Origin of the sequence: Ruegeria sp. HKCCD7251, assembly GCF_013031165.1 — a bacterium.
In the GTDB taxonomy this organism is placed as follows: domain Bacteria; phylum Pseudomonadota; class Alphaproteobacteria; order Rhodobacterales; family Rhodobacteraceae; genus Ruegeria.
The window spans coordinates 566,850-609,658 of record NZ_WPZC01000002.1; the positions used below are offsets into that span (position 1 = coordinate 566,850).

Genomic DNA, 42,809 nt, shown 5'->3' on the forward strand with positions numbered 1-42,809 from the left:
TTTTCGCGGGCGCGTTCGTCCATGAACTGATCGAACTCGGCCTTGTCCTTGGCTTCGCGCAGGCGGCGCAGGAACGCTTCAAAATCCTGTTGTTCGCGCTCCAGACGGGCAAGGGTGTCGGCCTTATATGCATCAAAGGCGCTGTTGCCCGAGGGTTTCATGGCGCTCATGTGGCTGTGCCAGGTTTTGCGGCGGCTGCAGGACTTGCTGAACATGCGTTTGCTCCAGATCATATAGGCCAGAATGGCCAGGCCTACGGGCCAGAAGAAGATGAATCCAAGGACCATTACAGCGATCCAGGCCCCTTTTCCCTTATCATCAAGCCAGGCTTCGGCGCGGTAGAGCCATCCCGGATTTTCAGGGACGGCGTGGTCGGAAAGTGCGGTCATTTGGGGTCTCCGGGTTAATGTAAATTGCGTTTACATCATCTAGATGGGGGGTATGCGGCAGGTTGCAAGGGGTGAATGTGAAAAAGATTTACATCTTGGATGGGCGGTGCATAGCAAAGCGCCGAGAAAAGGTTAGTTTCCGCTTGCGCAAGACATTGAAATTACGCCATCTCCTAATTGGGGCTTGAATCCCTTGTATAGTCTTTCCGCCGGAGGGTTAATGTCAGGACCACTCGCCATCCAACGAATGCCTCGACCTTTCGATCTGTCGTTGGGGGCAGAGGCGCGTGCGCTTGTCACTGATCTCGCACCTGAAGCCGGCGAACTTATCGCTGGGGCCGCCGGATCGAGCCCTTATCTGAATGGGCTTGTCGCGCAAGAAAAGGACTGGCTTGCGCAGGCTTTAACCCAGCCAGATCAGGCACTGGCAGATGTGGTGCAGGGCGTACAAAATCTGCCAGCGGATCAGTTGAAGCCCGGATTACGACAGGCCAAACGGCGGGTTGCGCTTCTGACCGCTCTGGCTGATCTGGCTGGTGCGTGGCCGTTGGAGAAAGTTACGGCGGCCCTTACGGATTTTGGCGCACTAGCGGCCGACGTTGCGGCCAAAGCTGAGATCGCCGCGCTGATCCGGCGGGGCAAACTGCCGGGCATGACCGAGGACGATGTGGAAACTGCTGCCGGGATGATCATTCTGGCCATGGGAAAGATGGGTGCGCACGAGCTGAACTATAGTTCGGATATCGACCTGATCGTTCTGTTTGATGAAACCCGGTTTGATCCGGGCGATTTCTATGATGCGCGACACGGAATGGTCCGGGCCACACGGAATTTCTGCGCGACGCTCAGCGACAAGACGGCAGATGGCTATGTGTTCCGCACCGATCTGCGTCTGCGTCCCGATCCGGGGGTGACGCCTGTGTGCATCGCGGCTGAGGCCGCCGAACGGTATTACGAAAGCCTTGGCCGCACATGGGAGCGCGCAGCCTATATCAAAGCGCGGCCCTGCGCAGGTGATATCGAGGCAGGACAGCGCTTTTTGGACACGCTGCGTCCGTTTGTCTGGCGGCGGCATCTGGATTTTGCCGCCATTCAGGATGCCCATGACATGCGTCTGCGTATCCGCGAGAACAAAGGCACCGGCGGCGCGTTGACCATACCGGGCCATGACATGAAGCTGGGGCAGGGCGGCATCCGTGAGATCGAATTCTTTACACAGACCCGCCAGTTGATCGCCGGAGGGCGCGACCCAGATCTGCGGGTTCGTGGTACGGTGCCCGGGCTGGCAGCCTTGGCTGACAAGGGCTGGGTTCCACGGGATGTCGCGGAAAAGCTGACGGACCATTATCGCGCCCATCGGGATGTCGAACATCGGATTCAGATGATCCACGATGCCCAGACCCACAAGGTGCCTCAGTCGCCTGATGGGATCGAACGTGTCGCCTGCCTCATGGGGACCGACAGCGCCGAACTGACGGCGGACCTGACCCGCCGCCTGACCGAAGTCCACGAGCTGACCGAAGGTTTCTTTGCGCCCGGCTCGTCTACGCTGAAACCTGCCGGAGAGGCCGGGTTTGATCAAAGCATTCTGGCCCGCTGGCCCACCTATCCGGCGTTGCGATCGCAACGGGGCGCGCATATTTTCGAGAGGCTTAAGCCCGAGCTTCTGTCGCGCCTTTCGAAAACTGCGAAACCGGATGAGGCGCTGTTGGCACTGGACGGGTTTCTTTCGGGCTTGCCGGCGGGCGTACAGCTATTTTCGTTGTTCGAAGCCAACCCTCACCTGATTGACCTGCTGATCGACATTGTCGGAACCTCTCATGCGTTGGCGGCGCACCTGTCGCGCAATTCTTCGGTGTTTGATGCGGTGATTGGGGGCAGTTTCTTTGACGACTGGCCGGGGCGATCCGCTCTGCAGGCCGATTTGCAGCAGGCACTGGCGCAGGAAGGGGATTATGAAAGCCAGTTGGACCTCGCGCGGCGTTGGTGCAAAGAGTGGCACTTTCGGGTCGGTGTGCATCACTTGCGTGGATTGATCGACGGGGCGCAGGCCGGACAACAATATGCGGAACTGGCAGGGGCTGTGATCGCCGCGATCCTGCCATGCGTGGAAGAACAATTCGCCCTGAAACACGGCCCCGCGCCGGGACGTGGGGCCGCCGTTCTGGGCATGGGGTCGCTTGGCGCTGGCCGAATAAACTCGCAATCCGATCTGGATATCATCCTGATCTACGATCCGCTGGATCAGGACATGTCTGACGGCCCGCGACCTTTGGCAACCCGGACTTACTATGCCCGGTTCACGCAGGCGCTGATTACGGCGCTGTCTGCCCCTATGTCTCAGGGCAGGTTGTATGAGGTGGACATGCGCCTGCGCCCTTCCGGCAATCAGGGTCCCGTTGCGACGAGTTGGGCGAGTTTCACCAATTATCAACGAAATGAAGCGTGGGTTTGGGAACATCTCGCCCTGACCCGTGCCAGGGTCGTGGCGGGCGATCCGGGACTGGCCGAGGATATTGAGGCGTTTCGCGCAGTACTCCTGTCCCACCCCCGAGACCAAGCGCAGATATTGAACGATGTGGCAGAAATGCGCGCCCGTTTGGCGGCAGCGAAATCCCCGTCTGGTATTTGGGACGCCAAGAACGGCGCAGGGCGCATGATGGATATTGAGTTGATGGCCGAAACCGGAGCCTTGTTGTCGGGTGAGACCAAGCACGATGTTCACGCAGGGTTGGACGGCGCGGTCGCTGCCGGGCTTTTGGACGTCGCGCAGGCGCAAACACTCAAAGAATGCTACGATTTATGCTGGTCAGTACAATGTGCGGCTCGGCTGCTGTCCGGTAAGATGATCGAAGCGGACAAAATAGGCCAGGGCGGGTCAGATTTCCTGTGCCGGGCCACTGGGTTCGAACAGGTTGAACAGCTTCAGGCCGAGCTGCAGCAGAGGTATTCAAGCGCTGCCGAAATTATCGCCAGCGTGATCAAGGAGGACGGCAATGGCGCGCAGTGACGATCCGAACGACCACAAAGGTCTTATCCGCGAAGCCTATCGCATTGATGGCATCACTTTGCCGGAATGCCGCTCTATCTTTCTGGACTGGGCGCTCAGCCTGCCTGCTGAACGGGATCAGGCTCTGGCGTTGGTTGACCTACACGCCGCCTATTCAGCGCAGGCAGCGGATCATCCTATGACAAAGGTGCTGGCCGAAGGTCTGCAAGCCGCCAAAACCCCTAAAAGACGGGGCGGATGGCGTTCGCGTTCGCGCTAGGGCTTTTCCCTGCGGGCAATCGGCACTAAGAGGGCGCCATGACCCAAGCCGCCGATCGCCCCCGTATTCGCCTGAAACCCAAAGCCAACGCACGCGGGCTGCGCCATGGCTTTCCCTGGGTCTATGCAAATGACATCGTGACCGACCGCCGGACGCGTAAGATCGAGGCCGGTGCCCTTGCGGTTCTCGAAGACGAAAAGCACTCGCCCATTGCGCTGGTCGCGGTGAACCCGAACTCCAAGATCATGTGCCGCGTTCTGGACCGCGATCTGGAAGCCACGTTGGATGCCGATTGGTTCGAGACCCGTCTGCGCCGCGCGCTTCAGATGCGTGAACGGCTGTTTGACGCGCCATATTATCGCCTGATCCATGCCGAAGCGGACGGATTTCCCGGCGTGATCATCGACCGTTTCGGTGATGCCTGCGTTATTCAGCCAAATGCGGCTTGGGCTGAAAAACACCTTGAGACTCTGACCGATGCTCTGGTTTCTGTGACGGGCGTTTCGGTCGTGTTGAAAAACGCTTCGGGCCGGACACGCGGCCTTGAGGGGTTGGATGATGCTAACCTCACGTTGCGCGGCAAGACCCCCGATGACCCGCTGCCGGTTCCAATGAATGGCGCGACCTACAAGGCCGATCTGACCGGCGGGCAAAAGACCGGTCTTTTCTACGATCAGCGCCCCAACCACGCGTTTGCCGCGCGTTTGGTGCAACCCGGCGCACAAGTGTTGGATGTTTTTAGCCACGTTGGTGGGTTTGGTCTTGCGATGCTGGCCGGCGGTGCGGCACGCGCGCTTTCCGTCGATGGCTCAGCCGCTGCGCTGGAACTGGCCACCAAGGGTGCGCAAGCCTCGGGGTTTGACGGAAGGTTCGACACCCGGCAAGGCGACGCCTTCGATGTTCTGACACAACTGGGGCAGGAGGGGGCTCAATTCGACGTCGTTATCTGTGATCCGCCGGCCTTTGCCCCGTCGAAACAGGCACTGGACGCGGGGCTGCGCGCGTATGAACGTGTGGCGCGACTGGCCGCACCGCTGGTGAAGGCGGGCGGTTATCTTGGCCTGTGTTCTTGCTCGCACGCGGCTGACCTTGGTCGGTTCCGCGATGCTTCTTCGCGAGGAATTGGTCGGGCAGGGCGGCAGGCGCAGCTTATCCACACCGGGTTTGCCGGACCCGATCACCCGCAATTGCCGCAATTGGCCGAAAGCGGTTACCTCAAAGCTGTGTTTTATCGGCTGTGAAGGCCGTTCTTGATACCTGCGTCATTTACCCGACGGTGATGCGAGAGATGCTGCTGGGGGCGGCCAAACTTGGTCATTTTACACCGGTCTGGTCCGCGCGCATTCTAGAAGAATGGGCGCGCGCGGCCCGTAAACTCGGCCCGGAAGGTGAGGCGCAAGCTCGCGCTGAAATTGCTTTGACACAGGCAAACTGGCCAAAAGCCGAACACGCGGAGAACCCAGGGCTAGCGCAGAGACTTTGGTTGCCCGACCCGGCGGATATTCATGTTCTGGCGACGGCTGTTTCCTCGTCTGCGGATGTCATCGTTACCGTGAACGCAAGGGATTTCCCAAGAAACGTCCTTTCGGAAGAAGGGCTTGAGCGCCGCGATCCCGACGCGCTGCTTCACGGGTTCTGGTCGGAAAATCCGGTCGACATGGCAGAGCTCGCCGACAGGGTTCTGGCCGAAGCCAACCGTCTGTCGGGCGACCAATGGAACCTCCGTGCCCTGATGAAAAAAGCCCGCCTTCCGCGTCTGGGCAAGGCGCTCGCAAACTAGATAAGGATCCAGCCTATCCGCCCGCGCCCCAACGCTGTTCAAGCACTTCAAGCGCCGCAATACGCTCATCGGTTTTGGGATGGCTCATCAGCCAAGCGGGGGTCACACCTGCGCGTTGTTGCGTCAGATCTTCGAGTTTGTGAAACAGGGACTTTTGCGGCTCGATCCCGATTCCGGCCTTGGTCAGCAATGCGGCGGCGTATTCATCGGCCTCATACTCGTCCCCCCGCGACAGTCGTGATGCCAGAAGATGGGTGAGCATGTTTGCGATCCACGCTCCAATGAATGGGATGAAACGGTTCAGCAACATCATCAACGCCGCCCGAAGCGCATTCTGCCCCGAGAAATCAATCATGCGGCGCCGGGCATGGCCTAGCGCAACATGGCCAAGTTCATGCGCAATCACGCTGGCCATTTCTTCGGCCGAAACCTCACCATTGCTGAATTTACGGTAGAATCCGCGTGTTATGAAAATTCGCCCATCCGGTGCGGCAAGCCCGTTCACCGGGTCAATCTCGTAGATATAAACCGGCACGCGGTCGATCCCCAGCGCCGCCGCAAGCCGATCCGTCATGCGTTTGAGAGCGGGGTCGGCCAGTTCTGTTGACTTGGCGTCCAGTTCCCGGTGGGTGCGCCAGACGGAAATTCGATACATGACAACGGCATAGGCGATTGCCAGCAATATTGGGGTTAGGCGAAGCATAATTCAGATATGGGCCGCGTGCGCGAACTAGACAAGCCACAAGTTCCTGCTTTGCCGGTTTGGGACCATAGCTGTGTGTCCGATCACTCGACGGGCGTGGGTAGGTCTAGGTTATCATGCAGGTCGGAAAGAGTGTCTGTGGTCAACACCTCGCCCTTGGACGCCTGAAAGAATGCATACTCGGCCTCTTTCTGGGCGACCAATGTATTGACCCGCAGGTCTTTGAGATCAGCACGCAGATTGTCCCGAATTTCCTCATACGCCTCCGCTTCAAGCAACTCTCGTTCCAGAGTATCCAGCTTGTCGTCATAATTCGGATCACCAAGGTCGAGATCGGCAATGTCGTCTGCAATCTCATCGCTGCTGCGACCGCCGTAGTTTTCGTTCAATGCCCGCAAGTTGCGCCTTGTTTCGTATAGCTCAGCCCGCAGTTCGTAATACTCGGATGCCTCAAACTGGTAGGACGCAATCTTTCCGACGTTACTGTTGGGTGCCGCATTCTGGAACGCAGGAGCCGCCGCGTTTGAGGCGTTCAGGTTCCGCAACTTGTCCGATCCGTAAGGGTCCGTGATCGCGGCGACAAGCGGATCGCGTTTGTAACGGTTCCAGCCCTTTTTGTGCGGGTATTCGACGTCGTCGTAGCGCAGAATATAAGCGGCGTCTTTGGCAAAATACGCATGGTTATCAGAATAGCGGTGATAGTCAGGGTCGTAGGGCACCGGCTGAATCGTCACGTCGTCCTGAAGGCGATCTTTTGGTTGTGGCAGATCAATATTTTCGTGAAACTCACCCAACGCGCTGCGGGTCAGAGTGCGCCCTTTTGATGCTTCGAAAAAGGCGGATTCTGCGTCGGCCAACGCATCCTTGGTCTCGTATGACAAGTCTTTGACATCCTGCCGAAGGTCGTCGCGTGTTTCCTCGTACAATTCAGCTTCGCGCAGTTCAGCCTCCAGCTCATCTAGTTGCTCATCATAGTCCGGGTCACTTGGATCAAGCCCGGCGATGTCATCAGCAATTTCATAGCTCGAACGGCCATCATATCCTTCGTTGAGGTCGCGCAAATCACGGCGCGCCTCGTATAGGTCGGCGCGCAGATCGTAATACTCGGTTGCTTCGGCCTGATAGGTCGCGATCTTTCCGACATTACTGTTCGGTGACGCATTTCGGAAAGCAGGCGCTGCCGCATTTGAAGCGTTCAAGTTGCGCAACTTGTCCGAGCCATATGGATCGGTAATCGACGCAACAAGAGGATCGCGCTTGCGCCGTTTTGGCGGTTTCAGATCCCCGTCATCCTGATGCCATGTATATGCCCCCGTGGACCGTGCCACCGGGCGCGGCGACCGATCTACCGGGTCTATCGAGGCTTGTCGGTATGACTTTTTGACCGGTTTCGAACCGCGATTCGACCGAGAGCTTGAGCGCGTTCCAAACAATTCTTCTACGTCCCGTTTGAACTCGCGTCCGAATTCTGAAAACGAAACCCTTTGCGTGGTTCCGTTTTTAGGCTTGCTTTTGGCTTTATTCGAGCCGTTGTTCTTTTTGAACAAGTTCTGAAAGGAATTGTTCTTTCGGGCTTTATCCCGGCTTTTCCCGTATTCGCTTGTCTTGCTGTTTTTGTTGCCTTTTCCAGCTTTTCCTTTTCCGCTGCCTTTGCCGCGACCTTTCCCTGCGCTTTTTGCCTTGTCGCTTTTGGCAAATGCAGCGTCTGGGGCAAGTGCAAACGTGGCAACGGCCCCAGATGTCAGGATCAAAGAAGCAGATGTAACAATGGTCGTAAGAAATGCGCGGAAACGAAACTTGGTCATTTTAGCCCCCCAGCCTTAACCACTTCGCAATATACTACGGATTTGGGAATCCTGGCCGGACTAAGGGGGATTGTTTCTACAGGGGCTGCGATTTCCGGATTTTTTCCTGAAATTTGCCATATTGTTTCGAGATCGGAAACCGCATCGGCTGGGAACGAAAGTCCAAAAGACCTATCGTGTCAGTTCCTTCATTCCCTGTTCCAGCCCGGCCAATGTCATTGGCACCATGCGGTCTTCGAATATCTCGCGGACCATATTGATCGAGTGGGTGTACTGCCAATACTTCTCGGGCACCGGATTGATCCAAAGATGCGATGCCCACTGCTCGCGGGCCCGTTGCAGCCAGACCTGACCGGGTTCTTGATTCCAGTGCTCGCTCGCGCCGCCAGGATAGGCGATCTCATACGGGCTCATGGATGCATCCCCGACAAAGATGCACTTGTAGTCCGGGCCATAGGTCCGCAGCACCTCGTGGGTCGGGGTTTGTTGGTCCCAACGACGTACATTGTCCCGCCAGACGCCTTCGTACAGGCAATTGTGGAAGTAGTAGTATTCCAGATGTTTGAACTCGGTCCGCGCAGCCGAGAACAGTTCTTCGACCACCTTGATATGCGGGTCCATTGATCCGCCTACGTCCAGAAACAGTAGGACTTTGACTGCATTGTGACGCTCGGGCCGGGTTTTGACGTCCAGATAGCCGTGCTCGGCCGTGGCGCGGATTGTGCCGTCCAAGTCCAGCTCATCCGCCGCACCTTCGCGGACCCAACGGCGCAGGCGCTTCAGGGCCACCTTGATATTACGCGTTCCCAGTTCAACCGTGTCATCCAGGTTCTTGAATTCACGCTTGTCCCAGACCTTGACCGCACGCTGGTGGCGGCTTTCCTTCTGGCCGATACGCACGCCCTCGGGGTTATAGCCATAGGCCCCGAACGGTGATGTTCCTGCGGTGCCGATCCACTTGTTGCCGCCCTGATGGCGGCCTTCCTGATCCTTGAGCCGCTCGCGCAGCTTTTCCATCAGCTTGTCAAACCCGCCAAGCGCCTCGATTTCGGCCTTTTCTTCGTCTGACAGGTGCTTTTCGGCCATCTTCGCCAACCACTCGGCCGGGATGTCGACGGCTTCCAAAACCTGATCAAAACTGATTTCTTCCAGCCCTTTGAAACTTGCGGCAAATGCCTGGTCGAATTTGTCGATGTTGCGTTCGTCTTTCACCATCGACACGCGGGCAAGATAGTAGAACGCCTCGACGTCATAGGTCGCGAGGCCCTTTTTCATACCCTCCAGAAAAGTGAGGTACTCGCGGAGTGAAACGGGAATACCGGCTTTGCGGAGATTTTCGAAGAAGGGCAGGAACATGGCTTAGACCACCAGACGAACAAGGATGAGGGAAAGTACAAGGCCGAGCAAGGCAAAGGCAATGCCGTAACCTGCTGCGTATTGGGCAATATCCGCCGTGCTGCCGTTGCGCTTGCGCGCGGTCAATGCCCCAAGGATAGCCCCAAGGATTGCCATGCCCAGAACCACTACCATGCGTTACCCGCCTTTGTTGTTTGCAGGGGCTTCGGCAACGTCCTGCACCAGCGACCTGACCACTATTTCTGAGCCGAAGCCGTAGCGCGCCCATCCTAGACTGTCCAGCCTGACGGAACGTGCCTGCGTAAGCCGCCCAGTCTGACTGAGCGCTTCTGACTTCAGCAGCAACAAAGTAGCCAGTTGCGAGGCATTCTCAGCGCGTGTCATCACGTCGATGGCCTTGTCCAATTCGGGCAGAACCTCGGAACCCTTCCCCTGGGCCAGCGCGTAAGAGGCGGTTTGGGTCGTGACATAGGCGCGGTGTACCTCGGTGCCCGGGTTGGCGCGGAGAAATTGCAGGGCGACGTCATAGTGCAGCAAAGCCTGCTGCGGATCGTCGAACTGCACCATGCGTCCCATCAGGTAATAGGGAAAGGCGCGGCGGTGGTCCGTCCATCCCTGTTCCTGACCTATCAGGGCAGCTTTTTGCGCGGCGCGAAAGCGTTTGCGCGATCCGGGCCCCGGACCGACGGATTTTTGAATGGCGTTGACCCACTCGCGCGGGGTTTCAGTGATGGGGTGCGGTTGGATCGCGTCCCCGCGCGGGTTCAGCCGCGACAGGATATCGGGGATGGCGGCCTCGACCTGTTCGCGCGTCATGCCGCTTTGCAGTTCGGGGGCATAAGTTGCGCGCAGGATCAACATGTCGAAACCGGTCAGAACGGTGTGGATGTTGTCGTCGTTAAAGACGGAATCTGGCAGGTGATACAGGTCGTTCAGCGGCCCCAGTGCTTGCGCGATCTCTTCATGCAGGCAATCTCGTTTTTCCTGCGGGCTGACGTCGAATGGTATGAAAATTCCTATCCGTTCCCGGTTGCGCAAGGCGGTCCAACTGCTTTTCCGTTTGCGGCGATCGCGGCTGTATTCTTCAAAGCTGGATGAGTTGGGGACAACGAAACAGGCCGCGTTCGGCAGAATATCGTGAATCTGGTCCTGACTTACGGCCTCGACCGTGATGTTGGCCTGACCCTCTGAAATCTGGCGGATGTCAATCCTGGCCTCTCGTTGCAGACGGGTCAGAAGCCGGGTCAGATCACGCTGCATGGACGGGGTCGGTGTGCCCGTCAAACGCAGGGTTACCGGTCCTTCGAACCGCGTCAACACGGGCAGCGGGGTGCCGCTTTCCAACGCGAAATGCAGGTTGACGAAGTCCGACGCGATATTGGTGTTCGACCGCGATGGGGCGGTGGGGTACGACGCCGTGAAGGCCTTGACAGGCGGCAGGATTTCTTCAACCGCGTTCACACGTGTCGGCGGTTGGGGCGGGGGAACCGCAGTACACCCGACCAGGGCAAGCCCAAAAAGGATTACCGCCCATCGCATCATGGGCGTTGATACCGGATAAAGGGCGTTTCCTTGCCGATACGGTCATACAGCTTGCGCGCCGTATGGTTGAATTCCTGTGTCAGCCAGTAAACGGACGGAGCACCCTCTCTGTCGGCCTCGTCATAAACGGCCTGAATCAGGGCCCGTCCCACACCTGTCCCACGCGCCTCTGGTCGGGCAAAGAGGTCTTGCAGATAACATACGCTTTCCACTTTCCATGCATGGCGGTGAAAAAGGTAGTGGGTCAGACCAATCAACTGCCCGTCTTTTTCGGCGACGAAACAGGAAAAATCGTGCGGATCGTCCGCCAGCAGACGTGCAAAGGTGCTGTCGTAAATCTCGGCTGAAACAGTTGTTTCATAGAACGCCAGATAGTCGTGCCACATCTCTTGCCATTCCGGGCGATCTTCGGGCCTCAATGCGCGAATTGTAAGAGTATCAGGCAAGCAACATGTCCCATTCGTAACGTGAGCAAGCGTCCGGACAGACCCGGACGCCTCTGCGCTGATGCTGACACCCGGCCTTCTATAAGGCAAGCGTCGATCAGCGGAACTTCACATCTCTCAGCGTTTGCTGCGGGCCATGAACGCCAGACGTTCGAACAAATACACGTCCTGCTCATTTTTCAGCAGCGCGCCGTGTAGCTTGGGCAGAGCGTTGGCACCGTCACGTTTGAGGTCCTCGGCCGTCAGATCCTCGGCCAGAAGCAGCTTGAGCCAGTCCAGCACCTCGGAGGTCGACGGCTTTTTCTTCAGCCCCTGCGTTTCACGGATTTCGTAGAACTGTGTCAGGGCGGTGGTCAGCAGCCCGTCTTTGATACCGGGATGGTGCACTTCGACGATACGGCGCATCGTGGTTTCGTCGGGGAACCGGATGTAGTGGAAAAAACAGCGGCGTAGGAACGCGTCGGGCAGTTCCTTTTCGTTATTCGAGGTGATGATCACGATGGGGCGGTTCTTGGCCCGGATCGTTTCGCCGGTCTCGTAGACGTGGAACTCCATCTTGTCGAGTTCCTGCAGCAGGTCGTTGGGAAATTCGATATCGGCCTTGTCGATTTCATCAATCAGCAGCACGACCTTTTCGTCGGCTTCAAACGCCTGCCATAGTTTGCCCTTGCGGATATAGTTGGACACGTCCTGAACCCGCTCGTCACCCAACTGGCTGTCGCGCAGACGGCTTACCGCATCGTATTCGTACAGACCCTGCTGCGCGCGCGTGGTCGATTTAACGTTCCACTCGATCATCTTCAGGCCCAACGCCCCGGCGACTTGTTTGGCCAATTCGGTCTTGCCTGTGCCCGGCTCGCCCTTGACCAGCAGCGGACGTTCCAGCGTCACGGCGGCGTTCACCGCTATCGTTAGGTCGTCAGTGGCAACATATTCTGCTGTTCCTTGGAATCGTGCGGTCATCGGCCCCTCATCAAGTGTCGCGCGGTAATTGCAACATGGGGTTATCGCGGCACAGGAATTTTGACAAGGCAGGTCGCAGCGTCGCGTGCCGCCAAATTTCCAAGCAACTTAAATGCTTGGCACGATTCGGTGCCTTTCAGGTCGTGGAAAATTTTTAACTTACGCCACGAAATCGCCCGGTGAGTTTCACAGAAAAACAACGTTTTGTTGTTTTATGTCTCATATTTAGACGACACAGGGTCACATGGTGCCGCCGACACGTTTGCATAGTGACAATCCTCGCGCCGTCAGATAAACGCTCCGCAGAAGGGAATGCCTCATGTCTGGTGAAGAGAGAGCACTCGGCGTTGCAGGCCACACCGAGGGAGCAAAAATGAAGCAGGAAGTATTTCTGCCCGAAGATTATCGTCCAGCCGAAGACGAACCATTTATGAACGACAAGCAACTGGAGTATTTTCGCCGTAAGTTGCTGGACTGGAAAAGCGAACTTTTGGCAGGCAGCCGTGATACCATTGAGGGGCTGCAAGACAACACCCGAAACATCCCTGATGTTGCCGACCGCGCAAGCGAGGAAACCGACCGCGCGCTGGAGCTGCGTACCCGTGACCGCCAGCGCAAGCTGGTTGCCAAGATCGACTCGGCCCTGCGCCGGATTGACGAAGGCGAGTATGGCTATTGTGAGATGACCGGTGATCCGATCTCGTTGAAGCGTCTGGATGCGCGTCCGATTGCAACAATGACGCTGGAAGCACAGGAGCGTCATGAACGCCGCGAGAAAGTCCACCGCGACGATTAATCGCTGAAGAATTCAATAATCTCAGACGCCGGGGCCTGTCGCTCCGGCGTTTTTGCGTTAAGCGTTGAACATGAATATTGACGGTCTCAGTTTTGTTGTGATCGGCGGCGGAATAGGCGGCCTGGCCAGTGCATTGGCGCTGCGGCAGCGCGGGGCAGATGTCACGGTGCTTGAGCAGGCGCCAGCGCTGACAGAGGTCGGCGCGGGGCTTCAGATTAGCGCCAATGGCGTGACCGTTCTGCGTGCACTGGGTATTGCAGGCAAATCGCTGGAGATCGGGCAGTTGTCGCAAGGCACAACCCTTAGGGACTATCGAAACGGCCGCGTGATCAGCCACCTTCCGGGCCCGGCATCCGGTCCAACTTATTATTTTCACCGCGCTGATCTTCTGGACATTCTGCACAGCGAAGCTGTGCGTGCTGGCGTGAGGATAAGATTGGGCGCTCGGGTTTCGAGCGTCACAAAGCACCAGGCCGAGGCCGAGGTCGTACTGAACGACGGCGAGCGCCTGCGATGCGAGTGCGCTATAGCAAGTGATGGAGGGCGCAGTATTCTCCGCTCGATCCTGAACGGGGCCGAAACGCCGCAATTCACCGGTCAGGTCGCTTGGCGCGCAACGATCCCGTGGTCCCCTCAAGGCGACGTTCCGCGCGCGTCTTTGACGATGGGGCCAGGGCGTCACGTGGTGACCTATCCATTGCGGGATCAGTCCCTGATGAACATCGTTGCAGTCGAAGAGCGGTCGGACTGGCAGCAGGAAGGGTGGCGACTGCAAGGCGACCCAGGTGACTTGCGTGCGCGTTTTTCGGATTTCGGAGGCGGCGTGCGCGATAAATTCGAGAAGGTGACAGAAACCTATCTGTGGGCCTTGTTTCTGCGCCCTGTTGCCGAAAATTGGCAAAACGGACATCTGGCTCTTTTGGGCGACGCTGCGCATCCAACGCTGCCTTTCATGGCACAAGGGGCGTGTCTGGCGTTAGAGGATGCCTGGATATTAGTCCGGTCATTCGACGAACAATCCGACGTGTCACAGGCGCTGCAGGCCTATGAGACGCTACGCCGGTCCAGAGCGCGCAAGGTCGTTGCAGCGGCCGGTTCCAACGCTCGAAACTTTCATTTGCGCGGACCAATGCGGTTGGCCGCGCAAATGGCGTTGAAGGTTGCCGGTCCAAAACTGGCCCGCAAATATGAATGGGTTTACAGCTACGACGCGACCAGCTAGCCCTTCAGAGGTCGAGTTCTATCCACACCGGAACGTGGTCAGATGGTTTCTCGTGCCCACGAATTTCGGAGTCGATCCGACAATCCCGCATCAGATCGGCTGCTTGGGGTGTCAGTAGAAAATGGTCGATGCGTATTCCGTCATTCCGGTTCCACGCGCCTGCCTGATAATCCCAAAATGAATAATGTCCTGGGCCTTGAGTTCGCGCACGGAACGCCTCGGTAAATCCAAGGTTCAAGATTTTTCGAAATGCCTCACGGCTTTCGGGTCGAAACAGGGCATCCTCACGCCAGGCATCGGGGCGTGCTGCGTCCTCAGCTTGCGGAATAATATTGTAATCACCTGCCATCAACGCGGGTTCTTCACTGGCAATCAGTTCTTGCGCCCGGTGGTAAAGGCGTTCCATCCAAGCCAGTTTATACTCGTATTTTGGCCCGGGGGCAGGGTTTCCATTCGGCAGGTACAGCCCACAGATGCGTAACGCTTTCTTCCCGACAACCGTGGCCTCTATCCAACGGGCCTGCTCATCAGTTTTATCACCGGGCAATCCGCGGGTCACATCTTCAAGAGGGAATTTGGATAGGATCGCAACGCCATTAAAGCCTTTCTGGCCGTGGGTTTCGACGTTGTAGCCGCGATCCTCGAACATTTCGCGCGGGAAGTTTTCATCAATAGATTTGATCTCTTGCAGCAGCACAACGTCTGGCTGAGCGTCGTCCAACCAGCGTGGAAGAGCTTCGGCCCGCGCCTTTATGCCGTTGATGTTGAACGTGGCGATTTTCATACGCGATCCTCCGAAGCCTTTGGCAACCTATTGCGCAGAATGAACCCATCGGCAAGTCGGAGGGCGAGGGATGCGAGGCTCTGCCTCGCGCTCCAGGATATTTTAAGCCAGATGAAGAAACGGATCGTTAACCAATTTCTGCGATTAGTGCCGTGCGGAACAGGCGGGGACGCCGATGGCCGCGCCAGGTGAAGCTCTCCGGCGGAAGGGTCGGAGAGCGGATCCCTGCTTCATCTGGTTGAAAATATCCTGGGGGTGTGGGGGCAAAGCCCCCACCGGCGACTACATCGAAAAAGACGTACCACAGCCACATGATGAAGTTGCGTTGGGATTGTCGATTACAAACCGCGCGCCGATCAGTTCCTGGGTAAAATCTATGACGGCGTTTTCCAGAAACGGCAGAGAAACAGAATCAACGATGACCTTCTGACCTTTGCCTTCAAGGATGAGGTCGTCATCCTTCGGCTCATCCAGTGCAATTTCGTATTGGAACCCGGAACAGCCGCCGCCTTCCACCGCGACGCGTAAAGCTTGTCCTTGATCGGCGGCGCCGATTTCGGCCAGACGTTCAAAGGCGCGTTCAGTGACTGTTGGGGGCAGATTCATGCCGCACTCCAAAGGTTTATTTCTTTCTCACTCTACCATATAGAAAACGCAATGGCAGGCGACAAGGACAAGACCTTTGGAAAGAGCAGGTTTTGCATCTGACCCAGCGCGCGCACGAGGGCGTCTGGTGCCAGAGGAAGAAAGCAGTTTCCGGTCATGCTTTCAGCGGGATCGGGACAGGATCATTCACGCTAGCGCGTTTCGACGGCTTAAACACAAAACGCAGGTTTTCGTTGAGCATGAAGGGGATAGCTATCGCACGCGATTGACGCATTCCATTGAAGTCGCGCAGGTGGCGCGGACCATTGCCGGGGCTTTGGCGTTGAACCCGGAACTGACCGAAGCAGTGGCTTTGGCCCATGATCTGGGTCACACTCCGTTTGGGCACACGGGTGAGGACGCATTGCACGCGATCATGCAGCCTTATGGCGGGTTTGATCACAACGCGCAGGCCATTCGGATCGTCACCAAATTGGAACGGCACTATGCCGAGTTCGATGGTTGTAACCTGACGTGGGAGACGTTGGAGGGGATCGCAAAGCACAACGGCCCCGTATCGGGCGCGTTGCCCTGGGCGTTGGCTGAATGCACTGAGGCGTTCGATCTGGAATTGCACACCCACGCCAGCGCCGAGGCTCAAGTAGCCGCCCTTTCGGACGATATCGCCTATAACAACCATGACCTGTTGGATGGCCTGCGGGCTGACTTGTTCACCGATGAGGAAATACAATGCCTGCCAATCGTGGGTGAGTGTTATGCCGGGGTCGATCGCAAATACCCAGCGCTTGATCCCTACCGGCGCAGGCATGAGGCTTTGCGGCGTGTGTTTGGCGTGATGGTGTCGGACGTCATCGACACCTCTGCAATGTTGATTGCCGAGTCAGGGGCGCAGTCCGTGGAAGAAATTCGCGATCTGGGCCGCCCAGTTGTCCGGTTCTCGGACGGGCTATGGGCGCAGTTGAAAGAAATCCGGGCGTTTTTGTTCACCCGAATGTATCGAGCGCCTTCGGTGATGGAGGTGCGCACCGAAGTCAGCCGGATTGTAGAAGAACTGTTCCCAATTTACCTGAACGACCCCAAGCAGATGCCCGAACGATGGCATGCAGATATCGAGGCTGCGGCTGATGAGACCTCTCTGGCGCGGATCGTGTCAGATTACATCGCAGGAATGACGGACCGGTTTGCGATTCAGGATCATGCACGGCTGACGGGTAAACCTTTGACTGCGGCTCACTCAACCTCGATGTAAGCCAATGCCCAGACCTGTTGACCGGCTTGCTCGTCGGCGACGTCCTGGTTCTGTGAAGGCGGGAATACGATCATGGTGGGGCCGTATCCGCCAATGCCCATCGGTGCGCCATCGGCGTGGGTGGCCAGTATGGGTTGGTAAGTCGAAATGCTGTCCCACGGGATTTCCGCCTGATACCCGTCCATCGCCATGGGGCGTGCGGTTTTGCCTTCGGCCCCAGCCATTGTCATGACCTCTGACAACAGGGGGCCACTGAAGGTAAAGTCGCGCTGATGTTCGGGCGAGCCGTAGAGGATGGTGATCTTGACCTGAGGCAGGCTGTCCAGCAAGGCGGCATCAAAGCCTGCAGCCCCATCATGGGTCACTTCAAGAAACCCAAGAAGGCCGCCGTCGTTTTCGCCCCGGGCGGGCAGGTTTGTTTCGCTTACTGCGCCGCCCAGTGTCACCAGCACATGACCTTGCGGGGCTGGCATCTCGGCCAAGGCGGACAGAGCTGAGGACAAAAACAGGGTCAGGGGCAATGCAAGGCGCATGAATGGACTCCGATTGGGCGTTTCGGGCCGACTGTAGCGAGGATTGCGTCCAAACCAAGGTCAAACTTTAGGCATCCATTGACCTTGCTGTGTTGCGTGATAAACCGCCGGGCAAGCAAAAGGACATCCGAAATGAACCTGTTTTCCGAGATCCGCGGCCTTGTGTTGGACGCGCTGGCGCAGATGCAGTCCGAAGGTGCTCTGCCCGAGGGGTTGAACTTCGACAACGTGGCGGTTGAACCTCCGCGTGATGCGGCGCATGGCGATATGGCCACGAACGCGGCGATGGTGCTGGCGAAACCGGCCAAGATGAAGCCGCGCGACATTGCCGAGGTGTTGGCCGGGAAACTGGCAGCCGACGATCGGATCACCAGTGCCGAGGTGGCCGGGCCGGGTTTCCTGAACCTGCGGCTTGCATCTTCGGTTTGGCAGGGCGTGCTTGCTGCTGTGCTTGAAAAGGGTGTTGACTATGGCCGCTCGACCATGGGGGCTGGGCAGAAGGTGAACGTGGAATATGTCTCGGCCAACCCGACCGGCCCGCTGCACGTGGGTCATACGCGGGGTGCGGTGTTCGGCGATGCCTTGGCGAGTTTGCTGGCCTATTCGGGTCATGACGTGACGCGCGAATATTACATTAACGACGGTGGCGCGCAGGTGGATGTGCTGGCACGGTCCGCTTATGAGCGGTATCGCGAGGCCAATGGCCTGAGCCCCGAGATCGCCGAGGGGCTATACCCCGGCGACTATCTGATCCCGATCGGTGAAGCGCTGAAAGAGAAATACGGCGACAGCCTGATCGACAAGCCCGAGAGCGAATGGCTGTACGATCTGCGCAATTTTGCCACAGACGCGATGATGGACCTGATCCGCGCAGATCTGAAGGCGCTGGGCGTTGAGATGGACGTGTTCTTCTCGGAAAAGTCGCTCTATGGCACGGGCCGGATTGAATCTGCGCTGCAAGCGCTGACCGACAAGGGCCTGATCTATGAAGGCGTTCTGGAGCCGCCCAAGGGCAAACAGCCCGAGGATTGGGAGCCGCGCGAGCAGACCCTGTTCAAATCGACCGAACATGGCGACGACGTTGACCGCCCGGTCAAGAAATCGGACGGCTCATGGACCTATTTCGCCCCTGATATTGCCTATCACTATGACAAGGTGAGCCGGGGCTTTGACGCGCTGATCGACGTGTTTGGCGCGGATCACGGCGGCTATGTCAAACGTATGAAGGCCGCCGTTTCTGCGCTGTCCGATGGCAAGGTACCGCTGGATATCAAGCTGACGCAGTTGGTGAAGCTGTGGAAGAATGGCGAGCCGTTCAAGATGTCCAAACGGGCAGGGAACTTTGTGACCCTGCGCGACGTGGTCGATCAGGTCGGGCCGGATGTGACCCGCTTTGTCATGCTTACCCGCAAGAACGACGCGCCCCTGGATTTCGATTTCGACAAGGTGCTGGAGCAAAGCCGAGAGAACCCGGTGTTCTACGTGCAATATGCCCATGCCCGCGTAATGAGCGTTCTGCGTCGCGCGGCTGAGGCCGGGATTGACGCCGATGATACCGCCCTTGCAGGCGCGGACCTGAGCAAGATTGATCATGCTTCGGAATTGACTGTTGCCAAGAAGCTGGCCGAATGGCCACGTCTGGTCGAAATTGCCGCGCGAACCAACGAACCGCACCGCATTGCCTTCTATCTGTATGAATTAGCTGGGGATTTTCACGCTTTGTGGAACAAGGGGAACGACGAAACTCAGCTTCGGTTCATTCAGGATGGCGATGTTGACACAAGTCAGTCAAAAATCGCACTCGCCCGTTCCGTTTCTGTTGTGATTTCAGCGGGCTTGGGTATTCTTGGCGTTACTCCGGCGCAGGAGATGCGGTAACAAATATCGCCCGAACCGCCGGTACGAGGTAGGCAAGAAATGACTCGCGCGCCTTATTTTCTGGCGCGAAACGGGCAGTGAGGCGGACATGGCGAATTACGATTACTCGGGGCAAATGCGCCCCGAGCAGATGCATTACACGAATCAACCGCATCCTCAGGATGGGTCCGAATATTCCGATGACATGCTGGAATATGAAGCGGCACCGCAGACAGCGGGGTTGGGGCGTATCGTAAATACGCTGGGCGCAGTCGCGTCGCTGGCTTTGGTCGCTGGTATCGGCATCTGGGGTTACAAGCTTGTGATGAGGGACGTGAGCGGAGTGCCCGTTGTGCGCGCTTTGGAAGGGCCGATGAGGATTCAGCCTGAAAACCCCGGCGGAACTCCGGCGGATCATCAGGGATTGGCCGTCAATGCTGTTGCTGCGGTTGGAACGGCTGCACCGCCTGCGGATCGACTGATCCTTGCACCGCGCCCGGTTTCGCTAGCTGATGAAGACACACCGGTCGAAGCGTTGAAGCCGACCAAAGCCGTGCATCTGGTTGAGGAAGAGATTTCTGATCAGGAAGCTGCCCAAATGCGCCAGAGCGCGGTGGACGCGTTGGTTGCAGAACTTGCAGATGAAAATACTGCAACCGACACCCCGGCAGAGCAGGGCGTGCAACTGGCATCGTTGGTTATCCCGGAAGAAGAGCCTGCGATTGACCCTGCCGATCTGGCGGCTCAGCTACCCGACCCGGAATTGGCGGCCTTGCCCGGCGTCCGGCGTTCGCTGCGCCCGATTACGCGCCCGGCGCGGACGACACCGGCGGCGATTACACCGAACAGTACAACCGAGAACGCAATCAACGCAGCCGTCAAAGCGGCGGTTGGTCTGGATGTGGACCCTGACGCACTGTCAAAGGGAACGCGCCTTGCCCAGCTTGGTGCATATGAAAGTTCTGATGTGGCCCGCACCGAATGGGATCGTCTGAACGGCCGATTTGGCGAATATATGGCAGGAAAACAGCGTGTAATACAGAAAACCTCAAGCGGTGGGCGCACCTTTTACCGGCTTCGTGTATTGGGGTTCGATGACCTGAGCGACTCGCGTCAATTCTGCGCGGCCCTCCAGGCGGAAGGCGCTGACTGCATCCCGGTTGCCGCCCGTTGACGTTTGGCGCTGCAATCACTGACGCAGAAGGCCTGCGCCTGTCGGATGAAGAAAAAAGCCTGTTCCGCGAGATGAACCCGTTTGGGTTCATTTTGTTCGCCCGCAATATCGACACGGCTGATCAGGTACGCGCCCTATGTGACGACTTCCGAGAGGCGGTGGGCCGCAATTGTCCTATTACCATTGATCAGGAAGGTGGCCGCGTGCAGCGCCTGCGGAGCCCAATCGCCCGCGAATGGATGCCGCCACTGGATCAGACCACACGTTCTGGCGAAAAGGCCGAGCGTGCAATGTATCTGCGGTATCGGCTGATCGCGCAGGAATTATTCGAGCTGGGGATCGACAGCAACTGTGCCCCTATGGTCGATCTGGCGCGCGAGGATACTCATCCTTTCCTGCAAAACCGCTGCTATGGTTCCGATCCGGATCAGGTTTCTAGAATTGGGCGCGCTGTCGCCAAAGGGCATCTTGATGGTGGTGTGCTTCCAGTGATCAAGCATATGCCCGGCCATGGTCTTTCAACCATGGACAGCCATCATGATCTGCCCCACGTGGATTTGCCTTTGGATGAGTTGAACCGCGACGACTTTGCCCCGTTCCGCGCTTTGAACGACCTGCCGATGGGTATGACCGCTCATTTGGTATATGATCAGATTGATCCCCAGCCAGCGACGATTTCATCCGTGATGATCCAACTGATCCGCGACCGAATTGGCTTTGACGGGCTGATCATTACCGACGACATCTCGATGAAAGCTCTGAGCGGCGCGCCAGAGGATATCGCGCGTCAGGCGCTGGACGCAGGGTGCGACGTGGTTCTGCATTGCAACGGATCGTTCGACGCCCGGGCACGCGTGTTGAAGGCTGCCGGAGACATGACCGACCGGGCACAATCCCGCGCGGAAAAGGCGCTGTCGATGCGGCAGAAGCCAGCGGAACTTGACATCCCTGCGGCTGAGGCTGAACTATCTGCCCTAATGGGCGGGCAGGTGTATGAACGATAACCTTTTCAGCGAAGACCCGGTCTCGGTCGCGGATCGCCTTGCGGCCGAAGCCCTGATCGTTGATGTCGACGGGTTTGAAGGCCCGTTGGATGTCTTGCTGACCCTGTCGCGGACGCAAAAGGTTGATCTTCGGAAGATCTCGGTTCTGGCTCTTGCGCAGCAGTACTTGACCTTTGTCGAAAAGGCGCGTGCGCTGCGTATCGAGCTGGCGGCGGACTATCTGGTCATGGCAGCGTGGCTGGCCTTTCTGAAATCCCGCCTTTTACTGCCACCCGACCCGGATGACGAAGGACCGTCGGGCGAGGAACTGGCCGCCCATCTGGCTTTCCAACTGGAACGCCTGCAAGCGATGCGCGACGCCGCCGCCCGTCTGATGGCGCGGGACCAACTGGGGCGCGATTTCTTCAAACGCGGGCAGGGCGAGGATATCACGCGTATCCGTACCGTGACGTACTCGGCCACGCTGTTGGATCTGATGCAGGGTTATGCCCGTATCCGCACCCGGGATGAGTTCCGCCCCTTTGTCATGGACCGCGACGCCGTCTTCACGATGGAGCAGGCGCTGGAACGGATGCGCCCGCTGATCGGTTTTGCCGGGACATGGACGGATATGGAGACTTACCTGCCCGACGGCTGGGACGCCGATCCGGTGCGGCGGCGCTCGGCCACGGCGGCGACCTTTGCGGCCTCGCTGGAGTTGGTGAAAGAAGGACATATGGAGATCAAGCAAAGCGAGACTTTTGCTCCGATCCACCTGCGTAAGAGGACCGAAACACGTGACTGACGCCCCCGAAGACGAAGGCACCGGCACCCTGTTCGAGGCCCCTCCGTTGGCCGAACAGGAGCGGATGGTCGAGGCTGTGCTGTTCGCGAGCGCCGAACCGGTGACGATTGCCGATCTTGAGGCCCGGATGCCCCATGGCAGCGACGCGGCGCAAGCTGTTGAACTGCTGCATAAACGATACGAAGGGCGCGGTGTCCGCGTGGTCCGTGTGGGCGAGGCTTGGGCGATTCGCACCGCGCCCGATTTAGGTTTCCTGATGCAAAAGGAAACGGTCGAGACGCGGAAACTCAGCCGTGCCGCTATCGAGACACTGGCGATTGTCGCGTATCATCAACCCTGTACACGGGCCGAGATTGAGGAAATCCGCGGTGTTTCCGTTTCGCGTGGCACCATTGATCAGTTGCTTGAGATGGAGTGGATCAGGCTGGGCCGTCGCCGCATGACCCCTGGGCGTCCGGTGACCTTTGTTGTGACCCCGCAATTCTTGGACCACTTCGGTCTGGAGAATGCGCGCGATCTACCAGGGCTCAAGGAATTGCGCGCTGCGGGCCTTCTGGAAAACCGACCGCCACCGGGTGCAATGCCCTTAGGGGAAGGGCAGGATGGCGAAGATGACGAAGATCAGACCGAACTGTTCGAGGAAGAGTGATCGAGCGTCCCTTTTGTCGCGGCGCCAAAGGATTATGTTCGGATCTGGAAGACGGAGTTAAGCGATGAATGCCAATCGACTGATCGACATGATTGTGCGTCAGGTTATGCGCCGCCTTGTCAGTAAGGGTGTGGACAAAGGCTTTGACATGGCAGGTCGTGTGGGGCGCCAATCCGGAAAACAGCCAAACGCCAAAGCTGACCCAACGGCTGACCGTCACATGCAGCAGAACGCCAGTCGGCAGAAACAGAATATGAAGCAGGCGCAGCGGATGACCCGTCAGATGCGCCGTTTCATAAAGTTCTAGCTGACTGCTTTGAAATGCTTGGACAGTTTCAGGCCCTGTCCCTGATAGTTTGAGGCGATACCCGCTCCATAAAGCTGAGTGGGCATTTCGGTCATTTTCTCATACACCAGCCGTCCGACAACCTGCCCGTGCTCCAGCACGAAGGGGGCTTCGTGGCAGCGCACTTCCAGAACGCCGCGCGATCCCGCGCCGCCAGCAGCGGCATGTCCGAACCCGGGATCGAAGAAACCAGCATAATGCACGCGGAATTCGCCAACCATGGCCAGGTAAGGGGCCATTTCCGCAGCGTACATGGGCGGAATATGAACCGCCTCGCGGCTGACCAGAATGTAGAACGCACCGGGATCAAGGATGATGCGGCCATCGGTGGTACGCACCTCCTCCCAGTATTCCTGTGGGTCGTATTCTCCAATCCGGTCAAGGTCGATCACACCAGTATGCGGTTTGGCGCGATAGCCGACCAGATCGGTGTCCGGCAGTTGCAGATCGACCGAAAAACCCAACCCGTCCTGAATGACTGCAGGCCCATCGACAAGTGGCGAGTCATTGTGCAGCGCAGTCAGTTCCGCGTCGCTCAGCACCGCTTGACCCTCGCGGAAGCGAATCTGATTCAGCCGCATACCCGGCCGCACAAGAACCGAGAACGAGCGGGGGCAGATTTCGGCATACAAGGGGCCAGAATACCCTGCGGGCACCCGGTCAAACTCGGTCCCGCCATCGGTGATGGTGCGGGTCAACAAGTCCAGTCGCCCGGTCGAGCTTTTGGCATTGGCGACTGCGGTTATGCTGTCGGGCAGGGCAAGTGATTCCATCAACGGAACAAGATAAACGCAGCCCTTTTCCAGAACCGCGCCATGGCTGATATCAATCCGGTGCATCTCGAACTCGGCCAAACGGTCGGCGACTGAGCGTCCTTCGCCCGCCAGAAAGGATGCGCGTACGCGGTAAGCCACTGTTCCCAGGCGCAAGTCCAGGCTGGCCGGCTGCACCTGCGGGTCGATGATCGCGGGCTCGGCGGTAATCTCACCGCGCGCAATCATGCCTTCGATCTGCTGGTTTGGACATACGCCTGTCATTCCGATCCCCCCTGTTGCCAGAGCGGGATCTGGCCTGTCTGCCATAAACGTCGGTGTGATTTGGTCGGGCTAGCAGGACTCGAACCTGCGACCTTCCGTCCCCCAGACGGACGCGCTACCAGGCTGCGCCATAGCCCGACGTTGGGGTGTTCATAAAGACTTTCCCGGCAGGGGCAAGAGGAAATCATCGCCTTTTTTCTTATCCCGCCGATCGGTTTTCAATTCGATCCAGCACGGCCCGCAGCTCTTTGGCGACCGGTGCGATTTGGCGCAACAGACTGTCGTCGAAATCCGTTCTGTTCCACGCCTGAGTCGCAATGCCCCCCATCAGCGGTGCTTCATCCAGATATTCTGGTTCGGATTGCTGAGGGGCGTCATTTTGTGATGTTTCGACGACCGGAGCCGGTTCCGGTCGCGCAGGTTCAGGTGGCTTGGCCGCCTCCAGATCCAGCGTAATCTGCTCTTGGGCAGGGGCTGGCTTGGTTGCAAATGGAACAACAACGTTATTGTCAGCGATCGGATCGGGTTGTGCCGTTTCGTCGAGACCCTGCGACAGCGAAGCGACATGCGCTATACCTTGTTCCCGAAGGATGCGCTGAACGCCTTTGATGGTAATGCCATCCTCATGCAGCAGTTTCTTGATACCACCAAGCAGCCGCATGTCATTCGGACGATAGTACCGACGACCACCTGCGCGCTTTACCGGTTTTACCTGGCTGAAACGGCTTTCCCAGAATCGCAGCACATGAGCTTGCACACCCAGCCAATCCGCAACTTCACTGATTGTGCGAAAGGCGTCTGGGGACTTGCTCATGACCCTGCTGTCCTGATCTTATTTACGGTTTCCTGCGGCGACGCGATCCTTCATCAGGTGCGACGGGCGGAAGGTCAGCACGCGGCGCGGCTGAATTGGAACTTCTTCACCGGTTTTGGGGTTGCGGCCGATACGGGCAGTTTTGTCGCGCACACTGAACGTGCCGAACGACGAAATCTTGACCTGCTCACCACGCACAAGCGCGTCGGACATATGGTTTAGAACGCTTTCAACCAGTTGCGCGCTTTCGTTGCGTGAAAGGCCAACTTCTCGAAAGACGGCCTCGCTCAGATCCATTCGGGTCAGTGTTTTGTCGCCCATGCCTATTCCCCTATTGATGGTAAAGCATAGGGTCAGGGCAAATTCACTGTCAATATCAATGAATTGCAGTCGTGTGTGTAAGCCGTTTTGCGCCTGTTACCACCGCAGGATGACTGAACCCCATGCCAATCCACCACCGATTGCCTCAGTCACAAGCAGATCGCCCGGTTTGAACTGACCGCGTTGCTTTGCCACTGACATCGCAAGCGGAATCGAAGCGGCCGAAGTATTGCCGTGGTCCTGAAGCGTAACAACGACATGATCCATCGGAACGCCCAGCTTCTTGGCGGTGCCCTGAATTATGCGGATATTTGCCTGATGAGGGACGATCCAGTCCACATCCTCATGACCTAAACCGGCTTTTTTCAAGCAATTTTCGGCAGTTGACGTCAAACGTTCAACAGCTTGGCGGAATAGCTGGTTACCCTTCATCCGCAGAAAGCCGGTGGTTTGAGTGGAAACACCGCCATCGACATAAAGCAGGTCCTTGTAGCGCCCGTCAGAGTTTAGATCGGTGGCCAGAATGCCCCGGTCGTCCGAGGTTCCGTTGCCTTCCTGACGCTCCAGGATCAGCGCGCCTGCACCGTCGCCAAACAACACGCAGGTCGATCGGTCAGTCCAGTCCATGATGCGCGAAAATGTCTCGGCCCCGATGACCAGCACGCGCTTGGCCTGTTCCGACAGAATCAGGGCGTTGGCGTTGGTCAGGGCATAGACAAACCCGGCGCACACGGCCTGAACGTCAAAGGCGAAACCCCTGGTCATACCCAGCCGCGACTGCACCATGGTGGCGGCAGAAGGGAAGGTCAGGTCCGACGTCGAAGTTGCCAGAACGATGGCATCAATGTCGTCAGCCGTCAGGCCAGCATCTGCCAGCGCGGCTTCGGCGGCCTTGGTTGCCATATCCGACGTTGTTTCATCGTCTGCGGCAAAGTGGCGCCGTTCGATACCCGAGCGGGTTCTGATCCACTCATCCGTCGTATCGAGCGTCTTTTCAAACTCGGAATTCGGAACAATGCGCTCTGGCAAATAATGTCCGACACCAACTACAACTGACCGGCCTGCCATCCTGAGGTACTGCCTTTTTTGTTATTCGCCCGCTTTCGGCGGTGCGTGCGCGGCATCTTGTGCAAGCTCGGCTGTGGATGCAACCCGTGCCGCCAATTTTTCAGCAAAGCCCGATTGGGCCAAGGTGAAGGCCAGTTTTACCGCCGCTGATACCCCTGTCGCGTCAGCGCCGCCATGTGACTTGACCACTGTCCCGTTCAGACCCAGAAAAACTCCGCCATTCACACGGCGCGGGTCGATACGCTTTTTGAGGCGATTCAGCGAAGTGATTGCAAGCACAGAGGCCAGGCGGGACAACGGAGAGTACTTGAACGCCTCGCGCAGCAGGTCACCGATCAGGCTAGCGGTGCCCTCTCCGGTTTTGATGGCGACGTTGCCGGTAAACCCATCGGTTACAACGACATCCGCCTTATCTCCGGGAATGTCACTGCCCTCGACAAAGCCCACAAAGTCAAAGCTGGCCTGATCCGCGAAGTCCGCGATCATCGAATGCGCTTCTTTCAATTCGGCGCGGCCTTTGTGCTCTTCCGTTCCGACGTTGAGCAATCCGATGCGGGGTCGTTCCAACGCCATGCCGTTGCGGGCATAGGACGCGCCCATCAGCGCGTATTGAAGCAGGTCCTTGGCGTCGGCGCGTACATCTGCGCCGACATCCAGCATCACGTTAAAGCCCTGCGGGTTGCGAGAAGGCCACAGAATCGCAATCGCCGGACGGTTCACGCCCGGCAGTTTGCGAAGCCGCATCATGGATAGGGCCATAAGCGCGCCGGTATTGCCGCAGGACACGGCGCCATGCGCCTCACCCTGACGGACCGATTCCAGCGTCGACCACATCGAGGTCTGCTTGCCGTTGCGAACAACCTGACTAGGCTTGTCTTCCATCGTGACCACATCGGGGCAATCACGAAAAACGACGCGCCCATTCAGGACACGTCGTTTGGCGACAAGTTTGCGCAGCAGGGCTTCGGGCCCGTGCAGAACGAAGGCAATGTCGGGGTTCTTATTCGCTGATAGCGCAATGCCTGCCACAACTGTGGCAGGCCCCGAATCTCCGCCCATTGCGTCAACCGAAATGGTAATCCGTCCGGCGTGCTTGGGCTTATCTGTCATGCCTTGGCCTGCACTAAGAAAGGCTTAGGCCGCGTCTTCGTCCAGGTCGATTTCGTCGGCCTGAGCGACGACTTCACGGTCATCATAGTGGCCGCAGGACGCACAGACGTGGTGCGGGCGCTTCAGCTCACCACAGTTGGGGCATTCGTTCGGGTTTGCAGCAACCAGAGCGTCATGTGCGCGGCGGTTGTTGCGGCGCGACTTGGAAACTTTGTTCTGTTGGACAGCCATGGTCTCAACCTTTGTCTACTAAGGGCCAACAGATTCGCTGTGGGCCGGGTTTCATTCTTCGTTTTTCTCGTGGTTTGACGCGCGTTTAGGGGACGAGCCCCGCAATGTCCAACCCAAATTCCGATGAGCGCGCGAAAATACTGCGATTCTCGACATGTTCAAGCGATTTTTCTGACGGCGTGCTATGACAGGAAATCTGCGCGGTGTCACTCGTCTTTTTTCATCGCATCGCGCAAACTGGCAAGCCCGGCAAAGGGTTTGACGTCTTCATCTGTCATCGCCTGTTTGCCCGGTTCAGTATAGTCGGCTTGTTCCAGTTCCGCACCGTCCTTGCGCGGGTATTGCGGCAGCGCCAGCGACAGCGCCTCGATCATGACCTGCGCCGGGTCGATCTCTGCTCCCAAAGGTTCCGAGTCGTCGCCTTCGGGAATCTCGAACTCTTCTTCGTCCGGGTCTGACCAATCTGCCAGAAACATGCGGGATACTGGCGTGTCGATCCTAGTCGTGACCGGTTCCAATGTCACGACGCACGGCTGAATGACCGTTGCACCCAATTTACCGGTCAAGGCCCAGTCCCGTTTGCCCTGCGCGCGCAGTTCGCCCACGAAGCTGAGTTTGCGCAATCCGAGCAGGCCAAGATCCTCTTTGATCACGTCCAGCCATCTGGCATCCGGGCGCAGATCAAAGGCGGTTGGCGTGTTCTGGGGCAGGTCTGCGACCCGCAGAGAAGTCTGGTTGCTCATTCGTGACCCTTTCCTGTGTTGAACCGGGGCTGCGGTTTGATGTAATCGGATAGGGTCCGCAAGGGGCCAAGGCAAGAGGGTGTGAATGTTGAAGGTTGTGAACAGGTTGAAACCAGCGTCCAAAGCGCTTGTATTTGGGGCGTGTCTGGTTGTCGCTGGTGCGTGTACGCCTGTTTTCGAGAATCACGGGTATGTCCCCACACCAGAAGAATTGGCCGAGATCAAAGTCGGCGTAGACACCCGCGACAGCGTGGTCGAAGCCGTCGGCGCGCCAACGTCGTCCGGCGTGGTGCGGGATTCCGGTTATTACTATGTGCGTTCCAAAGTCCGTCACTACGGCCCAAAACGCCCCGAAGTCGTCGAACGTCAACTGGTCGCGATCAGCTTTGATCAGCGCGGCGTCGTCCGCAACATCGAGCGCTACGGGCTTGAGGACGGAGTTGTCGTTCAGTTGGATCGCCGCGTGACCGATTCCAGTATCGAGGGTCGGGGCTTCCTGCGTCAACTGCTTGGCAACATTGGCAACTTCAACCCTGCGAACATTCCCGGCGCGACCAATTAATTTGAAGCCAGTTCTTGTCGCAGTCACACGATGGTCACACATAGTGTGATAGTCACGCAGCAGGAAGAAACGGGTCTGCAACCGCGGAGGTGCGACCATGGCACTATTGCTCGGCAACGGCCGGTACCGCGCGCGTCTGGCGCGAACGCCGCAGGATATTGCGGCGGCGCAGGGACTGCGGACGCTGGCCTTTGGAACAGAACAGGTGGATCAGGACGGTTTCGATCCTCTCTGCGCACATATTTTGGTCGAGGATACGCGCGCCGAGGGGCAAGTGGTTTGCTGCTTTCGGATGCTAACGATGGATCAGGGGTCCGAGATCAGCCGCAGCTATTCCGCCCAGTTCTATGACCTCTCGGCGCTTGAAGGATTCACCGGACGTATGGTCGAGATGGGGCGATTCTGCGTTCACCCTGACTGGACTGACCCCGATATCCTGCGCGTCGCATGGGGGGCAATGACCGCCTATGTGGACGAAAACAATGTGGAAATGCTGTTCGGTTGCTCATCGTTTGCCGGGACAGAAACTTCCGAATATCTGGACGCGTTTGCCATGCTGAAACATCGCCACCTGGCCCCAAAGCGCTGGTTGCCGCGCGTAAAGGCGCCCGATGTGTTCCGCTTTGCCGCAAGGCTGCGACGCAGGCCCGATGCCAAGAAGGCAATGCTGCGGATGCCGCCGTTGCTGCGCACTTATCTGATGATGGGCGGCTGGGTCAGCGATCACGCTGTTGTCGATCGCCACATGAATACGCTCCACGTCTTTACCGGGCTTGAGATTAGTGCGATCCCTCCGGCGCGAAAGCGGCTGTTGCGCGCGGTTGTCGGGTAATCGCCGTTGACGCCTTGGCCCTGCCGGTTTAGCTGGCGGGCATGGCGAGAATTCCTTTGTTGCAGATGGCCGGTATTTCCCTGACCTTTGGGGGCGACCCGGTGTTTTCGGGGCTGGATCTGGTGGTTCAGCCGGGCGACCGCGTTGCGCTGGTCGGGCGGAACGGGTCCGGTAAGTCGACACTAATGAAAGTTATGGCGGGGCTGGTTGAGGCCGATCAAGGCGACATCGTCATCCCCCCTGGAAAATCTGTGGGTTATATGGAGCAGGACCCGGGGATGGAGGGGTTTGCCACGCTTGGCGATTATGCCTCCAGCGGGTTGGAGCCCGGAGAGCTTTACAAGGTCGAACGCGCGGGTGAGGGTTTGAAATTTGATCCGTCGCGCGCTGTTGAGACAGCCTCGGGCGGTGAACGCCGCCGTGCAGCGCTGGCCAAGCTGATGGCCGAAGCGCCCGACCTGATGCTGTTGGATGAGCCGACCAACCATCTGGATATCGAGGCGATTGCTTGGTTGGAACGCGAGTTGGGGTCGACCCGTGCGGCTTATGTCCTGATCTCGCACGACCGTGCATTCCTGCGCGCGTTGACCCGCGCGACTCTGTGGATCGACCGTGGGGTTGTTCGGCGGCAAGAACAGGGCTTTGAAGCATTCGAGGCGTGGCGCGACAAAGTCTGGGAAGAAGAAGATCAGCAGCGTCACAAACTGAACCGCCTGATCAAATCTGAGGCGAAATGGGCCGTCGAAGGCATCAGTGCGAGGCGTAAGCGCAATCAGGGTCGGGTTCGCGCGTTGCAGGCGCTGCGGGTCGAGAAAGCAGCGCAGATCAAGCGTCAGGGCTCGGCTGCGATGACGCTGGAAGCCGGACCCAAGTCAGGCAGAAAAGTGATCGAGGCTAAGGGGCTGGCCAAATCTTTCGGGGCGCAGCAGATCGTTCGGAACTTTGATCTGTTGGTGCAGCGCGGGGACAGGGTGGCCTTTGTCGGCCCCAACGGTGTGGGGAAGACAACCCTGCTGAAAATGTTGCTGGGGCAGGAGCAACCGGACGAAGGCTCTGTGTCGCTTGGAACCAACCTTGAGGTTGCCGTTTTTGATCAGACCCGCGCGCAGTTGGACCCGGAAATGACCCTGTGGGACAGCCTGACCGGTGACCCCGAGATGCGCGTTTCCGGCAAAGCTGATCAGGTGATGGTGGGCGGCCAGCCCAAGCATGTTGTCGGCTACCTCAAGGAATTCCTTTTCGACGAACGGCAGGCAAGGGCTGCCGTCAAGTCCTTGTCAGGTGGAGAAAAAGCGCGGCTTTTGTTGGCCAAGCTGATGGCAAAGTCCTCGAACCTGCTGGTGTTGGACGAACCGACCAACGATCTGGATGTGGAAACGCTAGACCTGCTGCAGGAACTGCTGGACAATTATGACGGGACCGTTCTGTTGGTCAGTCACGACCGGGATTTTCTGGACCGCGTCGCCACGACCACCATCGCGATGGTGGACAATTGCCGCGCCACAGTCTACGCGGGCGGGTGGTCCGACTATATTGCGCAGCGCGGTGACGTTTTCGAAAGGAAGGCTGAGAAAACAAAGCCTTCAAAACCTAAGGTAAAGCAGGAAAATCAGCCCAAATCGGGCCTGTCGTTTTCCGAAAAACACCGTCTGGAAAAGCTACCTGCTGAAATGGAACGGCTTGAGGCCGAGATCGGTAAGCTCGAAGAGCTCATGTCCGATCCCGACTTGTTCACCCGCGAGCCGGTCAAGTTCCAGAAAGCGACCGAGGCGCTGGTTGAACGGCAAGAGAAGCTAGCAGCAGCCGAAGAAGAATGGCTGATGCTGGAAGAAAAGGCCGAAGGCGTCTGACGGTCACCTCATCCGCAGGGCGCCGTCGATACGGATCACTTCACCGTTCAGATAGCCCATTTCGACGATGAACCCGGCCAACCGCCCGAATTCACGCGGGTCGCCAAGGCGGGCAGGGTTCGGGACATCCGCCGCCAGTTGTTGTTGGACTTCTTCCGGCAGGCCAGCGAGCATGGGCGTCATGAAAATTCCCGGTGCAATGGCCATCACGCGGATACCGGATGAGGCCAGGTCACGGGCCATGGGCAACGTCATACCCACAATGCCACCCTTGGATGCGGCATAGGCGGTTTGGCCTTTCTGACCATCAAACGCCGCAATCGACGCCGTGTTTATGATCACGCCTCGTGCGCCGTCCGACTCGGGTGCGTTCTTTGCCATCTGTTCGGCTGCAAGACGCGAAACATTGAAAGTTCCAACCAGATTAATGTCGATCGTGCGTTGAAATGGGTCCAGTGGGTGAGGGCCCTCTTTCCCAACCGTCTTGATGCCTACGGCTATGCCAGCACAGTTCACAACAGCGGTGATCCGACCCATCTTGTCTACCGCATAGTCAATCGCAGCGGCGACCGACGCCTCATCCGTCACATCCGTCTCGACAAAGTGCCCGCCGATTTCGGCCGCAACCTCATTTCCGCGCTCGGTGTCACGATCCAGAATAGTGACCTGTGCTCCGTTTTCGGCAAAGTACCGAGCGGTTGCCTCTCCAAGCCCGGATGCGCCGCCTGTGACTATGGCGCCGGTTGAGGGTAGTTGCATTTCGGTAACCTCTCCTTAATTTTGACACATTGTGACCACATTTGACTGGTGGCGCAGGTACATATTGTATATCCATGCGCCTTAACCGTCACAACTGGTGTTCTGGTCGAGTGTGATGAGTGGTGGCGAGCCCTTTGTTAACGCATTTTCAGCATGCGCTTAACCGCGCTTCATCTGCGGCTTCCACTTTGTAATCGAAGATCCTGAAGGACTTGGGTTTTTAGGGCGCAAGGAGATTAATGATGCGGATAAGACTGAAATCAAGCGTTTCAGCCTTGGTGGTGTCCCCGTTCGTCGGGGTGTTGATGGCAACAACTGCGCAGGCTTCGACAGAAGTTTGCAACGCAAGAACGGCACGGATCGCGGCCAACGCGGGCGACTATCAAGCCCTGTGTGATTGTACGCAAGTGACGCCAAGCTTCATAGAGCGCCTGCAGCGGCGGTCGGATTTCGAAGCAACTTTAGCCGTCACAGGCGAGCAATGCCCCGCTTTAGCCGCATTGTTGACAGATTTCTCGACGGCGTCGATTGGGGCAACTTCCAATTCGGGTGAAAACCCGAACGACGATCAAGGGAATCAAGCGGGATCTGGTCCGGGTGGCAATAACGGCGGCGGAAACAACGACGGCGGCGGCGGCAACAACGACGGCGGCGGAAACAACGACGGCGGCGGCGGCAACAACAACGGCGGCGGCGGCGGCAACAACGACGGCGGCGGCGGCAACAATGACGGCGGCGGCGGCAACAATGACGGCGGCGGCGGCAACAATGACGGCGGCGGCGGCAACAATGACGGCGGCGGCGGCAACAATGACGGCGGCGGCGGCAACAACGACGGCGGCGGCGGCAACAACGACGGCGGTGGCGGCAACAATGACGGCGGCGGCGGCAACAACGACGGCGGTGGCAACGGTGGAAACAACGGCGGCCCCGGCAACGGCAACGGCAACGGCGGCAATCCTGGTAACGGTGGTGGTAACACCGGAGGCTCGGGCCCCGGTACCGGTAACGGCGGCAGCAACAACGGCCAAGGTGGTGGAAACGGCAACGGTGGCAGCAATGGCGGCGGCCAGGGCGGCGGAAACGGCAACGGCGGTAGCAACGGTGGCCCCGGAAATGGAAACGGGAACAGCGGCAACTCTGGTAATGGCGGTGGAAACACCGGAGGCTCAGGCCCCGGGACCGGTAACGGCGGTAGCAACAACGGCCAAGGCGGTGGAAACGGCAATGGCGGCGGAAACGGCAACGGCGGGAAACGCTGAGGCCTCAAAACCAGCTTTCCAAAAAATTACGGCCGCCCAATAGGGTGGCCGTTTTCTTGTGTTGCCTATCGGTTCAATCGAGCGTTCAGCCCAGTTGCACCAGCGCGTGCCGCTTTTTTCCTGCGCTCAGCTTGATCGGCGATGACAACGCACCTGCGTCGATCATCAACCCCGCGTCGGTCAGTGGTGCGTCGTCCAGTTTGGCTCCGTTTTCGGCGATCAGGCGCTTGGCTTCTTTGCCGGATTTGGCGAGGCCGGACTTAACGATCAACTGCACGATTGAGGCAGGCAATTCATCCGCACCGATGGTCAGGGTCGGAAGATCGTCACCCACGCCGCCTTTCTCGAACACCTCGCGCGCTGTGGCTTCCGCGGTCGCGGCGGCCTCGGCCCCGTGCAGCAGGGTGGTGACCTCGTTGGCGAGGCGGATTTTGGCCTCGTTGATCTCGGACCCTTGCAGCGCGGCCAGACGGTCACACTCGCCCACGGGCAGTTCTGTGAAAATCTTCAGAAAGCGGCCAACGTCGGCGTCGGTGGTGTTGCGCCAGAACTGCCAGAACTCATAAGGCGACAGCATATCTCCGTTCAGCCAGATCGCTCCGCCCTGCGATTTGCCCATCTTGCGGCCGTCGCTGGTGGTCAGCAGAGGCGTCGTCAGGCCATAAATTTCCTGATCCAGAACCCGGCGCGTCAGGTCGATCCCGTTGACGATGTTGCCCCACTGGTCGCTGCCACCCATCTGCAGAACACAGCCATAGCGACGGTTCAGTTCAAGGAAGTCATAGGCCTGCAGGATCATGTAGTTAAATTCGAGGAAAGACAGCGATTGTTCGCGGTCCAGACGGGATTTTACGGATTCAAAGGACAGCATCCGGTTGACCGAGAAATGCCGCCCGATATCGCGCAGGAAATCGAGGTAGTTCAGGCTGTCCAGCCATTCTGCATTGTTCAGCATCAACGCGCCGGTGTCGCTGTCATCATAGGACAGGTACTTGGCGAAAACCTTCTGCATCCCGGCGATGTTGGCGTCGATCTGTTCGGGGCCCAGCAGGGGGCGTTCGTCCGACCGGAATGAGGGGTCACCCACCTTGGTGGTGCCGCCGCCCATCAGGGTGATCGGCTTGTGACCGGTCTTTTGCAGCCAGCGCAGAACCATAATGTTCATCAGGTGACCGACATGCAGCGACTGCGCGGTTGCGTCATAACCGATATAGGCTGTTTGCACCCCACTGATCAGCGCGTCGTCAAGGCCTTGATAATCGGTGCAGTCGGCAAGAAAGCCGCGCTCGATCATCGTGGCGATGAAATCCGATTTGGGGTGGTAGGTCATATCCGTGCCCTTTGGGTTTGTGTTGCGGGGCAGTGTATAGGCGGTGGGGGTGGCAAGGAAAAGGCACCTTTTGCAGGAAAAGCACGCGGTGCGCCTTATGTGGCTTGCGTTGTGTTTACGTTACCGTGCAGGTTGTGGCCAACGCGCTGATCCAACGGGCGCGAAAGACGCAAGAGGTAAGGCATGAGCCGGGTAATAGGCAAGACGGATACGGTCAAAGCACTGGGCGCAATGTCGGGCACGTCTTTGGATGGCGTGGACGCAGCCGTGGTCGAAACCGACGGGGTGCGCATCATGGGGTTCGGTCCCAGCGGCTATCGCGCTTATTCCGACGAAGAACGTGCCACACTCAGGTCTGCGCTGGGCCATTGGCATGGTCCCGAAGTCGATGCCGCCGCTGAACTGGTGACCATCGCCCATGCCGAAGCATTGTCCGAATTCGATGAGATCGATCTGATCGGCTTTCATGGCCAGACCCTTGCACATGAACCGGGTGGGCGGGGAACCTTGCAGGTGGGCGACGGCGACGGTTTGACTCAGGCATTGGGTGTTCCCGTCGTGTGGGATTTCCGCAGTGACGACGTGGCGATGGGGGGTGAAGGCGCACCGCTCGCGCCGTTCTTTCACTTCGCCTGTGCCAAATGGATCGGAGCCAAGGAACCTCTGTGTTTTCTGAACCTCGGCGGGGTGGGGAACCTGACTTACGTGGACCCCGGTTTTGATGGCCCCGAAGCCCCCGGCGCGCTGCTGGCCTTTGATACCGGCCCGGCCAACGCGCCGGTCGATGACTTGATGCAAACACGGCTTGGTTTGCCGATGGACCGGGATGGCGCAGTTGCGCGCGGCGGAACGGTTGAGATGGGTGCGCTTGAATTGTTTCTGGCCGAGCCGTTCTTTAACAAGGTGCCGCCCAAATCGCTGGACCGGAACGATTTCGCGGAAATGATCGGTTTGGTGCAGGAACTGTCCGACTCCGATGCCGTGGCAACCTTGACGGGCATGTGCGCCGCAGGCGTGATGCAGGGGATGGAGCATTGCCCCAAGCCCCCCGCGCGCGTGCTGGTCACGGGCGGAGGCCGCCGCAATCTGGTCTTGATGGAAATGCTGCGCGCGGGCCTCGACTGCGCGGTCGAACCGGTCGAGGCCGTAGGTCTGGACGGAGACATGCTGGAAGCGCAGGCCTTCGCCTATCTCGCCGTCCGCGTGGCCAAGGGTTTGCCGACCTCGTGCCCGGGAACGACCGGAGTCAGGGCGCTTGTTGGCGGTGGTATGATCAGCGCTCCAGCGCGTGCACGTAGTCTGCCGTAAACTCAGAATATCCGTCTGAGGTGGATTGCAGATGGGCTTTCGTCCAGCCGTGCAGGGACGGTAATTGGTGGAAAGGCACATTCGGAAACGCATGATGTTCCGCATGAAAGGGCATGTTCCACGCCAAAAACCGGATCATGCGGTTGGTGAAGGTGGTGCGTGAATTCTCAAGCATATTGGCGACCGGTGGGCAGAGGCCGTGTTCTGCCAATAGGTAAAGGCGCAGAAATGGCTGGCCAATTAGAACCGGAAGCAGCCACAGCCAGAACAGGATCGGTGTGAAAAACACGCTGAGACCCGCAAGCGCATAGAGACCAAGCAGCAATCTTGCCTCAATCCGCATTGCGCGATGTTGTCGTTGGGGCAGGTAAGGCGCGTCGATCTTTCCGATCGCGTTGTGAAAGAGAACGAGCGCCATGCCTTTCCAGTACGGCCAGCCACTGAGGTAGATCATAAGGTCAGGCCAGCGCTCCGGTCTGGGTTTGCCGTCCAGTTCCGGGTCTTTGTCCGGGTCATTGGTCCATTTGTGGTGGGCCAGATGAAAGTACCGAAACCACGTGAAGGGCAGGGCAACAGGCAACGAAACAAGCTGACCAACCGCGTCGTTCAGCCAGCGGCTGCGAAAGGGCGTCTTATGTGTGCACTCGTGGCTGAGTGTAAACAGAAACACCAGCAGCAGACCTTGAGGCAGCAGCAGAAGCGGCCACGGTGGAACCTGAAAAGCAATGCCTAAACTCGTGACCAAAAGCAGTAGGACATATAAGGAAAGGTGCCGCAACCCTGCGATGTTCGAACGCTCTTGCAGGCGGTCTTTTTCCTCTGGCGGAATCGAGGCTATGAGGGCTCGGTGGTCCATTCTTCAACTTCGGGGAATGTCAAAGCCGGGGTCGGCCAGTTCAAAGCCGTCAAACTCAAACCCCGGTGACACGGTGCAACTGACCAAGGTGTAAGCTCCGGTGGACCAGGCGGCTTGCCAATGGCCTTTTGGCACAATAAGTTGGGGCGCGCCTTTGGAAAGGTCAGGGGTCAGCACGTGATCCACGGCAGGCCCGGTATCTGTATCGCTGATGGACAGGATAAGCGGCGCACCAGCGTGGAATAGCCAAATCTCGGTCGCGTCGACGCGGTGCCAGTGGCTGCGCTCGCCCTCTGCCAACAGGAAATATATGCAGGTGCCTGTGGCGCGGCCTTCGTTTTCCGCGCGCCAGGTTTCGCGAAACCAGCCGCCTTCGGGGTGTTGTTGCAGTTTCAGGTGGTCGATGATGTCTTGTGCAGTCATTGGTGCCTCGTGGTTGTGAATGATTATGCACGGGTTTGCGTGATCCGCTATGGTATTCGGCCGGATCAGGAATATGTTTGCCGCATGACCCTGATGATCCCGTTCGACAACACCTATGCCCGGCTTCCCAACAGCTTTTATGCACGGCAGGCTCCGATTCCCGTGCGTGCACCGCAACTGATCGCGTTCAACGAAGACCTTGCGCGTGTTTTGCGCGTCACTCCGGGCGATGTCCATGAAATGGCCGAGGCGTTTGCGGGAAACACGCTGCCCGATGGATCAGAGCCGATCGCGCAGCTTTATTCCGGGCACCAGTTCGGAAACTACAACCCTCAACTTGGTGACGGTCGCGCCGTGCTGTTGGGGGAGACCGTTGGAAACGACGGGGTGCGCCGGGACATTCAGCTCAAAGGCTCGGGCCCAACACCGTTTTCCCGACAGGGCGACGGACGGGCGTGGCTGGGTCCGGTCCTACGGGAATACATCGTGTCTGAGGCGATGCACGCGCTGGGCATTCCAACGACGCGGGCGCTGGCTGCGGTTGAGACCGGTGAAGTTGTCTTGCGCGAAGGGCCTATGCCCGGCGCTGTGCTTACAAGGGTTGCGCAAAGCCATCTGCGTGTGGGGACGTTTCAAGTCTTTGCGTCGCGCGGCCAGTTTGACAGCCTGCGCCAACTGACGGACTACGCGATTCAACGGCACCACCCTCAGGCCAAAGGGCCAATGGGTCTGTTGCGTGCCGTTGTCCAGAAACAATCCGAACTGATCGCCGCATGGATGAGCGTGGGCTTCATTCACGGCGTTATGAACACCGACAACAGCTCGATCGCGGGCGAGACCATAGATTATGGACCCTGCGCCTTTATGGACACCTATCACCCAAATACGGTCTACAGCTCAATCGACCGTATGGGCCGCTACGCCTATTCCAACCAGCCTGAGATTGCCGTTTGGAATGCCGCGCAGCTTGCCACCGCCCTGATCCAGCAGGTCGAGGACAAGCAGGCCGCAGTAGAAGAGGCGACCGAGATTGTTCATGCCATGCCGGACTTGCTGCAAGAGAACTGGCAAGCGCGCTTTCGGTCCAAGTTGGGACTGTCGACCTCGGAAGAGGGCGATGAGGGGTTGATTACCGATCTCTTAGTACGAATGGCGCAAAATCAGGCCGACTTCACCAATACGTTCCGTGCGCTGGGCAGCGATGCAGCCCGCGATCAATTCACGGACCCGGCTGCGTTTGACACATGGGCTGAAGGTTGGAAGGCTCGGTTACGGCGGGAAGACGATCCAATCCCGGTCATGGCCGCGGCGAACCCCGCCTTCACTCCGCGTAACCATAGGGTTGAGCAAATGATTGAGGCGGCTGTGCAAGGTGACTATGGCCCGTTCCATCGCTTGAACCGGGTTCTGGCGCAGCCGTTTAAGGAACAACCCGATGAGGCCGACCTCAAACGCCCGCCGACTCAGAGCGAAGTGGTGCACGCGACATTCTGTGGGACATAAGTGTTTGTGGTTATTTGCGCACAATTTCCAAGACTGCTGCGCTGACGATCAGGACGGCACCCAACAGTTCGCGCAAACCGAAGGGTTCGCCCGAAAATGCAGCCGCCGAAGCGATACCGACGACAACCTCGCTCATCAACAGGATACCGACTCGCGCGGGCGACAGCTTGGTCGCGGGCCAGATCGTCATATAGACCATGGGCAGCGTGTATAGGGCGGACAGAAGGGCAAGTTGAAGGACCCAAAGATAGTCGCCTTGGGCGAGGGCGGGCAGAACCGGGCCGCGAATAAGGGCGAGGCTGAGAAAAGACAGGATCAGTGCGCCCAACACAAAGGCAAACACCTGCCCGGAAACGGAAATACTGCTGGCCCGATACAGCCCAAGGGTCCCCAGCGCCCAACAGATGCCCGACGCCAGCGCCAGCCAGTCGCCTGCGTTTTGCGGCCATGGCACAAAGCCGTCGCCGCCCAGCACAACGAACAACCCTGCGATCCCGCAGACCAGCCCGGCAAAGCGACCCCAGCTTAGACGCTCGCCCAGGAAAGCCAGCCCAAGCATCGTCCCCCAGATTGGCGTCAGATAGAACAGAAGGATCGAGCGGACGACGTCCGTGTAGACAAGACTCAGGGAATACAGGCTGAACGCTGCCCCGGTGAACATCCCGCTAAGGGCGAGATTGCGCCATTGTAAGGCCAGCGCCAGACGCTCGCGCCAAACCAGAGGGATCAGAATAAGCAGGGCCGAGCTATACATCGCGATACCCGGCCAAGGACCTGTCAAGCCAAGGTCATAGAAGAACCGGACCGGAATCCAATACAGCCCCCACATCATTCCGCCAATGACAAGGATGACGCTGGCGCGGGTGGTATTGTCCGTATGAACTGAGTTCGAAATCATGAACACCCTCGGAAACCGGCAAGCAGCACTGGCCTGTTGTCGGGATAGAGGGAACGTTGGCTGAGGATCAAGTGGAACATGTACGTCGGTCCATGTCCGGCCTTGAAACGCGGAAATCTTGGGCTGTTGAACGAGGCCGCCTTCAATATTCTGTATAAGCGCATCATTCGGGCGTCGGGGGGTTGCACCTGACAACCATCGTGGCACTCTTGGTCCACATGTTTGATCAGGTCCAAATGCAAACTCATTCAACCCTGCGCATTGCGAGTTACAATATCCAGAAATGCGTCGGGCTTGATTTTCGTCGCCAGCCTCAGCGCATCCTGCAGGTGATCGAAAGCATGGAAGCCGATATCGTGGTGTTGCAAGAGGCTGACAAACGCCTGCCTCCACGACCGGCGGCTCTGCCTCATTTTATGTTGGATGAAGCGGGTTGGCAGATCGTTGATCTGGGCGGTGCGGGCAGTCTGGGCTGGCACGGCAACGCCGTCATCTGGCGTGGCGATAAAATTCAGGAACGCCAGAAAGGTCACCACGACCTGCCGGGGTTAGAGCCTAGGGGCGCGGTACGGGTCGAGTTTGATACCCAAATCGGCCCACTGCGGGTTATGGGGATGCATCTGGGCCTGTTGCCTGCGTCCAGACGTCAGCAGATCACTCATCTGCGGCGGTTCGATGATGATCTCGATCAGATGCCGACGGTCTGGGCAGGCGATTTCAACGAATGGTCGCGGCAGCCGGTGTTGGATCATCTGGCGCCGGACATGCGGTTTCTGCCACCAGTTCCCAGCTTTCCCGCCGCGCAGCCGCTGGGCGCGTTGGACAGGATTGCGCTGGGCGACGGGTTAGAGGCCATCCTGCATGGTGTCCATGACGCTCGGCCCGCGCATATCGCTTCGGATCATTTACCGATATGGGCTGATCTTCGGCGCGCCGCATAGAATGCAAATCCCCTGTGGCGCCAGCCGCACAGACGTATTAAGACAGAGAACCGAAAAAGCCCCGAGGGTCACTCATGTCCGATACGATCATCGCCCGTTGTGAGGCCAAGGGCCTGCGCATGACAGGTCAGCGCCGTACCATTGCACATGTGCTGCAGCAAAGTGAGGATCACCCGGATGTCGAAGAGCTGTATGCGCGCGCGTCAGAGGTGGATTCGGGGATCTCGATAGCTACCGTGTACCGCACCGTGAAACTGTTCGAAGAGGCGGGAATTCTGGAACGTCTGGAATTTGGCGACGGCCGCGCGCGCTATGAGGACGCTGAGAGGGATCATCATGACCACCTCATCGACATGCAGTCGGGCAAAGTCATCGAATTCGTAGACCCCGACATCGAAGCGCTGCAAGAGAAGATCGCGGCAAAGCTGGGATACAAGCTGAAAGGGCACCGGCTAGAACTGTACGGTGTTCCGCTGGAACAGGACTGACCCATCACGAAACGCGATTGGCAGTCGCACGCGATTTCATGAAACACGTCGCAATATCGCTTGCGGCGTTTGGGATGTTACGGTTTTCCTGATTTGAGGGCTTGGCATTTACCTGCCCCTTTCTTTGGAAACGCGCATGAACAACGTACACGGCATTTTGCTGATCATCGGGTCGATGGCGGCCTTTGCGCTTGAGGATATGTTCATCAAGCACCTGTCGACCAGTGTTCCCACCGGTCAGATCATGATTGTTCTGGGGGTAAGCTGCGGGTTCCTGTTTACAGGTATGTCGCTGGTAACCCGAAAGCGCATATTTGATCCGCTGGCATGGCAACCGTTGCCGATGGCGCGGGCAGGGGCCGAGGCATTCGGGGCGGTGACTTTTGTCACGGCATTGTCGCTGGTGGAACTGTCAACAGTCGCTGCGGTCTTTCAGGCCATGCCTTTGGCGGTAACCATGGGGGCCGCGCTGTTTCTAGGGGAACATGTCGGCTGGCGGCGGTGGAGTGCAATCGGAATTGGTTTTGTCGGCGTCCTGATGATTATTCGCCCTGGTTTGGCGGGGTTTCAGCCCGAATCGCTTTTCGTTGTGGCAACCGTAGTCGCAATCGCTGCGCGCGATTTGATTACGCGCAAGCTTGATGCGCGTGTGGCGTCGTCCGTTGTGGCGTTGCAGGCTTATGTGGCGATCGCGCTGGCGGGTGCAGCCCTTATGGTCTTGTCGGCGCAACCCGTCGCTCCGCTGCAGACCGGACAAGTTGGACCTTATCTGGGCGCGATCGGCTTTGGCGTTTTGGCGTATTACGCCATCGTAACGGCAATGCGGATCGGAGAGGCCTCGGCGCTGACACCGTTCCGCTATACGCGCCTTGTCTTTTCGATTGCTGCGGGGATGCTGATGTTCGGCGAACGTCCTGACGTAATGACACTTGCCGGGGCCTCTCTGATTATCCTGTCTGGCATGTATACTTTTATCCGTGAGCGTCTTTTGGCGCGCGAATTGGCCGTTGCCGCCTGACGGATCGTCGCACGTTAGCCCAAACAATTGGCTGTTAGCCCTAAACCTGTGGAAATACGAGTGTTAGCGATAACGGGTCCGGTTTACTTTTGAATCCGTGATGCTATGAGGCGTGCAACTGAATGCAGCCACAGGGATCGGCCTAATGAGCACAATCATCGACATCCACGCCCGTGAAATTCTTGACAGTCGGGGCAA

45 protein-coding genes and 1 tRNA gene (1 of these 46 only partly in view) are annotated in these 42,809 nt (G+C 58.3%); 22 read left to right on the forward strand and 24 right to left on the reverse strand.

Going from position 1 to position 42,809, the window contains the following annotated elements:
* A protein-coding gene (locus tag GOX75_RS08935) for a DUF2852 domain-containing protein (RefSeq protein ID WP_171122230.1) crosses the window boundary here: on the reverse strand, positions 1-389 show its 5' portion. 34 nt of this gene lie to the left of the window's left edge; 389 of the gene's 423 nt are visible here — the first part of the coding sequence; it begins with the start codon at positions 387-389; its stop codon lies beyond the left edge, outside the window.
* Positions 390-609: 220 nt separating this feature from the next.
* On the opposite strand from GOX75_RS08935, the gene GOX75_RS08940 reads away from it, so the two are divergent.
* The 4 genes from GOX75_RS08940 to GOX75_RS08955 are packed head-to-tail and all read left to right on the forward strand — an operon-like array spanning position 610 to position 5,438.
* Positions 610-3,399 carry a glutamine-synthetase adenylyltransferase gene (locus tag GOX75_RS08940; RefSeq protein ID WP_171122232.1) on the forward strand — a complete coding sequence of 930 codons (2,790 nt, stop codon included), beginning with the start codon at positions 610-612 and terminating at the stop codon, positions 3,397-3,399.
* Entirely contained in the window at positions 3,386-3,658 is a 273-nt protein-coding gene (locus tag GOX75_RS08945; RefSeq protein ID WP_171122235.1) for a hypothetical protein, read from the forward strand. Before GOX75_RS08940 ends, GOX75_RS08945 begins: the two co-directional genes overlap by 14 nt.
* Positions 3,659-3,696: 38 nt before the next feature.
* Positions 3,697-4,899: an RSP_2647 family RNA methyltransferase gene (locus GOX75_RS08950; RefSeq protein ID WP_171122237.1), complete on the forward strand. Its 1,203-nt coding sequence runs from the start codon at positions 3,697-3,699 to the stop codon at positions 4,897-4,899.
* Entirely contained in the window at positions 4,896-5,438 is a 543-nt protein-coding gene (locus tag GOX75_RS08955) for an RSP_2648 family PIN domain-containing protein (RefSeq protein WP_171122239.1), read from the forward strand. The genes GOX75_RS08950 and GOX75_RS08955 overlap by 4 nt, the downstream gene beginning before the upstream one ends.
* A gap of 13 nt (positions 5,439-5,451) precedes the next feature.
* Here GOX75_RS08955 and GOX75_RS08960 read toward each other — a convergent pair whose 3' ends face one another.
* The 7 genes from GOX75_RS08960 to GOX75_RS08990 form a co-directional block, all read right to left on the reverse strand.
* Positions 5,452-6,141 (reverse strand): M48 family metallopeptidase, encoded by a 690-nt coding sequence (locus GOX75_RS08960; RefSeq protein ID WP_171122241.1) that lies wholly within the window; start codon positions 6,139-6,141, stop codon positions 5,452-5,454.
* An 83-nt stretch (positions 6,142-6,224) separates the two neighbouring features.
* Complete coding sequence (locus GOX75_RS08965; protein ID WP_171122243.1) at positions 6,225-7,946, reverse strand: hypothetical protein; 1,722 nt, start codon at positions 7,944-7,946, stop codon at positions 6,225-6,227.
* A gap of 171 nt (positions 7,947-8,117) precedes the next feature.
* On the reverse strand, positions 8,118-9,302 hold the full coding sequence (locus GOX75_RS08970; RefSeq protein ID WP_171122245.1) for a VWA domain-containing protein: 1,185 nt from the start codon (positions 9,300-9,302) through the stop codon (positions 8,118-8,120).
* A 3-nt stretch (positions 9,303-9,305) separates the two neighbouring features.
* Positions 9,306-9,476, reverse strand: coding sequence for a hypothetical protein (locus GOX75_RS08975; protein WP_171122247.1), 171 nt, complete (start codon positions 9,474-9,476; stop codon positions 9,306-9,308).
* A 3-nt stretch (positions 9,477-9,479) separates the two neighbouring features.
* Positions 9,480-10,844 (reverse strand): DUF2927 domain-containing protein, encoded by a 1,365-nt coding sequence (locus tag GOX75_RS08980; protein WP_171122249.1) that lies wholly within the window; start codon positions 10,842-10,844, stop codon positions 9,480-9,482.
* A complete protein-coding gene (locus tag GOX75_RS08985; protein WP_171122251.1) occupies positions 10,841-11,290 on the reverse strand; it encodes a GNAT family N-acetyltransferase in 450 nt (149 codons plus the stop codon). Before GOX75_RS08985 ends, GOX75_RS08980 begins: the two co-directional genes overlap by 4 nt.
* A gap of 117 nt (positions 11,291-11,407) precedes the next feature.
* Positions 11,408-12,253: a MoxR family ATPase gene (locus GOX75_RS08990; protein WP_171122253.1), complete on the reverse strand. Its 846-nt coding sequence runs from the start codon at positions 12,251-12,253 to the stop codon at positions 11,408-11,410.
* Between the two features lie 373 nt (positions 12,254-12,626).
* Between GOX75_RS08990 and dksA the strand changes: the two genes are divergently transcribed.
* Positions 12,627-13,049: an RNA polymerase-binding protein DksA gene (dksA, locus tag GOX75_RS08995; protein ID WP_171122255.1), complete on the forward strand. Its 423-nt coding sequence runs from the start codon at positions 12,627-12,629 to the stop codon at positions 13,047-13,049.
* Positions 13,050-13,119: 70 nt separating this feature from the next.
* The gene (locus GOX75_RS09000) at positions 13,120-14,271 is read left to right on the forward strand and encodes an FAD-dependent monooxygenase (protein WP_171122257.1); all 1,152 of its coding nucleotides are present in this window, start codon (positions 13,120-13,122) and stop codon (positions 14,269-14,271) included.
* A 4-nt stretch (positions 14,272-14,275) separates the two neighbouring features.
* Here GOX75_RS09000 and xth read toward each other — a convergent pair whose 3' ends face one another.
* Positions 14,276-15,055, reverse strand: a complete 780-nt coding sequence (gene xth, locus GOX75_RS09005) for an exodeoxyribonuclease III (RefSeq protein WP_171122259.1) — start codon at positions 15,053-15,055, stop codon at positions 14,276-14,278.
* 282 nt (positions 15,056-15,337) lie between these two features.
* The gene (locus GOX75_RS09010) at positions 15,338-15,661 is read right to left on the reverse strand and encodes an iron-sulfur cluster assembly accessory protein (protein WP_171122261.1); all 324 of its coding nucleotides are present in this window, start codon (positions 15,659-15,661) and stop codon (positions 15,338-15,340) included.
* A gap of 76 nt (positions 15,662-15,737) precedes the next feature.
* Here GOX75_RS09010 and GOX75_RS09015 point away from each other — a divergent pair, with 76 nt between their 5' ends.
* On the forward strand, positions 15,738-16,910 hold the full coding sequence (locus tag GOX75_RS09015) for a deoxyguanosinetriphosphate triphosphohydrolase (RefSeq protein ID WP_171122263.1): 1,173 nt from the start codon (positions 15,738-15,740) through the stop codon (positions 16,908-16,910).
* Here GOX75_RS09015 and GOX75_RS09020 read toward each other — a convergent pair.
* On the reverse strand, positions 16,892-17,443 hold the full coding sequence (locus GOX75_RS09020; RefSeq protein WP_171122265.1) for a hypothetical protein: 552 nt from the start codon (positions 17,441-17,443) through the stop codon (positions 16,892-16,894). The genes GOX75_RS09015 and GOX75_RS09020 overlap by 19 nt on opposite strands.
* Before the next feature lie 132 nt (positions 17,444-17,575).
* Between GOX75_RS09020 and argS the strand changes: the two genes are divergently transcribed.
* The 6 genes from argS to GOX75_RS09050 all read left to right on the forward strand — a co-directional run bounded on the left by argS (position 17,576) and on the right by GOX75_RS09050 (position 23,218).
* Positions 17,576-19,321 (forward strand): arginine--tRNA ligase, encoded by a 1,746-nt coding sequence (gene argS / locus GOX75_RS09025; protein WP_171122267.1) that lies wholly within the window; start codon positions 17,576-17,578, stop codon positions 19,319-19,321.
* Positions 19,322-19,409: 88 nt separating this feature from the next.
* The gene (locus GOX75_RS09030; RefSeq protein ID WP_171122269.1) at positions 19,410-20,474 is read left to right on the forward strand and encodes an SPOR domain-containing protein; all 1,065 of its coding nucleotides are present in this window, start codon (positions 19,410-19,412) and stop codon (positions 20,472-20,474) included.
* Positions 20,471-21,478, forward strand: coding sequence for a beta-N-acetylhexosaminidase (gene nagZ / locus GOX75_RS09035; RefSeq protein ID WP_171122271.1), 1,008 nt, complete (start codon positions 20,471-20,473; stop codon positions 21,476-21,478). The genes GOX75_RS09030 and nagZ overlap by 4 nt, the downstream gene beginning before the upstream one ends.
* A complete protein-coding gene (locus tag GOX75_RS09040) occupies positions 21,468-22,262 on the forward strand; it encodes a ScpA family protein (protein ID WP_171122273.1) in 795 nt (264 codons plus the stop codon). Before nagZ ends, GOX75_RS09040 begins: the two co-directional genes overlap by 11 nt.
* On the forward strand, positions 22,255-22,911 hold the full coding sequence (gene scpB, locus GOX75_RS09045; RefSeq protein ID WP_171122275.1) for an SMC-Scp complex subunit ScpB: 657 nt from the start codon (positions 22,255-22,257) through the stop codon (positions 22,909-22,911). The genes GOX75_RS09040 and scpB overlap by 8 nt, the downstream gene beginning before the upstream one ends.
* A gap of 64 nt (positions 22,912-22,975) precedes the next feature.
* Positions 22,976-23,218 carry a hypothetical protein gene (locus GOX75_RS09050; RefSeq protein ID WP_171122277.1) on the forward strand — a complete coding sequence of 81 codons (243 nt, stop codon included), beginning with the start codon at positions 22,976-22,978 and terminating at the stop codon, positions 23,216-23,218.
* Here GOX75_RS09050 and GOX75_RS09055 read toward each other — a convergent pair.
* The 8 genes from GOX75_RS09055 to GOX75_RS09090 form a co-directional block, all read right to left on the reverse strand.
* The gene (locus GOX75_RS09055; protein WP_171122279.1) at positions 23,215-24,294 is read right to left on the reverse strand and encodes a 2'-deoxycytidine 5'-triphosphate deaminase; all 1,080 of its coding nucleotides are present in this window, start codon (positions 24,292-24,294) and stop codon (positions 23,215-23,217) included. The two genes, GOX75_RS09050 and GOX75_RS09055, sit on opposite strands and share 4 nt — an antisense overlap.
* Positions 24,295-24,355: 61 nt before the next feature.
* Positions 24,356-24,432 (reverse strand) — tRNA-Pro (locus tag GOX75_RS09060).
* Between the two features lie 61 nt (positions 24,433-24,493).
* Positions 24,494-25,108 carry a MerR family transcriptional regulator gene (locus tag GOX75_RS09065; protein ID WP_171122280.1) on the reverse strand — a complete coding sequence of 205 codons (615 nt, stop codon included), beginning with the start codon at positions 25,106-25,108 and terminating at the stop codon, positions 24,494-24,496.
* 18 nt (positions 25,109-25,126) lie between these two features.
* Positions 25,127-25,429, reverse strand: coding sequence for an integration host factor subunit alpha (gene ihfA / locus GOX75_RS09070; RefSeq protein ID WP_008755922.1), 303 nt, complete (start codon positions 25,427-25,429; stop codon positions 25,127-25,129).
* Between the two features lie 96 nt (positions 25,430-25,525).
* The gene (locus GOX75_RS09075) at positions 25,526-26,497 is read right to left on the reverse strand and encodes a beta-ketoacyl-ACP synthase III (RefSeq protein ID WP_171122282.1); all 972 of its coding nucleotides are present in this window, start codon (positions 26,495-26,497) and stop codon (positions 25,526-25,528) included.
* 21 nt (positions 26,498-26,518) lie between these two features.
* A complete protein-coding gene (gene plsX, locus GOX75_RS09080; RefSeq protein ID WP_171122284.1) occupies positions 26,519-27,607 on the reverse strand; it encodes a phosphate acyltransferase PlsX in 1,089 nt (362 codons plus the stop codon).
* A gap of 24 nt (positions 27,608-27,631) precedes the next feature.
* A complete protein-coding gene (gene rpmF / locus GOX75_RS09085; protein ID WP_008756996.1) occupies positions 27,632-27,838 on the reverse strand; it encodes a 50S ribosomal protein L32 in 207 nt (68 codons plus the stop codon).
* A gap of 206 nt (positions 27,839-28,044) precedes the next feature.
* Positions 28,045-28,581 (reverse strand): DUF177 domain-containing protein, encoded by a 537-nt coding sequence (locus tag GOX75_RS09090; protein WP_171122286.1) that lies wholly within the window; start codon positions 28,579-28,581, stop codon positions 28,045-28,047.
* Positions 28,582-28,666: 85 nt separating this feature from the next.
* On the opposite strand from GOX75_RS09090, the gene GOX75_RS09095 reads away from it, so the two are divergent.
* The 3 genes from GOX75_RS09095 (at position 28,667) to GOX75_RS09105 (ending at position 31,825) form a co-directional block, all read left to right on the forward strand.
* The gene (locus tag GOX75_RS09095) at positions 28,667-29,143 is read left to right on the forward strand and encodes an outer membrane protein assembly factor BamE (RefSeq protein WP_171122288.1); all 477 of its coding nucleotides are present in this window, start codon (positions 28,667-28,669) and stop codon (positions 29,141-29,143) included.
* Positions 29,144-29,240: 97 nt separating this feature from the next.
* Positions 29,241-29,975 carry a GNAT family N-acetyltransferase gene (locus GOX75_RS09100; RefSeq protein WP_171122290.1) on the forward strand — a complete coding sequence of 245 codons (735 nt, stop codon included), beginning with the start codon at positions 29,241-29,243 and terminating at the stop codon, positions 29,973-29,975.
* 41 nt (positions 29,976-30,016) lie between these two features.
* Entirely contained in the window at positions 30,017-31,825 is a 1,809-nt protein-coding gene (locus GOX75_RS09105; RefSeq protein WP_254428710.1) for an ABC-F family ATP-binding cassette domain-containing protein, read from the forward strand.
* A gap of 3 nt (positions 31,826-31,828) precedes the next feature.
* Here GOX75_RS09105 and GOX75_RS09110 read toward each other — a convergent pair whose 3' ends face one another.
* The gene (locus GOX75_RS09110; protein ID WP_171122292.1) at positions 31,829-32,584 is read right to left on the reverse strand and encodes a 3-hydroxyacyl-CoA dehydrogenase; all 756 of its coding nucleotides are present in this window, start codon (positions 32,582-32,584) and stop codon (positions 31,829-31,831) included.
* Between the two features lie 242 nt (positions 32,585-32,826).
* Here GOX75_RS09110 and GOX75_RS09115 point away from each other — a divergent pair, with 242 nt between their 5' ends.
* Complete coding sequence (locus GOX75_RS09115) at positions 32,827-33,846, forward strand: hypothetical protein (RefSeq protein WP_171122294.1); 1,020 nt, start codon at positions 32,827-32,829, stop codon at positions 33,844-33,846.
* A gap of 85 nt (positions 33,847-33,931) precedes the next feature.
* On the opposite strand, the gene tyrS is transcribed toward GOX75_RS09115, so the two are convergent.
* Complete coding sequence (tyrS, locus tag GOX75_RS09120; RefSeq protein ID WP_171122297.1) at positions 33,932-35,176, reverse strand: tyrosine--tRNA ligase; 1,245 nt, start codon at positions 35,174-35,176, stop codon at positions 33,932-33,934.
* A 183-nt stretch (positions 35,177-35,359) separates the two neighbouring features.
* Between tyrS and GOX75_RS09125 the strand changes: the two genes are divergently transcribed.
* A complete protein-coding gene (locus GOX75_RS09125; RefSeq protein ID WP_171122299.1) occupies positions 35,360-36,484 on the forward strand; it encodes an anhydro-N-acetylmuramic acid kinase in 1,125 nt (374 codons plus the stop codon).
* On the opposite strand, the gene GOX75_RS09130 is transcribed toward GOX75_RS09125, so the two are convergent.
* Positions 36,450-37,340, reverse strand: coding sequence for a fatty acid desaturase (locus GOX75_RS09130; RefSeq protein WP_171122301.1), 891 nt, complete (start codon positions 37,338-37,340; stop codon positions 36,450-36,452). The two genes, GOX75_RS09125 and GOX75_RS09130, sit on opposite strands and share 35 nt — an antisense overlap.
* Positions 37,341-37,343: 3 nt before the next feature.
* Entirely contained in the window at positions 37,344-37,763 is a 420-nt protein-coding gene (locus GOX75_RS09135; protein WP_171122303.1) for a cupin domain-containing protein, read from the reverse strand.
* 84 nt (positions 37,764-37,847) lie between these two features.
* Between GOX75_RS09135 and GOX75_RS09140 the strand changes: the two genes are divergently transcribed.
* Positions 37,848-39,266, forward strand: a complete 1,419-nt coding sequence (locus tag GOX75_RS09140) for a YdiU family protein (protein ID WP_171122305.1) — start codon at positions 37,848-37,850, stop codon at positions 39,264-39,266.
* A 10-nt stretch (positions 39,267-39,276) separates the two neighbouring features.
* On the opposite strand, the gene GOX75_RS09145 is transcribed toward GOX75_RS09140, so the two are convergent.
* Complete coding sequence (locus GOX75_RS09145) at positions 39,277-40,164, reverse strand: DMT family transporter (protein ID WP_171122307.1); 888 nt, start codon at positions 40,162-40,164, stop codon at positions 39,277-39,279.
* 236 nt (positions 40,165-40,400) lie between these two features.
* Between GOX75_RS09145 and GOX75_RS09150 the strand changes: the two genes are divergently transcribed.
* The 3 genes from GOX75_RS09150 (at position 40,401) to GOX75_RS09160 (ending at position 42,611) form a co-directional block, all read left to right on the forward strand.
* The gene (locus tag GOX75_RS09150; RefSeq protein WP_171122308.1) at positions 40,401-41,105 is read left to right on the forward strand and encodes an endonuclease/exonuclease/phosphatase family protein; all 705 of its coding nucleotides are present in this window, start codon (positions 40,401-40,403) and stop codon (positions 41,103-41,105) included.
* 74 nt (positions 41,106-41,179) lie between these two features.
* Complete coding sequence (locus GOX75_RS09155) at positions 41,180-41,593, forward strand: Fur family transcriptional regulator (protein WP_171122310.1); 414 nt, start codon at positions 41,180-41,182, stop codon at positions 41,591-41,593.
* A gap of 136 nt (positions 41,594-41,729) precedes the next feature.
* Positions 41,730-42,611, forward strand: a complete 882-nt coding sequence (locus tag GOX75_RS09160; RefSeq protein WP_171122312.1) for a DMT family transporter — start codon at positions 41,730-41,732, stop codon at positions 42,609-42,611.
* Positions 42,612-42,809 lie beyond the last annotated feature (198 nt).

Coding starts and splice junctions, on each gene's coding strand:
- GOX75_RS08940 (WP_171122232.1), top strand. CDS start 610: ATGTCAGGACCACTCGCCATCCAACGAATGCCTCGACCTTTCGATCTG.
- GOX75_RS08945 (WP_171122235.1), top strand. CDS start 3,386: ATGGCGCGCAGTGACGATCCGAACGACCACAAAGGTCTTATCCGCGAA.
- GOX75_RS08950 (WP_171122237.1), top strand. CDS start 3,697: ATGACCCAAGCCGCCGATCGCCCCCGTATTCGCCTGAAACCCAAAGCC.
- GOX75_RS08960 (WP_171122241.1), bottom strand. CDS start 6,141: ATGCTTCGCCTAACCCCAATATTGCTGGCAATCGCCTATGCCGTTGTC.
- GOX75_RS08965 (WP_171122243.1), bottom strand. CDS start 7,946: ATGACCAAGTTTCGTTTCCGCGCATTTCTTACGACCATTGTTACATCT.
- GOX75_RS08970 (WP_171122245.1), bottom strand. CDS start 9,302: ATGTTCCTGCCCTTCTTCGAAAATCTCCGCAAAGCCGGTATTCCCGTT.
- GOX75_RS08975 (WP_171122247.1), bottom strand. CDS start 9,476: ATGGTAGTGGTTCTGGGCATGGCAATCCTTGGGGCTATCCTTGGGGCA.
- GOX75_RS08980 (WP_171122249.1), bottom strand. CDS start 10,844: ATGATGCGATGGGCGGTAATCCTTTTTGGGCTTGCCCTGGTCGGGTGT.
- GOX75_RS08990 (WP_171122253.1), bottom strand. CDS start 12,253: ATGACCGCACGATTCCAAGGAACAGCAGAATATGTTGCCACTGACGAC.
- dksA (WP_171122255.1), top strand. CDS start 12,627: ATGAAGCAGGAAGTATTTCTGCCCGAAGATTATCGTCCAGCCGAAGAC.
- GOX75_RS09000 (WP_171122257.1), top strand. CDS start 13,120: ATGAATATTGACGGTCTCAGTTTTGTTGTGATCGGCGGCGGAATAGGC.
- xth (WP_171122259.1), bottom strand. CDS start 15,055: ATGAAAATCGCCACGTTCAACATCAACGGCATAAAGGCGCGGGCCGAA.
- GOX75_RS09010 (WP_171122261.1), bottom strand. CDS start 15,661: ATGAATCTGCCCCCAACAGTCACTGAACGCGCCTTTGAACGTCTGGCC.
- GOX75_RS09020 (WP_171122265.1), bottom strand. CDS start 17,443: ATGCGCCTTGCATTGCCCCTGACCCTGTTTTTGTCCTCAGCTCTGTCC.
- argS (WP_171122267.1), top strand. CDS start 17,576: ATGAACCTGTTTTCCGAGATCCGCGGCCTTGTGTTGGACGCGCTGGCG.
- GOX75_RS09030 (WP_171122269.1), top strand. CDS start 19,410: ATGGCGAATTACGATTACTCGGGGCAAATGCGCCCCGAGCAGATGCAT.
- GOX75_RS09040 (WP_171122273.1), top strand. CDS start 21,468: ATGAACGATAACCTTTTCAGCGAAGACCCGGTCTCGGTCGCGGATCGC.
- GOX75_RS09050 (WP_171122277.1), top strand. CDS start 22,976: ATGAATGCCAATCGACTGATCGACATGATTGTGCGTCAGGTTATGCGC.
- GOX75_RS09055 (WP_171122279.1), bottom strand. CDS start 24,294: ATGACAGGCGTATGTCCAAACCAGCAGATCGAAGGCATGATTGCGCGC.
- GOX75_RS09065 (WP_171122280.1), bottom strand. CDS start 25,108: ATGAGCAAGTCCCCAGACGCCTTTCGCACAATCAGTGAAGTTGCGGAT.
- ihfA (WP_008755922.1), bottom strand. CDS start 25,429: ATGGGCGACAAAACACTGACCCGAATGGATCTGAGCGAGGCCGTCTTT.
- GOX75_RS09075 (WP_171122282.1), bottom strand. CDS start 26,497: ATGGCAGGCCGGTCAGTTGTAGTTGGTGTCGGACATTATTTGCCAGAG.
- plsX (WP_171122284.1), bottom strand. CDS start 27,607: ATGACAGATAAGCCCAAGCACGCCGGACGGATTACCATTTCGGTTGAC.
- rpmF (WP_008756996.1), bottom strand. CDS start 27,838: ATGGCTGTCCAACAGAACAAAGTTTCCAAGTCGCGCCGCAACAACCGC.
- GOX75_RS09090 (WP_171122286.1), bottom strand. CDS start 28,581: ATGAGCAACCAGACTTCTCTGCGGGTCGCAGACCTGCCCCAGAACACG.
- GOX75_RS09095 (WP_171122288.1), top strand. CDS start 28,667: ATGTTGAAGGTTGTGAACAGGTTGAAACCAGCGTCCAAAGCGCTTGTA.
- GOX75_RS09100 (WP_171122290.1), top strand. CDS start 29,241: ATGGCACTATTGCTCGGCAACGGCCGGTACCGCGCGCGTCTGGCGCGA.
- GOX75_RS09105 (WP_254428710.1), top strand. CDS start 30,017: ATGGCGAGAATTCCTTTGTTGCAGATGGCCGGTATTTCCCTGACCTTT.
- GOX75_RS09110 (WP_171122292.1), bottom strand. CDS start 32,584: ATGCAACTACCCTCAACCGGCGCCATAGTCACAGGCGGCGCATCCGGG.
- GOX75_RS09115 (WP_171122294.1), top strand. CDS start 32,827: ATGCGGATAAGACTGAAATCAAGCGTTTCAGCCTTGGTGGTGTCCCCG.
- tyrS (WP_171122297.1), bottom strand. CDS start 35,176: ATGACCTACCACCCCAAATCGGATTTCATCGCCACGATGATCGAGCGC.
- GOX75_RS09125 (WP_171122299.1), top strand. CDS start 35,360: ATGAGCCGGGTAATAGGCAAGACGGATACGGTCAAAGCACTGGGCGCA.
- GOX75_RS09130 (WP_171122301.1), bottom strand. CDS start 37,340: ATGGACCACCGAGCCCTCATAGCCTCGATTCCGCCAGAGGAAAAAGAC.
- GOX75_RS09135 (WP_171122303.1), bottom strand. CDS start 37,763: ATGACTGCACAAGACATCATCGACCACCTGAAACTGCAACAACACCCC.
- GOX75_RS09140 (WP_171122305.1), top strand. CDS start 37,848: ATGACCCTGATGATCCCGTTCGACAACACCTATGCCCGGCTTCCCAAC.
- GOX75_RS09145 (WP_171122307.1), bottom strand. CDS start 40,164: ATGATTTCGAACTCAGTTCATACGGACAATACCACCCGCGCCAGCGTC.
- GOX75_RS09150 (WP_171122308.1), top strand. CDS start 40,401: ATGCAAACTCATTCAACCCTGCGCATTGCGAGTTACAATATCCAGAAA.
- GOX75_RS09155 (WP_171122310.1), top strand. CDS start 41,180: ATGTCCGATACGATCATCGCCCGTTGTGAGGCCAAGGGCCTGCGCATG.
- GOX75_RS09160 (WP_171122312.1), top strand. CDS start 41,730: ATGAACAACGTACACGGCATTTTGCTGATCATCGGGTCGATGGCGGCC.